This window comes from Bradyrhizobium sp. HKCCYLRH2015, from assembly GCF_051168215.1.
In the GTDB taxonomy this organism is placed as follows: domain Bacteria; phylum Pseudomonadota; class Alphaproteobacteria; order Rhizobiales; family Xanthobacteraceae; genus Bradyrhizobium.
In genome coordinates, this window is sequence record NZ_JBNPUO010000009.1 from 1 (window position 1) to 56,898 (window position 56,898).

Consider the following 56,898-nt stretch of genomic DNA (forward strand, 5'->3'; position numbering starts at 1 on the left):
GTCGGCGTCGATCTGCGCGGCGAGTCCTATGGTCTCCTGATCGACCAGATCGGCGAGGTGCTGCGGCTGCCCGAGGAAGGCCGGGAGGAGAACCCCGTCAACCTCGACCCGCGCATGGCGAAGCTTGCCGGCGGCGTGCACCGCCTCGACGGCCAGCTGATGGTCATTCTCGACGTCGATCGCGTGCTCGAGCTCGCCGCCGACAAGATGGCGGCCTGAACACTGCAACGTGAGGGCAGCGGCGCATCAGGCGTCGTTGCATTGGACCCTGATCTCGTGAGGCTGAAATGAGAACTTGTCTGGTAGTTGACGATTCCAGCGTCATTCGAAAGGTGGCGCGACGCATTCTGGAAGGTCTGGATTTCCAGATCGTAGAAGCGGAGGACGGCGAGCAGGCGCTGGAGATCTGCAAGCGGGGCCTCCCGGATGCGGTGCTGCTCGACTGGAACATGCCCGTCATGGACGGCTACGAGTTCCTCGGCAACCTCCGACGCATGCCGGGCGGCGACGCGCCGAAGGTGGTGTTCTGCACGACCGAGAACGATGTCGCGCACATCGCGCGCGCGCTGCACGCCGGGGCCAACGAGTACATCATGAAGCCCTTCGACAAGGACATCGTGACCGCGAAGTTTCAGGAAGTCGGGCTGATCTGATCTCCGTTGCGTGCGTCGGTCCCGTGGTCATCCGGGCTTGCCGTCACCCCGTGCCTCTGTCCTGTTGGTGAACTATGAGCGTCGCGTTGGCCAGTTCTTCGATCCCAAGTTCGACCAGGCAGGAACCTCTCCGGGTGATGGTCGTGGACGATTCCGTGGTCATCCGCGGCATGATCTCGCGTTGGATCGCGTCTGAGCCCGACATGGTCGTGGCGGCGTCGCTGCGCACCGGCCTCGAAGCCGTGAACCAGATCGATCGCGTCAATCCCGACGTCGCCGTGCTCGACATCGAGATGCCCGAGCTCGACGGCATCGCCGCCCTGCCGAAGCTGCTTGCCAAGAAGAAGAACCTCGCCGTCATCATGGCGTCGACGCTGACCCGCCGCAACGCGGAGATCAGCTTCAAGGCGCTGTCGCTCGGCGCGGCCGACTACATCCCGAAGCCCGAGAGCACGCGCGAGGCCTCGGCGGCCGACAATTTCCACTACGATCTGATTCAGAAGATCCGCAATCTCGGCGCCAAGGCGCGCCGCGCCGCTCCCGCTCCGCATGCGCCGGCAGCCTCGCCGATCGTCCCGCAAGTCCAGGGGCTCCGGCCTGCGTCCACGGCGCGGCCGATGGTCGCCCCCGTGGCGCCCGCCGTGCCGACCCAGCTGGCGCGCCGCTCCTTCAGCTCGCAGATGCCGAAGGTGCTGCTGATCGGATCGTCGACCGGCGGCCCGCAGGCGCTGATGTCGCTGGTGACCGAGCTCGGCCCCGTGATCGATCGCTTTCCGGTGCTGATCACCCAGCACATGCCGCCGACCTTCACCACCATCCTCGCCGAACATCTGGCGCGCTCGAGCCGCCGGCCGGCCCACGAGGCCGTCGACGGTGAAGTGGTGAAGCCGGGTCAGATCTACCTTGCGCCCGGCGGCCGCCACATGCGTGTGGCGCGCCATGGCGCCGATGTGGTGATCGCGCTCGACAACGGTCCTCCGGTCAATTTCTGCAAGCCCGCCGTCGATCCCTTGTTCATGTCGGCGATCGAGGTCTGGCAGGGCTCGACCCTGGCCGTGATCCTCACCGGCATGGGATCCGACGGCATGCGCGGCGGCAAGGACATCGTCGCCGCCGGCGGCAGCGTGATCGCGCAGGACGAGGCGACCAGCGTGGTCTGGGGCATGCCGGGCGCAGCCGCCAATGCCGGCATCTGCGCGGCCGTCCTTCCCTTGAATCAGATTGGACCGAAGCTGGTTCGTCTGTTTGCTGGAGACCGTTCGTGACACCCCTGGACTATGAGTTCTTGCGTAAGGTCCTGAAAGATCGCTCCGGCCTCGATCTGTCGGCCGATAAGCAGTACCTGGTCGAAAGCCGGTTGCTGCCGCTGGCCCGCCGCTCCAACCTGCCGGGCATCACGGAGCTGGTGCAGAAGATCAAGAGCGGCGCGGAGCAGCTCACGACGCAGGTGGTCGAGGCGATGACCACCAACGAGACGTTCTTCTTTCGCGACAAGATTCCGTTCGATCATCTCCGTGAGGGCATCCTGCCGGCGCTGATCCAGTCGCGCGCCAATCGTCGTTCCCTGCGCATCTGGTCGGCCGCCTGCTCGACCGGACAGGAGCCGTATTCAATCGCGATGTGCCTGCGGGAGCATGGCGCGGCGCTGGCCGGCTGGCGCATCGAGATCGTCGCCACCGACCTGTCGCAGGAGGTGCTGGAGAAATCGAAGGCCGGCCTCTACAGCCAGTTCGAGGTGCAGCGTGGATTGCCGATCCAGCTGCTGGTGAAATATTTCACGCAGCTCGGCGAGCTCTGGCAGCTCAGCGCCGACATTCGCGGCATGGTCCAGCACCGCCAGCTCAATCTGCTGCAGGACTTCTCGCATCTCGGCAAGTTCGACATCATCTTCTGCCGCAACGTGCTGATCTATTTCGACCAGGATACCAAGGCCTCGATCTTCGAGCGGATGGCCAAGGTGATGGAGCCGGACGGCACGCTGTTGCTGGGAGCCGCCGAATCGGTCGTCGGCATCACGGACGCGTTCAGGCCCAACCAGGAGCGGCGGGGTCTGTACCAGATCAATCCGGTGCGCAGTCCGCGCGGCGGCGCGGCGCTGCTGCCCGGCCTCAAGGTGGTCGCGGCGCGCTGAGGCCGGCCAGCACCGTCTATGACCGGGGCGCTTCGACCGGTCGTGCGGCCGGCCGTTCCGTCCCGCGTGCGTCCGTCCCGCGCGGGCGGCCAGCCGTTTCTGCGCCCGCAGGCCGCCTTTCGGAGCAAATCTCGCCGGCCCCATGGAACTTTTAGGTTCCCGACGCGTTTACTCGCCTTGGTGCGGGCTCATGCGTGTTGAATTGATGGCGGGGGATTTGATGAAAACGAGTGTGCGTCCTCGAATCGTGACGCGGGATCTCCCTGTCATCGCCAAATCGCCGACCGGGATCGACGGCCTCGACGAGGTCACCTTCGGTGGCCTGCCGCAAGGGCGGCCGACGCTGCTGTGCGGCGCGGCCGGCTGCGGCAAGACGTTGTTCGCGATGACGTTTCTCTACAATGGCGCAGTCGCCTATGACGAGCCGGGCGTGTTCATCGCGTTCGAGGAGCAGCCCGAGGACCTGATCAAGAACGTCGGCTCGCTCAGCTACGACATCGACAGGCTGATCGAGCAGAAGAAGATCGTGGTCGACCACATCCATCTCGATCGCAACGAGATCGAGGAGGCCGGCGACTACGATCTCGACGGCCTGTTCATCCGCATCGGCTTCGCGATCGATTCGATCGGCGCCAAGCGCGTCGTGATCGATACGATCGAGACCCTGTTCGGCGGCCTCGACAACCAGGCGGTGCTCCGCTCCGAGTTGCGCCGGCTGTTCGAATGGCTGAAGAGCAAGGGCGTCACCGCCATCATCACCGGCGAGCGCGGTGACGGTACGCTGACGCGCTACGGCCTCGAGGAATACGTCGCCGACTGCGTCATCCTGCTCGACAACCGCGTGCATGATCAGCTCTCGACGCGCCGGCTGCGCGTGGTGAAGTACCGCGGCACGGCGCACGGCACCAACGAATACCCCTTCATCATCGACCAGGAAGGCATCACGGTGATGCCGATCACCTCGTCGGGCCTCGCGCATGATGCGTGGACGGAGCGGGTCTCCACCGGCATTGCCGATCTCGACGAGATGCTCGAAGGCCAGGGCTACTACAAGGGGTCGAGCATCCTGATCTCGGGCATGGCCGGCTCGGGCAAGTCGACGGTGTCGGCACACTTTGCCAATTCGATCTGCAGGAGCGGGCAACGCTGCATCTATTTCGCGCTGGAGGAATCCCCGCAGCAGATCATCCGCAACATGAGGTCGGTCGGGCTCGACCTGCAGCAATGGGTCGATCGCGGCCTGCTGCGGTTCTCGGCGCGGCGCCCCAATCTGTACGGACTGGAAACGCACCTCGCCGCGATGCATCGCGAGGTCAAGGAGTTCGATCCCGCGGCTGTCGTGGTCGATCCCATCTCGGCGCTCATGGGCGCCGGCGTTGCCGGCGACGTGCATTCGATGACGCTGCGCCTGATCGACTTCCTGAAGGCGCGCGGCGTCACGGCGCTGTTCACCAATCTCGGCGCCGGCGGCGCCGAGACGGCGACCACGGAGATGCAGATCTCATCGCTCACCGACACCTGGCTGCTGCTCTACAATCGCGAGAGCAACGGTGAGCACAATCGCCAGCTCTACCTGTTGAAGTCGCGCGGCATGGCGCATTCCAACCAGGTCCGCGAATTCCTGATGGGTGCCGACGGCATCTCGCTGCGCGAGGTCTATGTCGGCCCGGAGGGCGTGCTCACGGGATCGGCGAGGGTGGCGCAGGAGGCGAGAGATCGCGTCGAGCGCCTTCTGCGCACGCAGGAGACGGAACGCCGCACGCGCGAGATCGAACGTCGCCGCCGCGACCTCGCGGCTCAGATCGAAACGCTCAAGGCTCAACTGGCCAACGAGGAAAGCGAAATGGAGCTCATCAATCTGGAAGGTGCGGCTCGCGACGATCAGCGTGAAGCCGCTCGCCGGGCGCAGGTCGAGAGCCGCTCGTCCCGGCGCGGTCCGCGCTCCCCCGCCAACCCGCTGACATCCAGCAAATGATGGCCGCTCCGATGGAACAGGATGGCTACAATCTCCGGCTCTATGTTGCCGGTCAGACCCCGAAATCGCTGGCGGCGCTCGCCAATCTCAAGAAGCTGTGCGAGACGCATCTGCCGGGCCGCTATACCATCGAGGTGATCGACCTGATGAAGGACCCGGCCCTCGCGCAACGCGACCAGATCGTTGCGATCCCGACCTTGATCCGTCAACTGCCCGAGCCCCTCAAGCGAATCATCGGCGATCTCTCCAATGCGGAGAAGGTGCTGGTTGGTCTGGACATCGCACCGAGCTGAACGGAGGACGCGTGGCATCAACAGACGCGATGCAGGCGGGACGGCCGCGTAACGAGGCGGAAGAGACGGTCGAGGCCATTCATCGCGGCAACGTCGATGCCGTGGTGGTGCAGGGCCCGACCGGACCCCAGGTCATCATGCTGCAGGGCGCGGACGCGCCCTATCATGTGCTGGTCGAGCGCATGAGCGACGGCGCGCTGACGCTCGATGCCGACGGCTGCATCGTCTATGTCAATTCCAGGCTGTGCGCGCTGACCGGCCTCGACGCCCAGGAGCTGGTGGGACGCAGCTTCGCCTCGCTGTTCGCTGGAGCAGTGCCCGAGCAGCGCGCCGACGATGCCATGACCGACGCGCAGCTGCGCCGCGCCGATGGCGGCCAGCTGCCGGTGTCGGTGTGGATGCGGCAGATGGCGATGGGCGGCGTCGTCGCCACGCTCGTGACCTTGACGGACATGTCGATTCAGCGGCGCGCCGAGGAGGTCGCCAATGCCGAGCGCTTCGCGCGCTCGATCCTGGAGCAGGCGACCGATGCGGTCGTGGTGCTGGCGCTCGACGGCCGGATCACCCATGCGAGCTGGGTCGCCGAGCAGCTCGCGGAACGACCGCCGGTCGGCCAGTTGTTTTCGGAAGCGTTCCCGCTCGACGGGCAGAGCGCCAGCCAGGAAAGTACGTTGACGCGGTTCTCGCGCGAGAGCCTGGATCAGGCGTTGGCGACCAAGCCCTTCCATGGCGTCGAGGTCGCCTTGCGCAATGCGGCCGCGTCGGGGCGGTCGTTCCTGCTGTCGGGCGGACCCCTGGTGAACGATCTCAAGGAGGCGGTCGGCTCGATCGTCACCCTCACCGACATCACCGAGCGCAAGCGCGCGGAGGAGCAGCAGACCGTGCTGGTCGCCGAGCTCAATCACCGGGTCAAGAACATCCTGGCGATCGTGCAGTCGGTGGCGGGGCAGACCTTGCGGACCTCACCGTCGCTGCCGGCCTTCAACAAGGCGTTCTCCGGGCGCATCCAGGCGGTCTCGATCGCGCACGACATCCTGACGCAGACCCGCTGGATCGGCATCGGGCTGAACGAGTTGCTCACCACCGTGCTGGCGCCCTACGGCATCGGCGAAGGGCGCATCGCCATCGACGGCCCGCCGGTTCTGCTGGAGGCACGGCTCGTTCTGCCGCTCTCGATGGTGCTGCACGAGCTTGCGACCAACGCCTCCAAATATGGCGCGTTGTCCGCCCCCCACGGCCAGGTCACGATCTCCTGGCGCCTGCGCGACGATCGCCGCCGGCTCGAGCTGGTCTGGCTGGAGCGCGGCGGACCGCTGATCGAAGGCGGCGGCGCGCGGGGCTTCGGCACCACGCTGATCGACCGCGTCGTCCGCTTCGACCTCGATGGCGAAGCTCTGCTGGATTTCGAGCCCGCCGGAATTCGCTGCTCGCTGACCTTTGCGCTGACCGCGGAGACGACCCCCGAACATCTGCCGGCATCGGCCGTGCAGCCGGACTGATGACTTGAGCGGTCGCGTCCGGATCCCTGCCTCAGCGCGCGGTCGGAATCGAGCCTGGCGCCTTGCGGCGCCATACATCGTGATCCCTTTCCGTCGCCTCACGCGCGGCGCGCGCAGCTCGACGCAGCCAGCCGGAACCGCGCTTCCCGAGGTCCGCCGCGATCTCGGCGCCGGCGCGGCGGTCGGCGGCATGGATGGAGGCGAGGTCGGTGCCCATCCCGCGCAGGAGCTCGAGCTTGAGATCGGCACCGGCCTCCTTGCCGAGATCGATCTTGCGCGAGTCGGCAGACAGGCGCCGGACCACGTAGTCTCCGTCGTTGGTTCTGTGAACGTGCAGGAATGGATCGGGTGCGCGATAGGTCCCGGTCGACAGCGCGACGAATCTGTGCGGCGGCGCCGGCTTCGGCTGCGTCCCGCTCTTCGTCCTGTTCTCCGTCCTGTTCTTGGCCCAGGTCCAGGCCGAAGGGACCAGCGCCTTGGCCTCGCGGACGATGCGGCCGCCGCGCCATGTCGCGACGACGACGTAGCGCGGACGTCCGCGGCTGCCGCCGCCGGCGAAGCGGCGGAAGAACGCTGCAGTCTCCACCTGTTCCGGAAGGCTGGCGGTGAGCAGCTTCCGCACCGCGGCTGGAATCGCATCGGCGGCCGCGAGGCCGTCGATCTCCTCCCAGAATGCGCGGCGGCAATCATCCGAGCATTTGACGTAGCGCCTGATCCAGCTCTCATGCTCGTCGAGCAGCGCCGGCCGCGGATCCTTGAGGCCGTCGCGATAGCCTTGGAGGATCGCGTCTGCCGCGTCGCGGCTGTCGATTGCCATGTCGGGCGCGAGCTCGATGCTGGTCGTGAGCCGGACCAGATCGAAGGCGTAGGGCATCCTCGCGGCCTCGTCGAAATCGTTGACACCCCACACCCAGCGCCCGTCGGCGTCGCGCCACGTGCCGAAATTCTCCAGATGGATGTCGCCGACGCACAGCGCGACCGGAGCCTCGGCCAGCTCCGGGCAGATCTCCTCGATGCGCTGCGCCCAGCGATAGTAGCTGGCGCGCAGCAGGGCGAACGGCGACTTTCGCATGCGCCGGTGCTTGGTGAGGAGGTCGTCCTCGATCACCTTGCATTGGCTGCGAAGCCAGGCCTCGTAGGCCACGGTATCCTCGATGATGGACACGCGATGCCTCCCGATGCACGGGGCGTGAGCGAAGCGTTATGAGTTGCGTTGACGGCGAACGAACGTGGCCTCGCACATCGCGCGCAGCGCGCGCTCGTCGAACGGCTTGGCGAGCCGGGCCAGGCCGCGGAACTCCGGCGGAAACAGCGTCGCGTCGTCATAGCCGGAGGTGATGACGATCCTGAGCTCGCGCGCCATCAGCTGCGGCAGCACGGCGAAGATCTGCTCGCCGCGCAGGTTGACGTCGAGCAGCGCGCCGTCCAGGCCGCCGCGCTCGGCCTCGCGCAGCACGTCGCCGACGCGCGAGACGGGACCGACCACCTCGCAGCCGAACCCCTGCAACACCGTTTCCAGCTCGAGCGCGATCAGGCCCTCGTCCTCGGCGACCAGGATGCGCAAGCCTTCGAGTTCGGTCTTGTCCGTCGCCATGCCTCGTCCCGGCCATGCGCGCCCAATCGCGCAGGGAATTCGCCCTCGGTCCTATCTAATGCTCTCGACCGGCGTGTCGAGGCGTTTTCGCCGGCCGTCGTTAATATCCTACAGGATGGCGTGCGGCAAAAAGCGCGAGCGGTTGCCGGTGATCGGGCTCGTGTCCTCGCGGATCGACAGGCCGCAGGGCTGATGGTCGACGAGCCAGCTGCCGATCACCGGGAACACACCGCCGAAATCCGGCAGCGGCGCCAGCGCCTGGCGGATGAAGCCTTCGGCGCCGTAGGGCCCGTCCTGCGCCGAGACGGCGACGCCGTCGGACACCAGGCTGACATTGGCGCCCTCGCGCGAATAGATCGGCTTGCGCACGAAGCTCGGGCCGAGGCTGGCGGCCTTCGGATCGTCCTCGAAATAGGCCGGCAGCAGGTTCGGATGGCCTTCGTGCATCTGCCAGAGCAGCGGCAGGATGCCCTTGTTGGACAGGATGGCCTTCCACGGCGGCTCGATCCATTGCGTCGGCGCCTGCGCGAGCTTGGCGCCGAACGCATCGCGAAACATCCATTCCCAGGGATACAGCTTGAAGGCGAGCGCGATGTCCTCGTCGTCGAGATCGACGAAGCCGCCGGTCTCGCGCCAGCCGATGTCGGCGACGTCAAGGATGGTTGTCGTCAGGCCTCCTTGGGCTGCCGTGTCGGCCAGATAGGCCAGGGTCGTGGCGTCCTCGGCGTTGGCGGTCAGCCCGGCCAGATGCACGCGGCGCCGCTTGCCGAGGGCGCACCAGCGCTCGATCAGGCGCTCATGGATCGAGTTGTACTGGTCCGCGCGCCCCGGCAGGATGCGGCGCTCGATCGCCTGCTCGAGCCAGGTCCATTGAAACACCGCGGCCTCGAAGATCGAGGTCGGCGTGTCCGCGTTGTATTCGAGCAGCTTCGCCGGCGTCCGGCCGCCCTGATAGCTGAGGTCGAACCGCCCGTAGAGGCTGCCGTCCCTCCGGCGCCAGCTGTCCGCCAACAGCGGCCAGACCGCCTGCGGGATCTTCAGCCGGCGCAGCAGCGCCTCGTCGCCGACGACACGCGCGACCAGCGCGAGGCACATCTGCTCGAGCTCCGCCGTCGGCTCCTCGATGCCGAGCTCGATCTCGGCGATCGTGAATGCGTAGTAGGCGCGCTCGTCCCAATAGCGCTCGCCGTCGAGCTCGCAGAAGTCGAATCCGCACCGCGCCGCCGTCTCGCGCCAGTCGTCACGCTCGGGACAGGAGATGCGCTGCATCGGCGTCAGCCCCGGGCATCGGCAGGCATGCCGTGCCCATTGCAACAGGGCGCAGCACGGCCGCGGCCGTCATCGATGATGCGGCCATGATCACGCCCGCGCGGTCCCGGCGCCGTCCCGCGTCGGTGACCACGCGATCGCTTGCCAGCAAGATGATGCAAGGCGGCGGCGGTCACCGCGGCCCTGATCGTCGCCCGCACCACCCGGTGCGGACGTTGCATCGGATCATTTCCGATGAGTCGGTAGGCCAGTTTTTTATGATTTTGAGTCTGTGTCAAAGATCCGAATCCAAGATAGCAGCATGAACGCGGTGTTTTCACGGCGCCGGCGCGACGAAAATCAGCCGCCGCCTCCGAGGCCGTGCCCGAACGAGCCGAAGCCGCCGCGCGAGACATGGGTGGAGGAGGCCTCGGCGACATGGCCCGAGCCGCTGCTTCTGGAATCACCGTCGCTGCTGGAAAATCCCCAGCGGCCGGAGCCGCTGCCGCCGCCACCACCGCCGCTCGAGCGGCGTGTCGTGCATTCGCCGGTCTGCGGCTGGCCGGCCATCGTCGGCGTCTCGGCGCCTGGCTGCGGGCAGCTCTGCTGCCGCGGCATCAGCGCATAGGCCGTGCTGCCGACGGCGAGCGTGCCCATCAAGAGCAGCGCAACATGGCCGGAGCGCTTCACCGGCGGCGTCGCGGGCGGGGGCGGCATCGGCCGGCGCTTGCCGAATTCGCGGCGTTTCTCGGCCATGGTCAGATGATCATCGAGGCGGCGTTCAGCGCGCCGGCGGAAAGCGATGCGAGACCGAGCCAGATCGCCGAAGCCAGCTCGCCGGCGACGATGCGCTGGGCGAGATCCGGCACCGGAATGCGGACGAGGTAGTAGACGATCACCTGTACGATCAGCGCGACCAGCGCCCAGATCAGGCAGTCCAGCACGTTGGCGGAATGGGCGATGGCGCTGACCAGCGGCAGGGTGAAGCCGAGCAGGCTGAGGCCGAGCGCGATCGCGGCCGAGGGGTGATTGTCCCGGATCAGCTGGAATTCATTGTAGGGCGTGACGCGGGTGTAGACGAAGAGGTAGGCCGTCACCGCGACCAGCGCGGTACAGAAATAGACCAGGAAGGCCGGCAGGCCGGCGAGCGATTGCAGGATCATGATCGGGCCAGGCGTGAGGAGCTCTCATCTGTCGCGATGCCAGCATGCCCGGTTCGACGTGAACAAAGTCTATCCGCCCTTCGCCAGGTCCTGCCTGGCCTGGTCCAGCATCTGCAGCACCGAATCGCCGGTCTTGCGGGTGTGCTCGGAGAGCGCCTGCGCGAAGCCGGCGCCGTCTCGGGCCCGCAGCAACGCCATGAAGGCCTCGTGCTCCCGGATCGACTCGTCCCAGCGCCGCGCGTCGTAGTTGGCCACGGCGCGGGCGCGGAAGACGCTCGCGTGCAGCGTGCTCCACATGTTGAGCAGCACGGCGTTGCCGGCGAGCCTGGTGATCTCGGCATGGATCTGCTGGTTGAGCCGGAAATAGGCGGCGCGCTCGGCGGCACGATGCAGCGCCACCAGCTCGGCATGTAGGGCGTCGAGCCTGGCAAGGTCGTCCGCCGTCGCACGCGCGGCCGCGGCGCGGCCCGCGGCGGCATCGAGCGACACCATCACGTCGAAGATCTCGGCAATCTCGTTTGCGTCGATGGGCGTCACCACGGGCGTGCGATGCGGCCGCAGCTCGATGAGGCCTTCGGCGGCGAGGATCTTGAAGGCCTCGCGCAGCGGCGTGCGCGACACGCCGAAGGTCTCGCACAGCATGCGCTCGGGCAAGGCAGCGCCGGCGGCGAGCTCGCCGTCCACGATCATCTCGCGCACCCTGGCGACGACCTGATCGTGCAGCGACAGCCGCTCGAGCGGCCGCTTGGAGTGGTCGGACGACAGCTTCAGCCGGGCCGGCTTGAAGCGCGTCTTCAGTCTGGGCCGGGGTGCCGGTGGGGTCATGGGGGCGCGGCTGCTCCGCTGCGAGATGCCTGAAATTCGGGCGATGCGCCCGCGGATCAGGCAGGTTCTTCAAAATTGAAGTGTCATTACATACTGATCTTATTGTATAAAATCAACATTGCATATCGCATCCAGTTGGCACGTCGCTTGCTGATGAGAGCCCAAGCCATGAGAGACAAGCCCGTGGATCGACCTGCCCTGGAGATGGATGTGAAACGTTTCGTGCTGCTCATTCTTGCCCTGTTGGCGCTGCCCTCGCTCAGCTTCGCCGACGACGCCCCCAAGATCAAACTCGGCTACGCCAAATGCGCGCATTGCACGCCGATGTCGCTGACGCCGCAATTCGCGGAGGGCGTCGCGATCGATGCCGTCAGCTTCAACACCGGCACGGACGCGCTGACCGCCCTGGTGTCGAAGAATATCGACGTCGCGCAGGTGACCTATCTGCACTACGCCATCGCGCTCGACAAAGGCTTCGACGTCGTCGCCATCTCCGGCCAGGTCAATGGCGGCTCGGCGATGCTGCTCGCCAACGACATCGAGATTCCGCAGGGCGACTGGAGCGCCTTGAAGGCGCTGATCGCCAAGTACAAGGCCGACGGCAAGCCGTTCCGCGTCGCCGCCTCGCGCGGCAATGCGCAGGACATCCACATGCGCGGCGCCTTCGCCAAGCAGGGCATCGACATCAACAAGGACGTGCAGTTCGTCAACATTCCCAATCCGTCCGATCATCTGCAGGCGCTGCGCCGCGGCGAGGTCGAGCTGATCTGCACGGTCGAGCCGTTTGCCACCCAGATCATGCAGGCCAAGGCGGCGAAGTTCTTCGGCTTCCCCTACGACCAGGCCGCCGGCAAGCTCACCAACCTGATCCTGACCCGCTCCGACGTCATCGCGTCGAACCCGAAGGCGCTGGAGGGCGTGGTGCGCGCGGTGGTCAAGGTCGATGCCCACATCGCCGCCGACAAGCCGGCGCTGATCGAGGTGATCTCCAAGATCACCGGCCTCGACAAGGCGATCGCCACCGGCGCGGTCGAAAATCTCGATCCCGATCCGAAGATGTACCGCGCCTCGGCGCTCGCCATCGCATCGATGATGCGCGACCTGAAATACATCAACTCGGACGTCACGGCCGCCGTCGAGAAGAACCTCGACTACCGCTTCCTGGAGGCGGCCACCGGCAAGCCGAAGACCGAGCTCGGCTACTGAGATGACGGCGCTCGCCCAGCTCAGGAAGCTCGACCGCGCCATCGTTCCCGTGCTGGTGCTCGCCGGCTGGGAGGCGTTCTCGCGCTCGGGGGCGCTGCCGGCAGCCTTGCTGCCGGCGCCGTCGACGGTGGTGTGGGCGTGGGCGGACTGGCTGGTCGGTACCGACGGCAACACCCAGACCTACAGCGCGCACTGGCTGGCCGACATGCTGGCCAGCCTGTCGCGCGTCGCGGCCGGCTTCGCCATCGCCACGGTGCTCGGCGTCGCGCTCGGCGTCGCCATCGGCTGGTCGCGCAAGACCGAGCTCATCATCGAGCCGACCTTGCAGATGCTCCGGCCGATCCCGCCGGTGTCGTGGATCCCGCTCGCCATCATCTGGTTCGGCATCGCCAACAAGCCGGCGATCTTCCTGGTGTTCCTTGGCGCGTTCTTTCCGATCCTGCTCAACACCATCCACGGCGTGAAGACCTGCGACCGCAACCTCATCCGCGCCGGCGCCATGGTCGGCGGCAGCGAGCGCAAGCTGCTGCGCTACATCGTGGTCCCAGCGGCCATGCCGAGCATCTTTGCAGGTCTGCGCATTGGCATCGGCTCGGCCTGGATGCTGACGGTGACCGCCGAAATGGTCGCGGTGAAGAGCGGGCTCGGCTATGTGCTGTGGGACAGCTACTACTTCCTGCGCTACGATCTGGTGCTGGCGGCGATGGCGAGCATCGGCCTGCTCGGCTTCTGCAGCGATCTCGCCATCCGCACCGTGATGGCGCGCGTGCTGCATTGGCAGCGCAACACCACGCTTCGCGGCGGAGAGTGAGCATGGCGACGATCGACATCTCCGGCGTCTCAAAGATCTTCACCGACAGGAAGCGCAATGCCGACGTCACCGCGCTGAGCGAGATCGACCTCTCCATCGCCCGCAACGAATTCGTCTGCCTGCTCGGGCCCTCCGGCTGCGGCAAGTCCACGCTGCTCAACATGATCGCCGGCTTCGAGCAGCCGAGCGCCGGCGGCGTCACGGTCGACGGACGGCCGGTCACCGCGCCCGGCGCCGATCGCGGCGTCGTGTTCCAGCACGCCAATCTGATGCCCTGGCTGCCGGTGTGGGAGAACGTCGCCTTCCATCTGCTGCTCGGCGGCGGCCAGAAGGCTGAGCGCCGCGCCCGCGCGCAGGTCTATATCGACATGGTCGGGCTCACCGGCTTCGAGAACCACTATCCGTCCGAGCTGTCGGGCGGCATGAACCAGCGTGTCGGCATCGCGCGGGCGCTGCTGATGAACCCGCAGGTCATCCTGATGGACGAGCCGTTCGGTGCGCTCGACGAGCAGACCCGCATGGACATGCAGACCGAGCTGGTGCGGATCTGGCAGCAGCACCAGGGCACGATCGTGTTCGTCACCCATGGCATCGACGAGGCGCTGACCTTGGGCACCCATGTGGCGGTGATGAGCGCCCGCCCCGGGCGCATCGTCGAGATCATCCCGATCGATCTGCCGCGGCCGCGGGATATCACCAGCCCGCAATTCAACGCGCTCAAGCGGCATATTCTCGCGTTGCTGCGTGGGGAGCGGGAGAGGGCGCTGGCATGATTGGCGCCTGTCTCCATGGTGCGGAGATTCTGAACCTACTCTCACAGTGGCGCCGAACCGCCGCATCACCGATGACGCGTGCTGTCGCGGCACGGGCGGTGCACCCTCTCCCCTTGTGGGAGAGGGTGGTTTCTCACGAAGTGAGAAACCGGGTGAGGGGTCTCTCTCCGCGGTCTCATCTGTCGAGGCAGACCCCTCACCCGAGCGAGGCCGCTGCACGTTCGTGCATGCCCTCTCCCACAAGGGGAGAGGGCATAGTCACCGGCGGATCGCCCGCTTCTGCTGTTCAAGTATTTCCCGATGGGCCGGAGTTGGCTATGGCAAAGGGATTCACTCACCCATGACCAAGCGCACCCTTCTCGGCATGCTGACGCCGTCGTCGAACACCGCGCTGGAGCCGATCACCTCGGCGATGGTCGCGAGCCTGCCCAACGTCTCGGCGCATTTCTCCCGCTTCAAGGTCACCGAGATTGCGCTGTCCACCGACGCGCTGGCGCAGTTCGACATCAGCAACATCCTGCGTGCCGCCGAGCTGCTCGCCCATGCCAAGGTCGACGTCATCGGCTGGAACGGCACCTCCTCGGGCTGGCTCGGCTTCGAGACCGACGTCCGCCTGTGCGAGCAGATCACGGCCGCGACCGGCATTCCCGCGACCACCTCGATGCTGGCGCTGAACGAGATCCTGGCGTCATCGAACGCCACGTCGCTCGGCCTCGTCACCCCCTATCGCGACGACGTGCAGGCGCGCATCATCGCCAATTATGCAAAGCTCGGCATTGCCTGCCGCGGCGACCGGCATCTCAATTTGCAGGACAATTTCTCCTTCGCCGAGGTGACGCCCGCGGAGATCGAGACCATGATCCGTGAGGTCGCGCGCGAGAAGCCGGATGCCATCGCGGTGGTCTGCACCAACATGCGCGCCGCGCCGCTGGCGGCGCGGCTCGAGCTGGAGACCGGCATTCCGATCCTCGACACCATCGCCACCGTGGTATGGAAGTCGCTGAAATTGGCGGGTACGGATCCCCGCGGCGTTAGCGGGTGGGGATCGCTGTTTCAGAGATTCGCCTGAGATTGGGAGAGCGCGTCACATGGCTGCATTCGACACCGTCATCCGCAACGGCACCGTCGCCACCGCGAGCGACACGTATCAGGCGGATGTCGCCATCAAACAGGGCCGCATCGCCGCGATCGGCGAAACCATCACCGATGCCGATGAGATCGTCGATGCATCGGGCCTGCTGGTGCTGCCCGGCGGCATCGACAGCCACGTCCATATCTCACAGCCTTCCGGCCCCGGCATCATCATGGCCGACGATTTCGAGAGCGCGACGCGCGCCGCGGCGTTCGGCGGCAACACCTTCGTGATGCCCTATTGCCTGCAGGAGAAGGGCCAGCCGCTACGCGCGGCGCTGAAGGACTATCACGCGCTGGCCGAGCAGGCCTGCTATGTCGACCACTCCTTCCACCTCATCATCGCCGATCCCACTGATGCCGTGCTCGGCCAGGAGCTGCCGGCGCTGGTCGCCGACGGCTATTCGTCGCTGAAGATCTTCATGACCTATGAGGGTCTCGCGCTCAACGACTACGAGATTCTCGGCGTTCTTCAGGTCGCGCGCGAGCGAGGCGCCCTGGTGCAGATCCACGCCGAGAACTACGACGCCATCCGCTTCCTCACCGATCGTCTGGAGCGCGCCGGCCACATCGCGCCGTACTATCACGGCAAGTCGCGCCCGATTGCGGTCGAGCGCGAGGCCACCCATCGCGCGATCTCGCTGGCCGAGCTGATCGACGTTCCCATCGTCATCGTCCACGTCTCCAACCGCGAGGCGATGGAGGAGATTCGCCGCGCGCAGGCGCGCGGCCTGAAGATCCACGGCGAGACCTGCCCGCAATATCTGGTGCTGACCGAGGAGGACATGCAGGGCCTCAACATGGAAGGCGCCAAATATGTCTGCTCGCCGCCGCCGCGCGATCACGCGAGCCAGCAGGCGTGCTGGGAAGGATTGCAGACCGGCGTGTTCTCGCTGTTCTCGTCAGATCACTGCCCGTTCCGCTACGACGACGAGGCCGGCAAGCTGACCCCGAAGGGCCGCACCAGCTTCCGCTGGGTGCCGAACGGCATCCCCGGCGTCGAGACGCGCCTGCCGATCCTGTTCTCCGAAGGCGTCAGCAAGGGCCGCATCACCCTCAACCAGTTCGTCGCCTTCACCGCCACCAACCACGCCAAGACCTACGGCCTGAAAGGCAAGGGCTCCATCGCCATCGGCTACGACGCCGACGTCGCACTGTGGGACCCGAAAAAGACGGCGACCATCAGCCAGGCTGGTTTGCACCACGGCTCCGACTACACGCCGTATGAAGGCATCGAGATCACGGGCTGGCCGGTCGCGACCATGCTGCGCGGCAAGTTCGTCGTCCGCGACGGCGAGTTGGTCGGCGCCAAGGGCGACGGCCGCTACGTGACGCGCGGCAAGCCCGGCGCCGTGGCCTAACGCACGCTCGATCCTCGCGTCGTCGCGAGCGAAGGAGGAAGCAATCCAGTGTCGCGGGCGTAGCCCTGGATTGCCGCGTCGCTTCGCTCCTCGCAATGACGCGAGGATGGATCGCGCCCAACTCATCGCCGTCTGGCGCCAAACTCTCGCTGCAGCGTCGGTGCGCCCCCCTCCCCCTTGCGGCGAGGGGGCGGGGGTGGGGGTCCGCGCATTCCGCTCTCTCGGTGAGAGCACGTGTCGTGCAAGCGCCATCAGCATTCCACATGAACACCCGGATCCATCAGCGCGTCCCACGACCTTCAGCGCCGGCGGATCCCTACCCCCAACCCCTCGCCGCAGGGGGGAGGGGAGCTGACCTCGCGTGCCGCGTGAGCTCGCAGGTCACGATCCTCGCCCTCCCGCACCGCACTGCCGTGCCCTCGATTTCCCTTTCCTGCCCCGGATGCATCGAACCGTTGTTGCAACCCGGAGACATATCCTTGTCAGACGAGGAGTGCCGCCATGCCCGCGCTTGCATTTTCCAACAACGATATCGCCGTCGTCGCCTGGACCTTCGACCGCCGCCTCGATGGCTGCCTGGGCTTCGCCATTCACCGCATCGACATCGCCGATAACACCGACACGGTGCTGCCGGCGCTGGCGCGGTTTGCCGGGCAGACCGCCGACAGGCTCGCCACCGACCAGGCGCCGGTGCAGAAGTTCTGGTGGAAGGACCTCTATGCCAAACGCGGCGGCACCTACAAATATCGCGTCGTGCCGATGGGCGGCACGCCCGGCCAGACGCTGACGCCGCTCGCCGGCGTCGCGCCGCTGGAGAGCAATGCGGTCACGCTGACGCCGGAGCGGCCGCCGTTCCACGTCTATTTCAACCGCGGCATCACCGCGACCCAGGCGCTCAGCCATGCGCTGAACGACAAGCCGAGCGTGTCGGCGCTGGCGCCGCACATCCTCGATCCCGCCGATCCCATTCGCATCCGTCTGATGGGCCAGCTCCAGGACGGCCTGACCTCGCTGCTCGCGCGCGCCGATGCCGGCGGCGGCACCATCCACGCCGCGCTCTACGAGCTCAACGATCCCGACGGCCTGGAGAAGCAGCTCCACCAGAACCCGGCGAGCCGCACCGTCATCCTCGGCAACGAGCAGGGCAAGGACTCCGACGATGCCGATGCCGAGAACCGCGCCAATCTGAAGGCGGCCGGCGTCGCCGTGATCGACCGCATCCTCGGCAAGGGCAGCATCCCGCACAACAAGTTCATGGTGCTGACCGAGAACGGCAAGCCGAGCGCGGTGCTCTCAGGCTCGACCAACTGGACCTCGACCGGCCTGTGCACCCAGACCAACAATGCGCTGGTGGTGGAAAGCCCCGTGCTGGCGCAGCGCTATCTCGGCTATTGGAACGCGCTGAAGGCCGACGTCGCCGCCGCCGCCGGCAACAAGGCGGCACTGCAGTCGCAGACCTTGCGCGACTTCGCCCATGCCAACAATGCCGACGCGATCCAGGCACCGGTCGACCTCGGCCACGGCGTCACCGTCGAGCCGATGTTCTCGCCCAACACCCACGGCAAGCTCGGCAAAAATCCCGATACGCCCGGTGACATGGGCCGCGTGTTCGAACTGATGAAGGGCGCCAAGCACGCCGTGCTGTTCCTGGCCTTCGATCCCGGCAATAACTCGATCCTCGACGTCGCCGGCCAGTTGCTCAAGGACAAGCCCGATCTGTTCGTGCGGGGCGCGCTGACCAGCCCGGTGCGCGCGACCAACTTCTCCGCCGCGCTGCATTCCGGCGGTCATTCGGAACGTCCGGCGGAGGCGGGCGTGGAGGATACCGCGCCCCAGGTGACGGTGGTCGGCGAGGCCGGCAAGCCGAAGCAGCCGGGCGCCAGGGGCAGCATCGACTTCCGTGCGGTGCCGGCCGGCGCGGTGCAGGACGCGTTCGGCAAATGGGAGCGGGAGCTCGGCAAATACGGCTTCGCCATCATCCACAGCAAGATCGTGGTGATCGATCCGTTCAGCGACGACTGCGTCGTCGTCACCGGCTCGCACAATCTCGGCTTCCGTGCCTCGCACAACAACGACGAGAACATGCTGATCATCCGCGGCCACCGCGGTCTCGCCGAGGCCTATGCCTGCCACGTCCTCGACCTCTACGACCACTACGCCTGGCGCTTCCTGTTGCAGCAGCACCCCGACATCTTCGGCAAGCCGCTGCAGGGCGATGACAGCTGGCAGGACCGGTACATCAAGGGCGCCGAGGAGAAGTCACCGGAGCTGCGGTTCTGGCTGTCGGCGGCGGGTGGGAGTGGGGCTCCGGCCGCGGGGACGGTGCCGGCGAAGAAGCCGGCTGCAAAGACGAACCCTTCGACGACGTCCGACAAGCCCGTCAAGAAGACCGCGAAGAAGGCTGCCGCTGCAGCGAAGACCGTGGCAGGCGGCAAAAAGACGACGAAGAAAAAAGCCGCAAAGACGGCGACGAAGAAGGTCGCTGGAAAGAAGGCCAAAGCGAAGGCGAGCAAGAAGGCGGCCAAGAAGAAGACGGCAAAGAGCGCTAAGCGAGCAACGAAGAGCGGGGCGAGGAAGGGGCGCTGATGGCACTCGGCCTGCGCTGCGAGGTGCCGACCATCTCGATCCTTGCGACCGGCTCCTTGGCTTCGATGCTGCCGTCGGTCTTCTCGTAAGCTGTTCCCACTTCGGCGTCGGGTGAAAGGTTGCTTCCGACGCCGATGAGTCTTCTGCACATGGGCCGATGCAGCGAAAACCGGCAGGAAACTTTCGCGGACACGGCTTGCGGTCTGCGCTGACCCCAACGCAAGCCTGTCAGTTCGTGCTCGACCGGACGAATTTCGGCTTCTCAAAAATTCTTCTTTCGCTTTTACAGAATTTGTGTTTTACTCGCTCCGTCCCGCCCCAACGAGGGGACGCTTCGCGGTCGTCACGGACGTCGGGTGTGGGATGCGATGGGCGTTGGAGATCGCAGCATGGCTTGGCCGTGCCGACGAACGATCCCCGGCGCACGGTGAAATCGCGTGGTCCTGGCCTCCCGGTGCTGAGGCCAAGCCAGTGGGCGTTGCGGTCAAGCGCTGCCTGCGGGTGATGGGGGCAAGACAGCCGGTCCCCAGGGAGATCGCGTATAAATCGTAAAGCCATCGCGCGGGGAGGGCCGGGTGTTACGGCCAGACCTGTGGTGACTGCCGCCTGCTTTCTTTTCTGCAGGCGGGCCACGGGCGCGGCCAGCGCCCGGCCTTCCCTGCGCCCTCAGTTAGGTAGAGGGCGGTGAGAATGGCACATCACTCGGGCGCGGGGCGCTGCGAGATCGCGATGACGTGGGATGATGGATTTTGGAGAGATCGATGGCGGCGATGGTGCGCGTGGGCCAGGCGCCCCTTGCCTGATGAAAGGCGAGGGCGGCCGTGTCTGGTCGTTTGAGGCGTGCAAGCGCGGCGATCGCGGTGCGCTCCCCTCCCCCTTGCGGGGAGGGGTTGGGGGTGGGGGTTTCTTGCTCAGGACGAAGTTTGGGGCATGGGCCGATACGAGCGGCGGGATCAGTGCTTAGTCCGGTGGAGTGGGGTGAGTCTCGTGCAGACCTTTTCCTGGGCCCCCCAACCCCACCCCCTTCCCCCTCCCCGCAAGGGGAGGGGAGCTCACCGTCGGCATCGCAAGAGCGTGCCTCAAACGACACCCCCCACAAACAAAAACCCCGCCATTTGCGGCGGGGCCCAGTCTGGGAGGAGCAAGCCGTGAGGCCTGCCGGAGGACCCAGTGAAAGATCAGGCGGGGATGCGCTCGTCCATGTCGTGCGGCTCGCGCAGCACGTAGCCGCGGCCCCAGACGGTCTCGATGAAGTTGCGGCCCTCGGAGGCGTTGGCCAGCTTCTTGCGCAGCTTGCAGATGAAGACGTCGATGATCTTCAGCTCGGGCTCGTCCATGCCGCCGTAGAGATGGTTGAGGAACATCTCCTTGGTGAGGGTGGTGCCCTTGCGGAGCGAAAGCAGCTCCAGCATCTGGTATTCCTTGCCGGTCAGGTGCACGCGCTGGCCGCCGACTTCGACCGTCTTGGTGTCGAGGTTGACGACGAGGTCGCCGGTCTGGATGACCGACTGGGCGTGGCCCTTGGAACGGCGGACGATCGCGTGGATGCGGGCGATCAGCTCGTCCTTGTGGAACGGCTTGGTCATGTAGTCGTCGGCGCCGAAGCCGAGACCCTTGACCTTGTCCTCGATGCCGGCGAGGCCGGACAGAATGAGGATCGGCGTCTTGATCTTCGACACGCGCAGCTGCTTGAGCACGTCGTAACCGGACATGTCGGGCAGATTGAGGTCGAGAAGGATGATGTCGTAGTCGTACAACTTGCCGAGGTCGACGCCTTCCTCGCCCAGGTCAGTCGTGTAGACATTGAAGCTTTCGGACTTCAACATCAGTTCGATCGACTGCGCGACGGCGCTGTCATCCTCAATCAGCAAAACGCGCATGCCAGTTCCCCATAGTCGCCGCTCCGGGCGTCAGGTCGGCCGCCATCTGCGGCACTCAAAACGCCTTTGAACAACTGATTCGGATCCTGACGAGAGATGGTTAACAAATCCTGATTCCCCTCCGCAAGCTCTATCCGTGCAATTTTTATCGAATCGCCGTAAGGTGTTGCGATGAAGCAGTTTTTCTTAGCCGCTCTCGTTCAAGCTCCATGTTAAGAGATGGACCTAACCGACTCTCGGATCTCACCGCTTTTTGAGGGCGGCAAAGCGAAGCACGTCAGTCACTCCAGACCATGACGTAATGATTAATGATGCGAGTAAACACAGAGTTAAACCGACGACGCGAATCTGCCCCTACTTAAGGTTTTCGCAATGAAGGCTCTGGTGCAATGCCCTCGCTCTCGCAATGAAGGCGGTTTGGCAATGAAGGCTCTTCCGCAATGAAGGCTCTTCCGCAATGAAGGCTCTTCCGCAATGAAGGCTCTGGCCGAGCAGATCAGCGACATCGACGCCGTGAACACCTATGGGCGTGTCGTCGGCGTGAAGGGACTCATGGTGGAGATCGCCGGGCCGATTCATGCGATGTCGGTCGGCGCGCGCATCGTGATCGAGACCGGCAACAATTACATCCCTGCCGAAGTGATCGGGTTCTCCGGCAAGAACGCCGTGGTGATGCCGTTCGCCGGGCTGGAGGGCGTGCGCCGCGGCTGCCGTGCCGTGATCGCCAATGCCGCCAATCAGGTGCGGCCGTCGCCGGCCTGGCTCGGCCGCGTCATCAATGCGATGGGCGAGCCGATCGACGGCAAGGGGCCGCTGCCGCAGGGCGCCTCGCCGGTTCCCTATCGGAACAATCCGCCACCGGCGCATTCGCGACGGCGTGTCGGTGCGCCGCTCGATCTCGGCGTTCGCGCACTCAACACCTTTCTCACCTGTTGCCGCGGCCAGCGGCTCGGCATCTTCGCCGGCTCCGGCGTCGGCAAATCGGTGCTGCTGTCGATGCTGGCGCGCAACGTCGATGCGGCAGTGTCGGTGATCGGACTGATCGGCGAGCGCGGCCGCGAGGTGCAGGAGTTCCTGCAGGACGATCTCGGCGATGAGGGCCTCGCGCGCTCCGTCGTGGTGGTCGCGACCTCGGACGAGCCGGCGCTGATGCGAAGGCAGGCGGCGTATCTGACGCTCGCGATCTCCGAATATTTTCGCGACGAGGGCAAGGATGTCCTTTGCCTGATGGACTCGGTCACGCGCTTTGCGATGGCGCAGCGCGAGATCGGGCTGTCGGCCGGCGAACCGCCGACCGCGAAGGGCTACACGCCGACCGTGTTCACCGAGCTGCCGAAACTGCTCGAGCGGGCGGGGCCGGGCAGCGGCGAGGGTACCATCACCGGAATCTTCACGGTGCTGGTCGATGGCGACGATCACAACGAGCCGGTGGCGGATGCGGTCCGCGGCATTCTCGACGGCCACGTCGTGATGCAGCGTTCGATCGCCGAACGCGGCCGCTATCCGGCAATCAACGTCCTGAAATCGGTGTCGCGGACGATGCCGAAATCGGCCGACCCCGTATTCTTGCCGACGATCATGCGGGCGCGCCAGGTGATGGCGACCTATGCCGACATGGAGGAGCTGATCCGGCTCGGCGCCTATCGCGCCGGTTCCAGCCCGGAGGTCGACGAGGCGATCCGGCTGCACGAGCCGCTGGAGGCGTTCCTGCGCCAGCGCAAGGACGAGGTCTCGACGCTGCAGAGCGGGTATCGGGAGCTGGAACAGATCCTGGGGCGCTTGGAAACGGAAAGCTAACTTTGTCGGGTAATCATCCCCTCCATGTAACGAGCCTAGTCGGCGAGCCCAGCACGGGCGGCCGGCCCTGTCCCGCGCCGTATACGGGACTTCTGGGGAGTATGAGTCGATGAAGTCGCGCGAAACGCTGATCCGTCTGAAGAAATTTCAGGTGGATGAGAAACGCCGCCGGGTGACGCAGATCGAGGGCATGATCGCTGACTTCCAGCGCATGTCGGCCGAGCTCGAGCGGGAGATCCAGACCGAGCAGGAGCGGGCCGGCATCAACGACCCGACCCATTTTGCCTATCCGACCTACGCCAAGGCCGCGATCCAGCGCCGGGAAAACCTGACGCGCTCCGCCGACGAGCTGCGCACCCAGCTCGAGGACGCCAAGGCCGCGTTGTCCGAGGCGTTCGAGGAGATGAAGAAGGTCGAGCTGCTCGACGAGCGTGACCAGGCCCGCGAGAAGGCCGAGGAGAGCGCCCGCGAGCAGGCGGACATGGACTCGATCGGCCTGATGCGCGCCCGGCTCGGCGTCATCGCCTGAGCCCGTCGCCGTCACGGCTTTAGCTTTCGAAAACCCGGGCCGCGAGGTCCGGGTTTTTCGTCGCGCCCGCCCCGGTGGAGAGTTGCCCAGGACTTGTGCTACGGGAGGACGTAGGCTCGAACGAGGGAGTGGGGCGATTTTCGGGGACGCTGAATGCTGACGCCGGCAGAGCTGGTCTGGTTGCTTGCCGCTGTTGCCAAAGGGGACGAGGCCGCCTTCGAGCGCCTCTACGCGGCCACGCGCGCGAAACTCTATGGCGTCGTGCTCCGTATCTTGCACCGACAGGACCTCGCCGAGGAGGTCGTCCAGGAGACCTATGTGAAGGTCTGGAACAACGCCGCGCAGTTCAACCCGGCGGTGTCTTCCCCGATCACCTGGATGGCCGCCATCGCCCGCAACCGCGCCATCGATCTGGTGCGCAAGCGCGGCGAGCTGTCGTTGGAGGATGAGCCCTCCGCGCTCGAGGTGGCTGCCGAGACGCCGGACCCGCTGGCGCGCCGCGAGATGTCGGAGGAGCTCAAGCGTCTTTTGGAATGCGTCGGCCAGCTCGAGCCCGACCGCCAGAAGCTCGTGCTGCTTGCCTACTACAACGGCTGGAGCCGCGAGCAATTGGCGACCAAGTTCGAGGCGCCGGTGAACACGGTGAAGACCTGGCTGCGGCGGAGCATGATGGACATCCGCCAATGTCTCGGTCTCGGATGAGGTGCTGTTCGAGCCGGCGAGAGATCTTGTAGGTGACGTGATCTGGACCTGTGATGGCGTATAGCGAAGACCATATCGCGCTGGCGGCGGAATATGCGCTCGGGACGCTCGACGCCGCCGAACGGGCGCAGGTCGAGACCATGATGGCGGTCGACACCGATTTTGTCGCGCTGGTCCAGGCGTGGGAATTCCGTCTCGGTCCGCTCAACCAGATGGTCGGGCTGGTCGAGCCGCGCCCCGAGCTGTGGGAGCGCATCAAGGCCGAGATCGCGCAGTTGCGCGCGAACGCCGCGGCCGAGCCTGCGGCGGTTGTCGAGGTTCCGGTCGTCGTCGCTCCGCCGGAGCCGGAAACTGCCGAGGCTCCAGCGCTCGTCGCCGAAGCTCCGCCGGCCGATGTACCCAAGCTCGAGGCGCCAACCGTCGAGGTTGCCGAGATCGAAGCCGCGAAGATCGGCGCTCCCGCGATTCAGGTCGCTCCGCAAGACATCGGTGTCGAAGCCCCGGCCATCGCAGCCCGGCGAAATGCGCCTGCGACGGACGAGGTTGCGAACGACAACGCGAACATCGTTCGCCTCTCGTCCAAGGTCCGGCAGTTGCGCGCGGTCGCCAACATCATGACCGCGATCGCCGCCGTGCTGCTTGCGCTGGTCGGTGTCCAGGTCTACCGCCCCGACCTGCTGCCGCGGCCATTGCAGCCGAAGCCGCGAATCCAGACCGTCGAGGTCAAGGTGCCGGCCGTGCAGCCCTCGGCCCAGTTCGTTGCCCTCCTGCAAAAGGACGCGGCGTCGCCGGCGTTCATCTTGACCGTCGATGCCGCCAGCAAGAGCTACACCGTGCGCCGGGTCGGCGCCGCGCCGGAGCCGGGCAAGAGCTTCGAGTTGTGGCTCGTGTCCGACAAGCTGCAGAAGCCGCGCTCGCTCGGCGTGATCGGCGGCAGCGACTTCACCAGCCGTCCCGTCCTCTCGTCTTACGACGCCGACACAGTGAGTCGCGCGACCTACGCGGTCACGGTCGAGCCGGAGGGCGGGTCGCCGACCGGGCAGGCGACCGGGCCGATCGTGTTTACCGGCAAGCTGATCGAGACCGTGCCGCCGGCGCGTTGAGGCAAGCGGCCAAAAAGAAAACGCCCGTGGGGAGCGGGCGTTTTCAGTAGTCGACTTGGGGTTGGGTCTACTACATATCCACGCGGCCAGTTGGGGGGCTGTGAGAACCGCGTGAATTCCGGGAATTCCTGTCAGCGAACCAGCGAGGTCTCCGAGCTCGTCACCGCAATCGGCTTGCCGGCCTTGATGACCTTTGCCGTCTGCGTGTAGTTCGGCTCCGCGTTGAGACGGGCCGAGATGCCGAGGCCGGCCACCGCGATGCCAGCCACGAGCGCAACCACCACGATCTTGAGGTGGGTCGTCCGATCCGCGCTGTAAATCGAGTGGTTCATGGAAGCCTCCTGCCGTCTTCCGTCCTTCGCTGATTCGTGTGAGCCGGGAGCGTTCCGGTTCATCGTCTCGCGTCAACTAACGTAGGAAACCTCAATTCTGTTTCGTAGGCCGCATCACAAGTGTGTGATAATGCGTGATGTCTCGCGATCGAAAATCGCTAAAATGTCACTTTTTATAGCTATATCAATAATTTAAATGGTTGTTCGGTGTGCGGATGAAACTTCGGCCACCTAACGCAAAATTAAGAAAACGTTTGCCTGTGGCGGTAAAGCAAGGGGTGGTCCTGCCGGTAAAAACGGCACAAGCCGGCGCCTAGCGCCGGCTCCCCGGATGAAACGCGCTCGGGAATCCTCGGTTCCGTCACACGCTGCCCACCGTCTTCAGCCGCGCCCGCGGATGAATCTCCGCCTGCGACAGCACCGTGGTCTGGGCGCGGAAGCGCTCGACCAGCGAGCGGACGAAGGGCCGGATCGCCGCCGACGTCACCAGCACCGGCGACTCTCCTTCGCGTGCGGCGCGCTCGAAGGCGTCGCGCGTGGCGGTCATGAACTCCGACAGTTTCGACGGCTGCATCGCGAGGCTGCGCTCCTCGCCCTGGCCGATCAGCGATTCCGCGAACGCCTGCTCCCATTTCGCCGACAGCGCGATCAGCGGCAGGTAGCCCATCGGCGAGGTGTTCTGCGCGCAGATCTGGCGTGCCAAGCGGGCGCGGACATGCTCGACGATCGTGGCCGGGTTGCGCGAGAAGGCGAGCGCGTCGGCGATGCCTTCGAGGATGGTCGAGAGATCACGGATCGAGATCCGCTCCGACAGCAGCAGTTGCAGCACGCGCTGGATGCCGGAGATCGTGATCTGGGTCGGCACGATGTCCTTGACCAGCTCGCTCTGCTCCTTCGGCAGCTCCTTCAGGAGCTTCTGCACCTCGCCGTAGGAGAGCAGGTCGCTCATATTGGCCTTCAGCAGCTCGGTCAGGTGGGTCGACAGCACGGTCGCCGCGTCCACCACCGTGTAGCCCTTGAGCGTCGCCTCTTCCTTCAGGCCGGCGTCGACCCAGGTGGCGGGCAGGCCGAAGGTCGGCTCGGTGGTGTGGATGCCGGGCACCGCGACCTGGTTGCCGCCGGGGTCCATGACCATGAACTGGCTCGGCCAGATCTTGCCGGAGCCGGCGTCGACCTCCTTGATCTTGATGATGTAGGTGTTGGCCTCGAGCTGGACGTTGTCGAGGATGCGCACCGACGGCATCACGAAACCCATCTCGATCGCCAGCGACCGGCGCAGCGCCTTGATCTGGTCGGTGAGTCGGTCGGTACCGTCGGGCGCGTTGACCAGCGGCAGCAGCGCGTAGCCGAGCTCGATCTTGAGGTCGTCGATCTTGAGCGCGGCGGAGATCGGCTCTTCGGCGGCTGCGGCCGCGGCCGCGGCGGCGGCAGGGGCCGCAGCTTCTGCGGCGGCTTCCTCCGCCTTGGCCACGTCCTTCTGCTTGCGCGCCTGGAAGGCGAGCACCGCAGCGCCGCCGCCGAGCGCCAGGAACGGAAGGGTCGGGATGCCCGGCAGCGCCGCCAGCACCAGCATGACCGCAGCGGACATGCCGAGCGCCTGCGGATAGCCGGAGAACTGCTTGATCAGCGCCTTGTCGGCAGCGCCGCTGACGCCGGCCTTGGAGACCAGCAGGCCTGCGGCGGTCGAGACGATCAGCGCCGGCACCTGGGTGACGAGGCCGTCGCCGACGGTCAGCGTGGTGTAGGTGCGGGCGGCCTCGGCAAAACCCAGGCCCTGCTGGGCGACGCCGATGATGATGCCGCCGATGATGTTGATGAAGACGACGAGCAGGCCGGCGACCGCGTCGCCGCGGACGAACTTCGACGCACCGTCCATGGCGCCGAAGAAGCCGCTTTCGTCCTCCAGCTCCTTGCGCCTGACCTTGGCGACCTTCTCGTCGATCAGGCCGGCGGAGAGGTCGGCGTCGATCGCCATCTGCTTGCCGGGCATCGAGTCGAGGTGGAAGCGCGCCGCGACTTCGGCGATGCGGCCCGAACCCTTGGTGATGACGACGAAGTTCACCGTCACCAGGATCGCGAACACGATGATGCCGATGACGAAATTGCCGCCCATCACGAAGTTGCCGAACGCCTCGATGACGTGGCCGGCGGCATCGGTGCCCTCGTGGCCGCGCGACAGGATCAGCCGGGTCGAGGCCAGGTTGAGCGACAGCCGCAGCATCGTCGAGATCAGCAGGATGGTCGGGAAGGACGAGAATTCCAGCGGCGCCTGGATGAACAGGGCGGTCATCAGGATCAGGATCGACAGGGTGATCGAGATCGCCAGGAAAAGATCGAGCACCAGCGAGGGCAGCGGCAGGATCAGCACCACCAGGATGGTGAGGATGCCGAGCGCCAGCGCGATGTCGCCGCGCAGGACTGCCGTCTTGAGGTCAGCGAATGAGAACCCGCCGGCCGGAGACCCCGCGCCTTGACCCGCCGTGACGTCGACCATGGCTTTCGCCCCTTCCCGCGGGCCGCGTCTGCCGGCCCCAAACGACTGCGCGGCGGCCGATGGGCCGCCGTTCCGAACCTGAGGTACCGCGCCGGCGTCCACGGAAGCTCTCCTCCGTCAACTGCACCCGCCCACGACACGCACGTTCCACCCGGCAATTTTTGCCCGGTGTATGGTTAGCGTTCGGTTAATGGCGGTTAACAAAAGGTTGCGGGAGGGGATGGGCTCTCCCGCCGCATCTTCGATGGGCCGCCGCGGTCGGGGGCCTCGCCCTTCGAGACGCCCGCCTTTCGGCGGGCTCCCAGGGTGAGGGGAGGCGCTGTCAGGCTGCACGCCCGCCGACAAGCTCCGGTCCAAGCGCACGCTGAGCACGGTCGATGTCCAGCGCCGCTCTCGGAGCTCACCCCTCTCCATGAAGATGCTGTGAGCGTGTTCATGGTCAATGTGCAGCACCGCCTTTGGTGCCAGACCCTCATGGTGAGGAGCCGCGCAGCGGCGTCTCGAACCATGAGGCCCCCGCCGCGCCCGACACCAAGCTGCACGAATGAGCGTGTTCTCGCAGACATGAGCGATCGTCTCCCGCGGCGCATCGCGCCCGAGCTGTGCATCAGGTCCGCCCTCGAAACAAATGGAGGGCGCAGGGAAGGCCGGGCGCTGGCCGCGCCCGTGGCCCGCCTGCAGAAAAAAAGCAGGCGGCAGTCACCACAGGTCTGGCCCGGAACACCCGGCCTTCCCTGCGCGACGGTTGGAACGGCTTATACGTGGTCTCCCTGGTGCGCCGGGCTTGTTGGCCACCATCCCTGGCGCAATGCGTTTGCATTGCGCCACGTTGATACCAACGTCGGGGTATCAGGACCGCACGATTTCGCCGTGCGCAACGAACCGTTCGTCCGCGCGGCACGAGGCCACGCTGCGATTCGCTGCGCCCATCGCATCCCACCTCCCACGTCTCGTGACGGTCGCGACACGCCCCTCCGGCGGAAGCAGGACGGGGAGAGATATACATGATTTCGGAAAAAATGAAAGAGGAATATTTCGTCAAATCGAAATTCAGGTTTTCGGGTTCACCCGGTAGAGCTCCGCGCTCGCGCGTGGGACGGCTGCGCGCGTCGCGCAAAGCAATGTGGCCGTATCGTGCGGGTGGCACGGCGGGCGGCATCAAACTTTTCTGATCGCTGCGATCAGCGTTTGCGATTGGCGGTGAGGCACGTCGCTCTTTAGAAGTCTTCTAAATTAAATTCAGGAGAACCGAAGATGCATCCAACGAAGCTCCGCCGTCGTCTGCGGCTTACAGTGACAGCCGCCGGCCTCGTCGGGCTTGCATCGCTCATCGGGGTCGCTGCGCCCAAGGCGGAGACGCCGACACCTCCCCCAGCGCCGGCCTACCTCCCGACCATCAGCGACCTGATGATCGCGACCATCCAGCCGCGCCACCTCAGGCTTTGGATCGCCGGCCATAGCGGCAATTGGGCGTTCAGTGCCTATGAGCTCGGCAATCTCAAGGGCGCGTTCAACCGGGTCGGCCGGGCGCAGCCGCTGGTCGAGGGCAATTCGTTCGCCGACATGACGACGGCCGTGACGCAGCAGCCGTTCGACGAGCTGGCGCAGGCCATCAAGCAGAAGGACATCGGCCGTTTCGAGCGCTCCTATGCCGATCTTACGGCAGCCTGCAATTCGTGCCACCAGGCGCTCAATCGCGCCGCGGTGGTCATCAAGGTGCCGCAGACCGCCAGCGTTGCCGACCAGGATTTCACGTCCGGCTCGGAGTGATCGCGGGGAGATGGTGTCTCGCCTACAGCCTCACGACGATCTTGCCGAAATGCGAGCCGGACCGGAGATGGGCAAACGCTTCGGGAGCGTCGTCGAAGTCGTAGACCCGATCGACGATCGGATGGATCGTGTGGTCGGTCAGGAATCGATTCATGGCCGTGAAATGTTCGACCGAACCCACGGTGACGCCGATGATATCGGCATTCTCCCATTGCAGGCGGGCCAAGTCGGGCTTCGGGCCGAACCCCGTCAAGACGCCGATCTGGACGATCTTGCCACCTGACGCGACCGACCGCAGCGAGCGGTCGTAGGTGCCGGGTCCGCCGAGCTCGAGGACATGACTGGCGCCTTCGCCATCGGTCGCTGTCATCACGGCGACATCCCAATCGGGCGTGTCGCGGTAGTTGATCAGGATCGAGGCGCCAAGCGCCCTGGCGCGGGCGAGCTTTTCATCCGAGGACGAGATGACGATGGCGCGGGCGCCCAGCGCCGCGGCGAACTGAAGGCCGAACAGCGCGACGCCGCCGGTGCCCTGGACCAGCAGCGTGGCGTCCTTGCCCATTCCGCCGCGGGTGACGAGGCCGTGCCAGGCCGTCACGGCGGCACAGGGCAGGGTCGCGGCTTCGATCGACGTCAGGTGAGCCGGCACCGCGACCAGCGCCGTCGCGGGCAGCACCACGTACTCTGCCAGCGTGCCATCCATCGTGCTGCCGCCGAGGGATGACGGAACATAGCTTGCCTTGAACGGCCCGGAGATCCAATCGCGAAAGAACGATGCGGCCACGCGGTCGCCGGGGCGCCATTGAGCCACATCGGAGCCGACGGCATCGACGAGGCCTGCGCCGTCGGACAGCGGAATGCGACGGTCGAAACCGCCTTCACCCGCTCGGTCGAGGATCAGCAGGTCGCGGTAGTTGAGGCTTGCCGCCTCGACCCGGATGCGGACCTCGCCACGGCCGGGTTCGGGCTTGACGACGTCGGTGCGCACCAGGCGCCCCGCGCCCGCATGGCCGTTCAAATGATAGGCTTTCATCGTTGCTCCCTTCACAAGCGGACTCCACTTGGATGAGCACGATCTGTAAGGTCTGACAGCGCTGTCAGGGTCAAGAGGGTTTCAGATGAAGATCGGCGAACTCTCCCGGAGGACGGGAGTGAGCATCCGGATGCTGCGATACTACGAGGACGAGGGCTTGCTTGCGCCGCAACGGACCGCGTCCGGCTATCGCGACTACGGGCCGGCGGACGAAGAAGCCGTGCGCCGGATCAAACTGCTCGGCGCCGCCGGGTTGACCCTCGAGACGATCAAGCAGTTGCTCCCGTGCGTGCGCAACACCCGTCCGGACTTCCGGCCTTGCGACAATCTGCGACGCGTGCTGGCGCAGCAGGTCGGCCTCATCGATCAACGCATCGCGGCGCTCAGCCAGAGTCGGACGGTCCTCGCAGGCTTTCTATCGAGCGTGAACTGATCGCCATTCACCCGCCTGCCCAGGAGAGCCCGCATGAAGCTCTATTCGTTCTGGCGGTCGCTCGCGAGCTTTCGCGTCCGCATCGCGCTCAACCTGAAGGGCGTCGCCTACGAGCAGGTGGCGGTCGATATCGACCGGCAGCAGCATCGTGGCGGCGGCTATGCCGCGCTCAACCCGCAGATGGCGCTGCCGGCGCTCGTGCTCGACGACGGCACGGTGCTGACGCAGTCGCTGGCGATCCTCGATTATCTCGACGAGGCCTGTCCTGGCGCTGCGCTGCTGCCTGGCGACGCCAAGGGGCGCGCGCGGGTGCGGGCGCTGGCGGCGATGATCGCCTGCGATGCGCATCCGCTGACGACGCCGCGGGTGCAGCGCTATCTCACCGAGGTGCTGCACGTGGACGACGCGGCGCGCGCGGCCTGGCTCAGGCACTGGGCCGCGGAGATGCTGGCCGCAGTCGAGGCCCAGCTCGCCGGCCATGCCGCGACCGGCCGGTTCTGCCATGGCGATGCGCCGACGATGGCCGACATCTGCCTCGCCGGCCACGCCGTCTTCGCGCGTAATCAAGGCCTCGACCTCGGCGCGACGCCGACGGTGCAGCGCGTGTTCGAGGCGGCGATGGCGCTGCCGGCCTTCGCCTCCGCCCATCCGTTGGCGCAGCCGGATACGCCGGCAGCGCTGCGCGGCAAGCCGGCGGCGTCGTAGCCTCCTCTCTTTGTTGAGCATGATCCTTTCGGAAAACCGGTTTCCACTTTTCCGGATCATGCTCTACGCCACCACCAGCAGCGCTATCGCGCCGGCTGGCTGCCGTCCCGTTTCATCCAGTCGCGGAACTGCTCGAACAGGACCCTGGTCTCGTCCTCGCTCATCCGCCGGCCGCCGGTCGGCGCCCGCGTGCTCATCCACGCGTCGAACTGCTGCTTGACGGCGGCGCCGTCGGCCTGCGGCGGGCGCGTGCTGGCCAGAAGCTCCTCCGCGGCGCGGAAGCGGGTCCAGCCGGGCAGTGAGGAGGCGAGGTTGATCTCATTCCATTTCGGGTGGAACGGCGGCTGCTTGAACTGGTCGAACCGCTTGAACAGATAATCGACGAAGCGCGCGACGCGGCGGTAGCGTTCGGTCTCCGGCGGCCAGTTGTAGACCGCCAGGACTTGCGGCACGCCGATCGTCTCGACGCTCTCGCCGGGCTTGAGCAGATTGGGATAGTCCTGCGAGGTCAGCTTGGTCGGCACGTAGTAGTCCTGCAGGCTGCGCGCGAACGGAATCGGCAGGAAGTGAAAGCCCGGCTCGGGCTTGAACTTGGCGAACAGATCGGTCGGCTTGCCGGTGACGTGGACGACGCCGGCGATCTCGCCGCTGCGCATCTTCTCCAGCGCCAGCGAATTGTTGATGAACACCTTCTCCGCGCCGATCTTGAGCCGGTCGAACACGATGCCGCCGGTGAGGTTGGCGGCGCTGCCCACGGTGTTGAAGGAGACCTTCTTGCCGGCGAGATCCTCCAGCGTCCTGATCTCCGGGCGGACATAGACATGCATCTCGTTGATGTAGAACGAGCAGATGTAGCGGATCCGGCTCTTGATGTTGGCGAGCGTGCCGTTGCGGACGAACTCGTCGAGCACGTCGGCCGAGGTGATCGTGACGTCGACGCCGCGCAGATAGAGCAGGTCCTCGATGTTCCCCAGCGCGCCGTAGGTCACCATCGGCAGCACGCGCAGGTTCGGCCGGTCGTCGAGCACCTTGGCCATCTCGGCGGCGAAGCGGATGTTGGTGCCTTCGAGCAGGCCGCCGGCGATGCCGACCGTCCATTCGTTGGACTCCTGCAGCTTGCCGCCTTCGCCGGCCGCGACGGCCGTCGCCGCCGCCGGCCTTCCGGTCCGCGCCGTCTGTGCCATGGCTGGCAGCAAAGGTGCCGCCAGACTCAATCCCGCCGCAACGACGCAACTCAACACCGCGACCCGCATGCCCCAAATTCCTCCGTTGCCGGCCACACGGCGATCGTGAGGCACGGCCGATTTTCGCGCATTATCTCCTTGGTTGACGAATGAGGTCTACTACTCGCCGGTTGGTCGCAGCCGGGTCTGCTGCGAGGCGCATCATCGCCACCAAAAAGCCATAGGCTTGATTGCGCCTCGGTCTGGACGGAGAAACGCCGCGGTATCAGTCCGCGAGTCGTCGCCTGATCGCACCCGGCCGAAATGGCACAGTGGAAACCGGTGCAGCTTGCGGTTGTGGGGCCGTTTGTCGCTGGACGTTCGTGCGGCGGAGCTTCCCGGCCTGCTGCGAGATGCCGACCTCGGCGATGCCGGCGCGATCAGGCGCCGGTCTTGCCGGCCTTGGCGCAATAGTCCCGCCAGAACTGCCGGTAGCCGGCCTCGACGCAGCGCGTGTAGTTGGCGACGTCGCCGGCCGGCGAGCGCGCGACCAGGCCGGGCAGCTCGGGCCGCAGCTTTGCCAGCAGCTCGGGCTGCGCGGCAAAGCGCTTGGCGATCCGGATGTAGCCGTCGTCATCGCCGGCGACCCAGTCGGCGAGGCCGGCCGCGGTCAGGATGCCGCCCGCGGCGCGCGATGCCGCGCCGGCGCCGAGCTTGGCGACGACCGGCACGCCCATGTAGAGCGATTCGAACGTCGAGATGCCGCCGTTCTGCGGGAACGGATCGAGCGAGATGTCGATGCGCTCGTAGGATTTGAGATGCTCGATCCGCTCGCTGGCGCCGAGGCAGAGGATGCGCGCCTCGGGCACGCCCTGGGCGACGAAGCGGGCGAGCAGCCCGTCGCGCACCGCGGGATCGTTCAGCGCGAGATGCTTGATGACGAGCTTCGCGTCCGGGATCTCGGCGAGCAGCCGTGCCCACAGCGCGATCGCCGCGTCCGAGATCTTGTCGATGCGGTTGTAGACGCCGAAGGTGACGTGGCCGTTCGTCAGCATCGGCAGCGGCGACGGCGGAACGTCGCGCACCGGATCGATCGTGATCACCGAGGGCAGGTCGTGGACGTGCTCGGCGAACAGCGGCCGGACGCTCTCGGGCACCGTGACCGGATCGGCGAAGAAGTAGTCCATCGTGGCGAGGCCGGTGCCGGTGCCGCTGCCCCAGGCCGTGACCTGGATCGGCGCCGGCTTGCGCGCGAACACCGGCATGCGCGTGCCCGTGGTGTAGCCGGAGAGATCGACCAGGATGTCGACGCCGTCGGCCTGGATGCGGTCGGCCAGCTCGTCGTCGGAGAGGCTGGAGGCCTCGACCCAGACGTCGGCAATCGACTGGAACGTCGCGGTGTAGGAATCGTGCCGCGGCGAGGTCGAGTAGCAGTTGACCTGGACCTGCGTCTTGTCGTGGCCGCGCAGCACGGGCAGGAAGGCGAAGGCCGCCGAATGCATGCGGAAATCGGCCGAGACGTAGCCGACGACAATGCGCCTGTCGGGATCGAGCGAGCGCGGCGCAAGCTTGCGGCGGGGGAATTTCGAGCCGACCGCCATCCACCAATATTGCCGCGCCGCCTGCTGGACGGCGAAATCGGCGCCGGGCAGGAAGTCGAGATAGAAGATCTTCTTGGTGATCGCCTCGTCATAGTCGGGCTGCACCGCGAGCGCCTGGTCGAATTGCGCGATGGCGCCGGTGACGTCGCCGAGCCGGCCGCGGCAGGCGCCGAGCAGGGTGAGCGCGACCTGCGCCTTCGGATTGGTGTCGAGCACGCGCTTGCAGGCGGCCATCGCCTGCGCGACGTTGCCGTTGAGGATGCAGATCTGCGCCTTGCCCTGCCATCCGATCTGCAGATGAGGATCGAGCGTCACGGCGGCATCGAAATCGGCCTCGGCTTCCGCCGTGCGGCCGGAGATCATGTAGAGCCGGCCGCGATGCGCCCGCAGCTCGGCATGGGCCGGGCGTGCGGCCAGCGCCGCATTCAAGGTCGCTTCCGCCAGCTCGTAATGGTGCAACTCGAGATGCGCGAGACCCTTGTTGACCGTGGCCTCGAAATGGTTCGGATTGAACGCCAGCGCGCGTTCGGCGCTGGCGGCGGCGGCGTCCCAGCGCCGCAGCATCAGCTCGGCGACGCTGCGATTGCACCAGGCGTCGACGTCGTCGGGCTTGAGCTCGAGGGCGCGTGTCGCGGCGGCGAGCGAGGCCTCGCCCTGTCCGAGCCGCAGCAGCGCGATGGCGTGGTTGCGCAGGGTGATCGGCGCGTTCGGCCGCAGCGCCAGCGAGCGCTCCAGCGCGGCGCGCGCCTCCGCGTAGCGCTCGCAATTGATCAGCGCCCAGCCGAGATTGGACTGCGCGTCGGCGGAATTCGGCTCCATCGCCACGGCCTGGGTCAGGAAGGCGGTGGCCTCGGCGAAGCGCGCCGACGACACCAGCGACACGCCGAGCAGATGCATCGCATCGAAGCAGCCGGGGACTTCCTGCAGCAGCTGCGCGCACAGCGCCTGCGTCTCCGCCTGGCGCCCGGCCTGGAACGCCTTGTACGCCGCCGCCAACTGCGTCTCGACGAGCTTCTTCTGCTTCTTTTCCTGCCGTGCCTTCTGGAAGGCGCGCGAACCGACGGTGCTCAAGGACTTGGGTCTCCGGACAGACAGGACGGCAGGGCGTCGGATGCAGCGACGCGCTGCGGCCGGCAACCGGGCCGCCGCCATGCCCGGCGGCAGCAAAGCCCAGGATGTCCTGTGGTCGTCCGGTCGCCGGCCACGCGCAGGCGCGACGCGGCAAAGCTTGCCCGCGCCATGGTTAGCAAATGGTTAACGGGGTGGCGGGAGGAGCCTTTGCGCCCGCGAATGCCCGGAGAACGACGGTGGCAGGTCGCGCAGGGCGGATCAGCGCCGCGTCATCCGCCCGCTGCCGATGTCACGCCGACGAGAGGGCGCCGCCCTAGCCGGGCACTGCCGTCCGGCACAACATTGCAACGCGCGCTCACTCGGTGCACCCATCGACCAGCACCAGCCGGCTGGCCGTGGTGCGGTGCCGGACCGCGAACAGGTCCTGGATCTCGGGATCAGCGAGGAAGTCGGTGGCGTGCTGGCGCGACGGGAATTCCAGGATTACGATGCGCTCTGGCATCCAGCCGCCTTCGACCGGCGTTGGCACCGCGCCCTGGACGATGTAGCGGCCGCCATGCCTGGCGATGAAGGCGGGGATTTTCTCCATGTAGGTCTTGAACGCCGGGAAGTCGTGAACGGCGAGATCGAGGACGAGATAGGCTTTCATGACATGCTCCACGCAGGGAGCTGCGATCATACGATCCAAACTTGGAGTGCAAACCCATCCGCCCGCCGGTGCGTGACCGGATCCCTCCGCAGGCCATTCCGGGCTCGCGCTGGCGCGCGCTCCGGAATGGCGGTGGAGAGAGGGATGGCTCGAATCGCTGCCGCCTACTTGCCCTTCTCGATCTTGGTCACCGTGTAGCCGGAGGCGTCCTCGACCGCCTCGAACTTCACCTTGTCGCCGGCCTTGAGGCCTTTCAGCAGCGCGGCGTCCTTGACGCGGTAGACCATGGTCATGGCCTCGTCCATGCCGAGGCTCTTGGCCGGGCCGTGGTGGAGCGTGATCTTGGCGTTGGCCTCGTCCACTTTCTTGACGTCGCCGCTGATCGCCTCGGCGGCCAAGGCGGGGGCAACAAGCGCAAGGGCCAGCGCGGCAGCGGTCGTGAGCTGAGCGAATGTCTTCATGTGTCGTTCCTTCTGCTTCAATTGACTCGATGCGTAGGGCGGATCAGCGAAGCGTGATCCGCCGCGTTTCTGAGGGGGTGCCGAATGGCGGATTACGCTTCGCTAATCCGCCCTACGAACTACGAACCTGCCGTCACTTGACGGTCACGTGGCCGGTCATGCCGAACTCGCGGTGGTCGGGGATCAGGCAGGAATATTCGAACGTGCCGGGCCTGGTGAACCGCCACAGCAGCTCGGCGGTCTTGTTCGGCGCGAGCCGGGTGCCGTTGGGCTCGTCGTGCTCCATGTGCGGGTGCTTCTTCATGACCGCGGCGTGCTTCAGGTTCTCGGCCTTGGTGGCGAGCAGGAACTCGTGATCCTCCTTGCCGGTATTGCGCAGCACGAAGCGGATCTGCTCGCCGCGCTTCACCTCGATGCGCGCCGGCGTGAACTCCATCTCGCTCAGCAGCACCTCGATGGTGCGCGACGGCTGCTTGGGATCGCCCGGCTGGCCCGCGGAATAGCCGCGCGATCCGTGCGCCTCATGGGCATCAGCCGGTGCGGCGATGATCATGGCGGTGGCCAGCGCCGCGCTGATCGCGATCGGAATCTTCATTCGTAGTCTCCAGTTCGTTGTGTGGCGTTTAGTGCATCTGTCGTCAGCGTTGTGTTCGGATCTGCGTCGCGGCACTCCCGGTTCGTGGCGGCGGCTCCGGCGCGCTCGCGACCTCATAGGCCACGGTGCCCTTGGGGAACTGATAGGGGCCGGGATCGCGGTAGTCGTCGCGGGCGAGGCCCTCGCGCACCTTCACGACCGTGAACATGCCGCCCATCTCGATTCCGCCGAACTGACCGCTGCCGGTCATCATCGGCAGCGTGTTGTCGGGCGAGGGCATCTCCATGTTGCCCATCGCCATGCCGGTGTTGCCCATCACCATGCCGTCGGGCGCGAGCTTGCCGACCGCGGCGGCCAGCTCTTTGCGCGGCACGCCGATCAGGTTGCGCATGTCATGGCCCATCGCATTCATGGTGTGGTGCGACTTGTGGCAGTGGAACGCCCAATCGCCGGGATTGTCGGCGGTGAAGTCGAGCACGCGCACCGCGCCGACCGGCACGTCGGTCGTCGTCTCCGGCAATTGCGCCGTTTCCGGAAGCCAGCCGCCGTCGGTGCCGATCACCTTGAACTTGTGGCCGTGCAGATGGATCGGATGGTTGGTCATGGTGAGATTGCCGATGCGGACGCGGACGCGATCGCCGAGCCGCACCGGCAACGGGTCGATGCCGGGAAACACCCGCGCATTCCAGGTCCACATGTTGAAGTCGGTCATCTCGTTGACCTTCGGCAGATAGCTGCCGGGCTCGATGCGGTAGGTCGACATCACGAACACGAAGTCGCGGTCGGCCGGCGGCGGGACATGGTCGCGCGGATGCACGACGATCATGCCCATCATGCCCATCGCCATCTGCACCATCTCGTCGGCGTGCGGGTGATACATGAACGTGCCGGCATGCTTCATCTCGAACTCGTAGACGAAGGTCTTGCCGGGCTTGATGTGCGGCTGGGTCAGGCCGCCGACACCGTCCATGCCGCAGGGCAGGATCACGCCGTGCCAGTGCACGGTGGTGTATTCCGGCAATTTGTTGGTGACGAAGATGCGGAGCTTGTCGCCCTCGACCGCCTCGATGGTCGGACCCGGCGACTGGCCGTTGTAGCCCCACAGATGCGTGGTCATGCCAGGCGCGAACTCGCGCGTGACCGGCTCGGCGACGAGATGGAATTCCTTCCAGTCGCCGTTCATGCGGAACGGCAGCGACCAGCCGTTGAGCGTCACCACCGGCTGATAGTCCGGGCCGGCGCTGGGATGCAGCGGCGGCTGCATCACCGCCTTGTCCATGGTCGGCGCCTCCGGAATGGAAGCAGCCTGGACGCGGCCGGAGACGGCGGAGGCGCCGGCCAGCGCCGCGGAGCCGAGCAGGGTTCGGCGTGACAACATGATGGCTCTCCTCTCAGTCGTTGCTTGGCGCGAGCGCGCTCGCGGTCTGCTGTGCGCCGTCTTCGCCGCCGGTGCCCCCGCCATTGACCGCCGCGGACAGCTCGGCGTCGGCGAGGAAGAAGTCCCTGACCGCATCGATCGCGGCCCGGCGCGACGCCAGCCGCTGCCGCGCCTCGAGCAGCAGGGCGAAGATGTCGACCTGCATGCTGGAATAGCGCAGCTGCATCTCCTCGCTGATGATCCGGCGCAGCGGCAGCACCTCGCGGGCGTAGTGGCCGGCGATGTCGAAGGCCGCGCGGTAGCTGCGATAGGCGTCGCGCGCCTCGGAACGGACGGTGACGGCGCGCTCGGTGAGACGGTTGAAGGCGATGTTGTAGCTCTCCGCCGCCTGCCGCACCCGCACCTCGCCGCCGTCGAAGATCGGGATCTGGAACTGCACGTCGTAGCCGCGCTCGCGGATGACGCGGCCGTCCGGCTCGACGGTCTTGCGGTCGAGGCCGGCGAGGTCGAGCAGCGTGACGAAGCGCGTGGCGTCGGCGAGCTGCAGCGAGGCTGCGAGCGCCGTGAGCTCGAGGCGGGCGATCTGCAGATCGATGCGATGGCCGACGGCATCGGCCTCGACGAAGGGCTGACTCAGCGGGCGGCGCGGCAGCGCGGGCAGCCGGTCGGGCAGGCGGAAAGCGAGATCGTCGCCCCACAGGCCCATCAGCCGAATCAGCCGCTCGCGCGCGCTTCCCGCCGCGCGGCGCGCGGTGGCGAGCTCGGCGGTGGTCTCGGCATAGAACACCTGCTCGCGCGCCTGATCGAGCCGGTTGAGCGCGCCGGTCTCGCCGAGCTTCGAGGCGAGCTTCGCGGTTGCCTCCGCGGCCGATTGCGCCTCGACCAGCAGCGACACCAGTTCGTTGGCGGCGACGGCGCGCACATGCGCGCGGCGCACCTCCGCGGCGAGCCGCAGTGTCGCCAGCGCCGCCTTCAATTGGGCCTGCCGAAAGCGCTCGCGCGCGATCTCCGAGCGCAGCGGCAGGGTGGCGAGCGCCAGGATGTCGCCGGCGACCTGGCGCTCGGCCTCCAGCGCGCCGTCGCCGCTGATGCGCATCAGGGAGAAGGTCGGGTTCGGCGGCAGGCTGGCCTCGACCATGTCAGCCTCGCTGAGCGCGAGCGCGTTGTAGGCGGCCTGCAGGCCCTTGTTGTTGAACAGAGCGACCTGCACGGCGGCATCGGCCGACAAGGGCCGGGCGAGCAGGCGGCGCGTCGCAGCGCGGACGCGCTCGGCGTCGTCATCGCCTCTCACGGAGGCGACCTCCTTGCCGGTGGTATGGCCGGTGATGTCCGCGACCGCGCCCATGCCGCCGTCCGGCGAGAACGAGGCACAGCCTGCGAGCGCAAGTGCTGCAGCGAGCGCCGCGAGCCTGATGATACCCTGCATGTGGCGCTCCCTAGCGGCTCGGCTCGGGGCGCGATGCGCCGGGGTCGGTGCGCTGGCCCCAGGCGGCCGGCGCGGCCGGGCGCAGCGGCGTGTAGGGTCCGACGACGCCCGACACGCGCACCGGCGCGACGCTCGCCGCCGGATCGGCCGGATCAGCCCCGGCCAATGCGATCGTGCGCGGCTGGCAGGCGGCGAGGCTCGTCGCGACAAGCAGTGTCAATGCGCTGGCGACGATGGAGAATGGCAGGATGCGCCGCGCCGGACATGCGGCAGCGGGCGTCGCCATGGATTGCGACAACATGAGGTATCCTTGGTCTGTCGATGAATCGCGAGCGGCCGCGCCACCTGGGCGCGAAGCCGGCGTTTTTCGCTCAGGCCAGGACGATGGGGGGGCGATACAGGCGCTGCGGCGTGCGACCGGGCAGGCCTTCGTCGCGCGGCGTCACGCTGGTGGCGGCGAGCGAGGCGGGGAGGGCGACCGCCGGCAGCGCGGCAGCCAGACCCACCGCGCACATCATGGCGCAGCAGGGGCCCGGCATCTTGCCATGATCGTGGTGCGACGGCGCGGGAGCTGGAGCATGCATCGCGGCGTCCGCGACAGGGTGATCGTGATGATGGGCGTGCGCCGCCATGGTCTGCGGCATCGCCGTCATGACCATCTCGTGGCGAGTCGCGTCATGAGGGGAGACCACAGCGGCAACGGGGGGCTCGTCGAGACAGGGCGCCCCACTGCCGAGCGCGAGCGCCACACCTGGGCTGACCACGCAGATGATGTAGGCCAGGACGAGCAACCGTCCTGCCACCAGCAGCATCTTCCGGGTCAGTCCCAACGACATCCGCGCAAATCTCTCCAATCCCGCGCAACGTAATGACAAAGTGTCGCGCCGCCAAGAGGGCCGAACCCTGACCGCGCAGGTCCCTCCTGTTGCGCTGCTTCTGCATGCCCAATGCCGCAGCAATGTGGCTTGACCTGATGCGGTGCGGCAACGAAGTTGCAGGCATCGTGCACGGACCCCAGACAAGATTCGAGGAAGCGCCTCACTTCATTCCGGACTCGCGCCAGGCTTGGGCGCGGCTGGCGCTTGCGCTCGTCATCGGCTCCATCGGCGGCGCCGGGATGTGGACGGTGGTGGTCGTGCTGCCGGTCGTGCAGGCCGAGTTCGCCGCCAGCCGCGGCGCCGTCTCGCTGGCCTATACGCTGACGATGTTCGGCTTCGGCCTCGGCGGCGTCATCGTCGGCCGCATCACCGACCGCTTCGGCATCGTCACCGCGATGGCGCTCAGCATCGCGACGACCGCCGCGGCCTATCTGCTCGCCGGTGCGTCGGTGACGCTGTGGCAGTTTCAGGCGGTGTATTTCCTGATCGGGCTCGGCTCGTCCGTCACCTTCGCGCCGCTGATGGCGGAGGCGTCGCACTGGTTCGTGCGCTATCGCGGCCTCGCCGTCACCATCGTCGCCTCCGGCAACTACGTCGCCGGCACGGTGTGGCCGCCGCTGGTGAATTGGGGCGTGCAGCAGATCGGCTGGCGCGCCAGCCATGTCGCGCTCGGCGTCTTCTGCGCGGTGACGATGAGCGCGCTGCTGCTGGTGCTGCGCGCCCGCATGGACGGTGCCGGCGCGCAGAACCATGCCGGCGCGGCGCCGCCGCTACTGGAGCTGCCGATCTCCACCAATGCGCTGACTGTGCTGCTCAGCATCGCCGCGATCGCCTGCTGCGTGGCGATGGCGATGCCGCAGGTGCACATCGTCGCCTATTGCGGCGATCTCGGCTACGGCGTCGCCGTCGGCGCGCAGATGCTGTCCTTGATGATGGCGCTCGGCATCGTCAGCCGGATCGGCTCCGGCTTTCTCGCCGATCGCATCGGCGGCATGCGCACGCTCCTGATCGGCTCGCTGGCGCAGGGTTTTGCGCTTCTGTTCTATCTGTTCTTCGACGGCCTGACGTCGCTCTATCTGATCTCGGGCATGTTCGGCCTGTTCCAGGGCGGCATCGTGCCGAGCTATGCGATCATCGTGCGCGAGGCGATGCCGGCGCGCGAGGCCGCCACGCGGGTCGGCATCATCATCTTCGCCTCGGTGTTCGGCATGTCGTTCGGCGGCTGGGTCTCGGGCGTCATCTTCGACGCCACGGGGTCCTATTCAGCGGCCTTCGCCAACGGCATCGCGTGGAATGGCCTGAACCTGGCGATCGTCGTGACGCTGCTGATCCTGGCGCGGCGGCAACACCGGTTGGCGGCCTGAACGCAACGCGTTGCACGGGAGCCACAGCCGGAGTCCGATATCCGGTTTATATGCACGTCGTCATACAAAATCCCGGCGGCTGCCGCAAATCCATCGAATCACCTCCCGCAACTATCGACCTCGATCGGAGCCGATCGTGGCCATTTGGCCTCGGGCGCGCTCCGCATCGCGAGGTTGGTTGTCGCGAGGTCTCAGCCGAGGCCGCGGTCGCCCGTCGCATGCCTGACGCAGGCAGGCCTCGAGGTGAATGCTCCGGACCGGTCGAGAACGCTGCGGCGGCATCGCGATGGTGCAGGAGGCCGTTGCGCTATGTCCATCGTCTCGAAGGCAGCTTCGCAAGTCGCGCTCGCCGCGCTCGCAGCCGGACTCATGATGAGCCAGGTGTCCGCGCAGGCGTGGCCGCAGCTCCAACAACAACCGCCGCAGCCGCCGCGCCCGGCAGCGACCCGCTCCATCATCGTGCCGGTGGCGCCGGCCGCCCGGCCGAACGGCGCGCCCGTGATTCCGGCGCCGCCACGTCCCGCGGGCCTGCCGGCGTCGCTGTCGCCCGCGCCCGGCAGCGGGCCGGACGTGTGGCGGCTGCCCAACCCGACCGACGTCAACGACGGCACCGTCACCATCATCACGGCGCCGGCCGGCGGCGCCACCTCCGTGTTCGGCTCGGACATGGCGCGCGTCCTCGACGACCAGACCAACGTCCGCGTTCTGCCGGTGCTCGGCAAAGGACCGGTGCGCAACGTCTCCGATATTCTATTCCTGAAGAGCATCGACATGGGCGCGGTCGCCGCCGACGTGCCCGAATTCTACCGCCTGCAATACGGCATCCCCGACATCACCTCGCAGCTCCGCTACATCGCGCGGCTCTATCACAACGAGATCCATGTCATCGCGCGGTCCTCGATCCGCTCGATCTTCGATCTGAACGGCAAGCGCATCATCGCGCCGACCGATGTCGGCTTCTATTCCGCGCGCGTGATCTTCCACCGTCTCGGCCTCACGGCGTCGTTCGACTACGCGACCGACGACGCCAAATCGATCCAGAAGCTGATCGATGGCGACGCCGACGCCTACATCGTCTCCACCGGCAAGGTGTTCCAGCTCGCCCGCAACATCAGGAACGACAACCGCGCGCTGCACCTTGTGACGATCCCCTACGACCGCCGGCTGCAGGACCTCTATCTGCCGACGACATTGTCCTCCGAGGAATATCCGAACCTGCTCAACCCCGGCGAGACGATCGAGACGGTGGCGATCGGCATGCTGCTCGTCAGCTACAATTGGCCGGAGCATACCGAGCGCTACCGCAAGGTGGCGCGCTTCGTCGACGCGTTCTTCGCCAACTACGACGAGTTCATGAAGCCGCCGCGGCATCCGAAATGGCGGGAGTCGAGCATCGTCGCCGCCATCCCGAACTGGAAGCGGTTCAAGGCCGCGGAAGACTGGCTGCTGGCGCACAACATGGTGCCGCGGCCGCAGGTCGCCGACGTGCAGCAGACCCAGTTCGAAAGCTTCGTGCGCCAGAGCGGCGGACAGCTGTCGAACGATCCAACCGAGCGCAGTGCCCTGTTCCGCCAGTTCCTGCAATGGCGCCAGCAGCATGGCGGGCCGCCGACGCCGTCGCGCTGAGCTGTCAGCTCGCCGTTGTCTACTTCGCGAGCTCTTTCGAGCGCGCCGTGGCCGCGGCGACCGCCTTGGTCAGCAGCGGCTGGAATCCGTCGGCTGCCATCAGCACCGACAGCGCCGCGGCGGTGGTGCCGCCGGGCGAGGTGACGTTCTGGCGCAGCGTGGCGGACGGCAGGTCCGATTGGCGCAGCAGCTCGCCGGCGCCCGACACGGTGTGGCGCGCGAGCGTCGTCGCCAGGGGCTCGGGCAGGCCGGCGGCGACGCCGGCGCGGGCGAGCTCCTCGGCGAGCAGGAACACATAGGCGGGACCCGAGCCGGACACGGCGGTCACCGCGTCCATCAGCGCCTCCTCGTCGACCCATTCCACCGCGCCGGTGGCGCGCAGCAATGCGTCGGTGAGCGCACGCTGCGCGGCGCTGACATTGCCGGCGGGCACAGCCACCGTGATGCCGCGGCCGATCGCGGCCGGCGTGTTCGGCATCGCGCGCACAACGGCGCCGCCGACGGCCCGCTGCAGGCTCGCAATCGTCGTGCCGGCCATGATCGACAGCACCAGCGTCCCGTCGCCAACCCACGGCTTCAGCGCCGGAGCGGCGTCAGGAAACATCTGCGGCTTGACGGCGACGATGACGACCTCGGCCGGCGCGCTGCTGGCCGGATTGAGCCGCACGCCCTTGGCGACGAGCGCGGTGATCTCGGCCGAGGGCATCGGCTCGATGATGACGACGCGCTTCGGATCGAGCCCGCCGGCTAGCCAGCCGGCCAGCATCGCGCCGCCCATCTTGCCGGCGCCGGCCAGCACGATAGTGCCGGTGAGCTGATGAAGCAGGTTGTTGTCCGCTGATGTCACGACGAACTCCACTGTCGTCCCGGCGAACGCCGGGACCCATAACCACCGGCGGTTCTAGTGGGGCGAGGGCAGAGCGACAAGCGTCTCGGCTCACACATGCATCACGCGGTATGGGTCCCGGCGTTCGCCGGGACGACACCGAGTGTGTCGAGGCCACGGCGGCTTACGCCTCGCCTTCCGTATCGAACAGCGCGGCGGCCATGGCCTCCTGGGTCGACTTGCCGGCCCAGACCACGAACTGGAAGGCCGGGAAATAGCGCTCGCAGGCGTGGATGGCGCCGGCCAGCATGCTCTCGCATTGCAGTCCCGACGCGGTGATGCCGCCCGGCAGCACCAGGGCCTGACGGTGCATCACCATGCCGGTGTGGGTCCAGATGTCGAAATGGCCGAGCCAGAGCTGCTCGTTGATCGCTGCGATCAGCCGCTGCACCTCGGCGCGGCGGGCCTCGGGAATCTTCATGTCGAAGGCACAGGCCAGATGCAGCGCCTCGATCTCCGCCATCCACGTGAAGGAGAGCTGGTAGTCGGTCCACTGGCCCTTGGAGGCGATCGTGATCTCGTCCTCGCCGGAGCGCTCGAACATCCAGTTGTTGTCGGCCGCAATGGTCTCGACCACGCTCAGCGGATGATCGGCGGAATCGATAGTGCTTTCGAGCAGGGACATGCCGTCTCGACCTCGTCTTCTTGATCTCGTTGGTACATACGCGGCGACCCGGCCCACGCCCTCGCGGCGCTTCGAGACCCGGCTTGCAGTCCCGGAGGTAACCCGGGCGTGCGAGGACAAACTGATGTGATTTGCGGAATCTGCGCAACGGGGGGGCGAGTCCGTCCACAGCCAAACACCGCTTCGTCCACAACTCCTGTCCGGCCTGTGGAATCATCGCCGAATGAGAACAAAACGGAATCGGATTCGCCGCAGCCGCTCCGTCCGGGCCGATCCGGCCGTGGGAACGGCCGCGGGCGACTGCATGGCCGCCCGTCGCGGACTGCGGGCGTGAGGCCTTGCCGCAGCCGCCGGCCGCCTGCATAGTTCGTTCAGGCCGTCCATCCCGGGCGGCCGATGTTCTCAGGGCGGGGCGAAATTCCCCACCGGCGGTAAGCGTTCCCGGTCGAGCGCGAGCCCGCGAGCGCCTTCTCGGCAAGGCTCGGTCTGGAGAATTCTGTTCTCCGGAACGCGCCGCGCAGAGCAGAGAAGGGTCAGCAGATTCGGTGCGATTCCGAAGCCGACGGTCACAGTCCGGATGAAAGAGAACGGGTCCCGGCACCCCGCGCATGTCAGCGTGGGGGCGTCGTCGTTCCGTATGCCCTGATTCTGGTCTCTGACGAGGATAACCATGAATCAGATGTTGCAAGACGCGCCTACCGATACTCCCACCGACACCCTCACCGCAGCCACGTCGCCGCCGGCGGACATGCCGGCCGCGTCACCGCCCGACGAGTCGCCACCGGCGCCGTCGCATCCGCGCTTCAGCAAGCCGCAGCGCATCGCCTTCGTGCAATCGGCCTGGCATCGCGACGTCGTCGCCGAATGCCGGGTGGCGTTCCTCGACGAGATCGAAGCGCGGAATATCCCGCGCGACCGCGTCGACATCTTCGAGGTGCCGGGCTCGTTCGAGATCCCGCTGCATGCGCAGTTGCTGGCGAAGACGCGGCGCTACACCGCGATCGTCGCGGCCGGTCTCGTCGTCGACGGCGGCATCTACCGCCACGAGTTCGTCGCCGACACCGTCATCAAGGCGCTGATGGACGTTCAATTGCGCACCGAGGTGCCGGTGTTCTCCGCGGTGCTGACGCCGCAGCAATTCCACGAGACGCAGGCGCATTTCGAGTTCTTCCGGAAGCATTTTGCGACCAAGGGCATCGAGGTGGCGACCGCCTGTGCCGAGACCTTGCTGAGCCTGGAGCGGCTGCGCGGCCAGGTCGCGGCGGGGATTGTCTGAGGCTGACGACGTGTGGCCGGTTGACGCCGGCCACACCTGATTCGACGTTCGAACTCAGCTCTCACCGCGACGGCAGTCGGCTCCCCTCCCCGCAAGGGGGAGGGGGGCCCACCGCCGTTGCGGTAAGAGTCCCGCATCTCACTGTCGCGGAAGGGTCGCTAGGCGCTCAGCGCTCACGCAACCCCAGCGACATCACGCCCCCTCGCGCTCCCCGCCTTGTGTTGTCAATTTCCTCGCCGCACCTGTAAAACATCCGCGGGAGGAGGCTGGCCCGTGGCGACGGGCGGCCGGCAAGGATGATCGAAGGATACGATCCTTATCTCGTCGCGCTCTCGGTCGTGATCGCGAGCCTGGGTGGCTATACCGGTTTCAGTCTCACCGCGCGCATTCGCAGCGGGCCGGGAGAGAACGCGCGCGTGCTGCTGTCCGGCGCCGCCGGCATTCTGGCCGTGGGCATCTGGACCATGCATTTCGTGGGCATGATGGCGGCGCCGCTGCCGGCCGATGCCGTCTATCTGGTGCTGCCGACCATCATCTCGTTCCTGATCTGCGCGCTCGTGATCGGCATCTCGCTGTTCTTCGTCAGCATCGGCGATCCCTCGCCCCGGCGCGTCGTCCCTTCCGCGCTGCTGCTCGGCGCCGGCATCGCCAGCATGCATTATGTCGGCATGCACGGCCTGTCCGGCTCGTTCGGGCTGACGCATGATCCGGCGCTGGTGGCGCTGTCGGTGGCGATTGCGATCGGCGCCGCCTATGGCGGCCTGCGCATCTTCCTGGCGCGGCAGGACGGGCTGCGGCTCGCCATCAGTGCGGTTGCGTTCGGCATCGCCGTGTCCGGCATGCATTACACGGCGATGCTGGGAATGCATGTCGTGCCGATGGGCGAGGGACATCATCACGCCGCACCAGGACTTGCTGCGTCGCCGCAAGCGCTCGCGATCGTCGTCGCCGTGCTGTGCTTCGTCATCGCCGCCGGATTTTTGCTGTCGCTGGTGCCGGACCCGCGCCGTCAATCGCAGCCGATGCCGGCCGTTGCCGAGGCTGCGCCGCAATTGGCGCCGGAACCGGCCGCGACGGCGGCCGAGCCGGTGGTCGAGGTCGTCGCCATGAGCCGGGCAACGGCGGCGCCGCTGGGGGGCATCGGCCAGCCGCCACGCGCGACCGCGGCGCGATTGCCGCTGGAGGGCGCCAACGGCACCCATTTCATCGATGCCGGGGACGTGCGCAGCGTGCGCGCCGATGCGCACTACACCCGGATCCACGACGGCACCCGCGAGCGGATGTGCCCCTGGTCGATCTCCGAGGCTGAGGCGCAGCTCGATCCCGGCCGCTTCATCCGCGTGCACCGCAGCCACATCGTCGCGATCGAGCATGTGATCTACGTCGGCCGGGAAGGCGAGGGCGCGATCATCGAGCTCGATGGCCCCTCGAAGCCGCGCGTGCCGGTGAGCCGCGCCAAGGTCGCCGAGGTCAAGGCGCGGCTCGGGCTGCGGCGGCCGGCCTGAGCTCAGCGTTCATTTCGCTGCTGCAACAGAGCGCCGCCATTCTCCGCAACGCATCCAACACCGGGCGCGCGTCTTGCGCGGCCGCGCATGCCGTCACTCGCGCGATTGGGTCGCGCTCGCTGACGCAATTCGTGCGCGGCCAGCCGCATTTCGTGCGATTTCGCCGCTCTCCGTGCCGGCTTCGTTGCGCGGCCGGCTGTCACGATCGACGCTCCGCGCCAATCCGCGATGCGTCCGCGTTCGCACTTCGCTCTCGCAGCACGAACGCCCGCCGCAACAACGCGACGGCCTTGCCGGCAAGGCAGGCCAGCACAGGAGAGGACACGTCATGATTCCTGGCCCGTTCGACTATCACCGGCCGGCGAGCGTCGGCGATGCGATCAAGCTGCTCGCCGACCTCGGCGACGATGCGCGCCCCCTCGCGGGCGGCCACAGCCTGCTGCCAATGATGAAGCTGCGGCTGGCGACGCCAGCGCATCTGATCGATCTGCACGGCATCGCCGGCCTCAAGGGCATCCGCCGCGAGGGCGACCGCATCGTCATCGGCGCGATGACCACGCAGGCCGAGCTGCTGGCGTCGGCCGATATCGGCGCGGCGCTGCCGATCCTGCACGAGACCGCGCTGTTGATCGCCGATCCGCAGGTGCGCTACCGCGGCACGCTCGGCGGCAACGTCGCCAATGGTGATCCCGGCAACGACATGCCGGCGCTGATGCTGGCGCTGGACGCGACCTACCGGCTCGAAGGTCCGAACGGCGCCCGCGAGGTCGCCGCGCGCGAGTTTTACCAGGGCGCCTATTTCACCGCGCTCGAGCCCGGCGAGATCCTGACCGGGGTGAGCATTCCCGCTCCGCCCGCGGGTCACGGCTATGCCTACGAGAAGCTGAAGCGCAAGGTCGGCGATTATGCGACTGCGGCGGCCGGTGTCGTGCTGACGATGGCCGGCGGCAAGGTCGCGACGTGCGTGATTGCGCTCACCAATCTGCACGAGACGCCGCTGCTGGCGACCGACGCGGCGAATGCGGTGATCGGCACCACGCTGGATGACGCCGCTCTGAAGGCCGCCGCGACGGCGGCGCGCGCGATCATGCAGCCGGCGTCCGATGCGCGCGGCCCGGCCGAGTACCGCATCCATGTCGGCGGCATCATGGTGATGCGCGCGCTGCAGCGCGCGGCGAGCCGGGCGAAGTAGCCGCGTTTGCTGACGCCGCGGCCCCGCACGCGGTGCAACCTCGCCATGCGGCGAGCTCTCTCATCTCCCTCCCCCCTTGTGGGGGAGGGGCGGGGAGGGGGGTAGCCCCAGGCGAGACTGCCGCCGTGGACCCCCACCCGCAGCCGAAGCTTTGCTTCGGCGTTCTTCAAAAAAGCCGGCCGCGAATGCGGCCGGTTGCCCTCCCCGCAAGGGGGAGGGGAGCGCATCGAGATCGCGGTTGATAGCTCGGCCGAAAATTCAAAGACGTCTTCAGGGAGCACCGAATGCCCAAAACCCACGTCACGATGAAGGTGAACGGCAGCGAGGTCGAAGGCCTCGCGGAGCCGCGAACGCTTCTGGTTCACTTCCTGCGCGAGCAGGCGCAGCTCACCGGCACCCATATCGGCTGCGAGACCAGCCATTGCGGCGCCTGCACTGTTGATATCGACGGCATGAGCGTGAAGAGCTGCACCATGCTCGCGGTGCAGGCCAATGGCGCCGAGATCACCACGATCGAGGGCATGGCCAATGCCGACGGCACCTTGTCGCCGCTGCAGGAAGGCTTCCGCATGATGCACGGACTGCAATGCGGCTTCTGCACGCCCGGCATGATTTTGCGCGCGCATCGGCTGTTGAAGGAGAATCCGCAGCCGACGGAAGCCGAGATCCGCGCCGGCATCTCCGGCAACATCTGCCGCTGCACCGGCTATCAGAACATCGTCAAGGCGATCCAATACGCCGCCGCCAAGATCAACGGCGTGGAATTCCAGGAGGCCGCGGAATGAACGACATGACTCCCACGCGGGAACAACGCGAAGCCGCCCTCGAAGGCATGGGCTGCCGGCGCAAGCGCGTCGAGGACATTCGCTTCACGCAAGGCAAGGGCAACTACGTCGATGACGTCAAGCTGCCTGGCATGCTGCACGGCGACTTCGTGCGCTCGCCGCATGCGCATGCGCGGGTGAAGGCGATCCACACCGAGGAGGCGCTGAAGGTGCCGGGCGTGCTGGCGGTCATCACCGCCGAGACGCTGAAGACGGTCAACCTCGCCTGGATGCCGACCCTGGCCGGCGACGTGCAGATGGTGCTCGCCGACGGCAAGGTGCTGTTCCAGAACCAGGAGGTCGCGTTCGTCGTCGCGACCGACCGCTACGCCGCCGATGACGGCGTCTCCAAGGTGGTCGTCGAGTACGAGCCGCTGCCGGTGCTGGTCGATCCGTTCAAGGCCATGGACCCGGACGCTCCCGTTTTGCGCGAGGACCTCGCCGGCAAGACCTCTGGCGCACACGGCCCGCGCAAGCATCACAATCACATCTTCGAATGGAGCGTCGGTGACAAGGAGCTGACCGACGCGGCGTTCAAGAAGGCGGATGTGACGATCAAGGAGATGATCTCCTATCACCGCACCCATCCGTCGCCGCTCGAGACCTGCCAGTGCGTCTGCTCGTTCGACAAGATCAAGGGCGAGCTGACGATCTGGGGCACGTTCCAGGCGCCGCATGTCATCCGAACCGTGGTGTCGCTGATCGCGAAACTCTCCGAGCAGAAGATCCACGTCATCGCGCCCGACATCGGCGGCGGCTTCGGCAACAAGGTCGGCGCCTATCCCGGCTACATCTGCGCCGCCGTCGCCTCCATCGTGACGGGCAAGCCGGTGAAATGGGTCGAGGACCGCATCGAGAATCTGACCGCCACCGCGTTCGCGCGCGACTATCACATGACCACGGAGATCGCGGCGACCAAGGACGGCAAGGTCACCGGCCTGCGCGTCCATGTGCTCGCCGACCACGGCGGCTTCGACGCCTGCGCCGACCCGTCGAAATGGCCGGCCGGCTTCTTCAACATCGTCACCGGCTCCTACGACTTCCCGGTCGCGCATCTCGCGGTCGATGGCGTCTACACCAACAAGGCACCGGGCGGCGTCGCCTATCGCTGCTCGTTCCGCGTCACCGAGGCGGCCTATTGCATCGAGCGCGGCATGGACATTCTCGCGCAGAAGCTCGGCATGGACCCGGCCGAGCTGCGGCTGAAGAATTTCGTCAAGCCGGAGCAGTTTCCCTATCACTCGGCGCTCGGCTGGGAATACGATTCCGGCGACTATCACACCGCCATGCGTAAGATGATGGAGAGCGTGGACTACGCGGGGCTGCGCAAGGAGCAGGCCGAGAAGCGCGCCGCGTTTAAGCGCGGCGAGACCCGCGAGATCATGGGCATCGGCGTCTCCTTCTTCACCGAGATCGTCGGCGCCGGTCCGTCGAAAAATTGCGACATCCTGGGCATCGCGATGTTCGACTCCTGCGAGATCCGCCTGCACCCGACCGGAGCCGGCATCGCGCGGATGGGCACCAAGAGCCAGGGCCAAGGCCACGAGACCACCTGGGCACAGATCATCGCCAGCGAGATCGGCATACCCGCCGATAACATCATGGTCGAGGAGGGCAACACCGACACCGCGCCTTACGGTCTCGGCACCTACGGCTCGCGCTCGACGCCGGTGGCAGGTGCGGCCATCGCGATGGCCGCGCGCAAGATCAAGGCGAAGGCGCAGATGATCGCGGCCTACAAGCTCGAGGTCCACGAGGACGATCTCGAATGGGACATCGACGGCTTCCGGGTCAAGGGCCTGCCCGAGAAGGTGATGTCGATGAAGGACATCTGCTGGGCGGCCTACAACTCCGTGCCGCCGGGCATGGAGCCGGGGCTGGAGGCGGTGAGCTACTATGATCCGCCCAACATGACCTATCCGTTCGGCGCCTATCTCTGCGTGATGGACATCGACGTGGATACCGGCGTGTACAAGGTCCGGCGCTTCTACGCGCTGGACGATTGCGGCACCCGCATCAACCCGATGATCATCGAGGGCCAGGTGCATGGCGGCCTCACCGAAGCCTTCGCCATCGCGATGGGGCAGGAGATCCGCTACGATGCCGAGGGCAATGTCGTGACCGGTTCGTTCATGGACTTCTTCATGCCGACCGCGGTCGAGACGCCGCATTGGGAGACCGACTTCACGGTCACGCCCTCGCCGCATCATCCGATCGGCGCCAAGGGCGTCGGCGAAAGCCCCAATGTCGGCGGCGTGCCGGCGTTCTCCAACGCGGTGAACGACGCGTTCTCGTTCCTCGGCGCGACGCACATCCAGATGCCCCACGACTTCTGGCGCAACTGGCAGGTCGCGAAGAATTTGGGCGCGGTTGCATAGACGAAGTCCAAGAGCACCTTCGTCATTGCGAGGCGCGAAGCGACGAAGCAATCCAGAGTCCCGTCCATCACCCTGGATTGCTTCCGCCTACGCCTTGCGGGCTTCGGCGGACACGTCGCTCCGCTCGCAATGACGCCGAGAGAGACGGCGCTGTAACCGCATCGCCGGTGCGCTCCCCTCCCCCCTTGCGGGGAGGGGTCGGGGGGTCTCCGGCGGCAGTCTCGCGCGGGGCACCCCCCTCCCTAACCCTCCCCCACAAGGGGGGAGGGAACACACCGACTTCGCGGCGAGATCGAGAAACAAACCGGTATGAAAACCCGCGACGACATCGCCCGATCTCTCGCCGCCTGCGGCTATATCGCCGACGGCGAGCTGGCGACCGCGATCGCGCTGATGCAGCTGTTGAAGCGGCCGCTGCTGCTGGAGGGGGAAGCCGGCGTTGGCAAGACCGAGGTCGCCAAGGCGCTCGCCTGCGTGCACGGCACCGAGCTGATCCGTCTGCAATGCTATGAAGGCCTCGACCAGAGCTCCGCGCTCTACGAGTGGAACTACCAGCGCCAGCTGCTGGCGATCGAGGCGCATCGCGGCCAGCCGGACACCATCGAGGATCAGATCTTCTCCGAGAAATATCTGCTCGAGCGGCCGCTGCTGGCGGCGATCCGCCGCGCCATGCCGCCGGTGCTGCTGATCGACGAGATCGATCGCGCCGACGACGAGTTCGAGGCGTTTCTGCTGGAGCTGCTGTCCGACTTCCAGGTCTCGATTCCCGAGCTCGGCACCATCAAGGCGATCAGCATTCCGCATGTGGTGCTGACCTCGAACGGAACCCGTGAGCTATCGGATGCGCTGCGCCGGCGCTGCCTCTACCACTACGTCGACTATCCCGATGTCGACCGCGAGGCGCGCATCATCCTGACCAGGATCGACGGTGCCTCCGCCTCGCTCGCCCTGCAGATCGCGCGCATGGTCGAATCCCTGCGCAAGGAGGAACTGCGCAAGGTGCCCGGCGTCGCCGAGACGCTGGACTGGGCGGCGGCACTGGTCGGGCTCGACGTACGCGATCTCAAGGACCAGCCGGAGATGGTGCATGACACCTTGATGTGCCTGCTCAAGACGCATGAGGACCGCGCGCGCATCACCCGCGAGGTCGCGGCGCGGCTGTTGGGGAAGGTCGCATGAGCTGCTGTGGCGCCACACCCGACCACGAGGACATGGATGCGGTGGCGCGGCTCGTCGCGGGCCGTCTCGGTGCGTTTCTCAAGACGCTGCGCGACAACGGCTTTGCGGTCGGCCTGGCGGAAGGGCAGGACGCGGCGGCAGTGATGAGTGCGGGCTATGCCGATAAGCCCGGCCTGCTGCGCTCGGCGTTCAAGCATCTGTTTTCGGCACGCAAGAGCGAGTGGGATCGCTTCGACGGCCTGTTCGACGCCTTCTGGCTCGGCAGGCGCGTGCGCTCGCGCTCACTGGTCTCCGGCTCGACGGCGAGAGCGAACAGCCCGTCCCTGAAGAGTCTGCAGGATACGAATGCCGCTCAGCCGGAGCCTCACGGCGCGACCGATCAGATTCCCTCTGACGAAACCCCGCGCGACGCGGGCGGCGAGGGCGTGCGCGAAGGCGCCTCGCGCGTCGCCGCCATCAGCGATACCGACTTCCGCAAGCTCGCCGATCCCGACCAGGTCGCGCTGGCGCATGAGGCCGCGGCGCGGCTCGCCAAGGCGATGCGGACGCGATTGACCCGGCGTGATCAGCAGCGGAAGTCGGGCGAGCGGCTCGACCTGCGCCGCACCATCCACCGCAATATCAGCCATGGCGGCGTGCCGATTGCGCTGGTGCACCGGCGACGCAAGCACAAGCCGTTGCGGCTGGTGGTGCTGCTGGACGCCTCCGGCTCGATGAGCCCCTACACCGCGGTGTTCCTGCGCTTCATCCATGGCGTGCTCGACGCCTTTCGCGAGGCCGAGGCCTTCCTGTTTCACACGAGGCTCGCCTACGTCTCCGACGCCATGAAGGAGAAGGACGCCGCGCGGGCGCTCGACCGTCTCTCGATGATGGCGCAGGGAGCCGGCGGCGGGACGCGGATCGGCGAGAGCCTGCAGACCTTCAATCGCTGGCACGCGCCGCGCGTCATCCATTCGCGGACCTGCGTGATGATCGTCTCCGACGGCTACGACACCGGTGATCCCGCCTTGCTCGGCCGTGAGATGGCACAGTTGAGCCGCCGCTGCCGCCGCATCGTCTGGCTCAATCCGATGCTCGGCTGGGACGGCTACGCGCCGGACGCACGCGGCATCAAGGCCGCGCTGCCGTTCGTCGATCTCTACGCGCCCGCGCATACGCTGAATTCGCTGGCCGCACTGGAGCCGTATCTGGCGAGGTTGTGAGGATGGCGAATAGCCTGATCGATCTGACCATAAGGCACTCTGCTACGGCATCGGCAGTGCGCTCCCTCCCCCCTTGTGGGGGAGGGCTGGGGAGGGGGGTACCACGGGCACCGGTGCCAGCCGCCCCCCTCCCTAGCCCTCCCCCACAAGGGGGGAGGGAACAGACTGCCCTCGCGGTTGCACCGCGCCTCTCACGACGACACAGGAGGCAATCATGACGGCAACTGTCGAACTGCTCGATCTCGCCGCGCAGCTCAAGGCCGCCGAGGAAAGCTTCGTGCTCGCCACCGTCGTCCGCACGGTGTCGGTGACCGCCGCGAAGGCCGGCGCCAAGGCGATCATCCGCCCCGACGGCAGCATCGTCGCGGGCTGGATCGGCGGCGGCTGCGCCCGCGGCGCGGTGCTGAAGGCGGCGCGTGAGGCGCTCGCCGACGGCATCCCTCGCATGGTCTCGGTGCAGCCTGAGAACCTGCTCGCCGAGCTCGGCGTCAAGCCGGGCGAAACCAAGGAAGGCGTGCGCTTCGCCGCCAACATGTGCCCGAGCAAGGGCACCATGGATATCTTCGTCGAGCCGGTGCTTCCGCATCCCGCGCTGGTCATTCTCGGCGCGAGCCCGGTCGCGGTCGCGCTCGCCGCGCAGGCCCGGCCGCTCGGCTATCACGTGACGCTGGCGGCGCCGGCGTCCGATCTCGTCACGACACCGCAGGCCGATGTGCTGATCGATGGCTTCGCGCTAGGCCAACCGGCCGGGAGCAGCCGCTTCGTGGTCGTGTCGACGCAAGGCAAGGGCGACGAGGCGGCGTTGCGCGCCGCGCTCGCCTGCGATGCGGCCTACCACGCCTTCGTCGGCAGCCGCCGCAAGATGGACAGCCTGCGCGACAAGCTGATCAAGGACGGCATCGACGCCGCGCTGCTCGACGAGGTCAAGGCGCCGGCCGGCCTCGATCTCGGCGCCATCACGCCGGAGGAGATCGCGATGTCGATTCTGGCCGAGATCACGCAGGTGCGCCGGCGCGGCCAGCGCGGCTGAAGTCCGTCATGGCGCGAGCGGCAGGTCGAACGAGACCCTGAGCCCATCCGGCGCGAAGTCGCGCGTGACCTCGCCCTTCAGCGCGGCGCCGAGAATGCGCTCGAACAACAGCGAACCGAAGCCGTTGCTTGCAGGTGGGGAGACCTGCGGCCCGCCGTTCTCCTCCCAGGACAGCTTGAGCCGTCCGTCGGCATGGGTCCAGCTCAGCGTCACCTGTCCTGCATCGTTCGACAGCGCGCCGTATTTCACCGCGTTGGTGACGAGCTCGTGCAGCCCCATCGACAGATACAGCGCGACGCCCGGCGGAAGCGGCACGGCCGGGCCGTCGACCGCGACACGGTCGCCTTGCAGCGGCGCCAGCTCGGCGCAGACCAGCTCATCGAGCGCGATCGCCTCCCGGCCGCGATCCAGCGCCAGCGCGTGGCTGCGCGTCAGCGCGGCAATGCGGCCGCGCAGCACCTCGCCGAACTCGGCCAGCGCCGAATCGGCGCGGATGCTGAGCGCGATCACGCTGTCGACCAGCGCCAGCGTGTTCTTGACACGGTGATTGAGCTCATGGACG

General features: G+C 66.8%; 53 protein-coding genes and 1 riboswitch (1 of these 54 only partly in view). Of the genes, 31 read left to right on the plus strand and 22 right to left on the minus strand.

Annotation, left to right across the window (positions count from 1 at the left end):
• From ACQR1H_RS22990 to ACQR1H_RS23020, 7 genes are all read left to right on the plus strand, one after another.
• The coding region (locus tag ACQR1H_RS22990; protein WP_434908229.1) for a chemotaxis protein CheW at positions 1-219 on the plus strand (219 nt) is incomplete at its 5' end.
• A 68-nt stretch (positions 220-287) separates the two neighbouring features.
• Positions 288-653, plus strand: coding sequence for a response regulator (locus ACQR1H_RS22995; protein ID WP_006613312.1), 366 nt, complete (start codon positions 288-290; stop codon positions 651-653).
• Between the two features lie 74 nt (positions 654-727).
• Entirely contained in the window at positions 728-1,918 is a 1,191-nt protein-coding gene (locus ACQR1H_RS23000; protein WP_434890721.1) for a protein-glutamate methylesterase/protein-glutamine glutaminase, read from the plus strand.
• Positions 1,915-2,784, plus strand: coding sequence for a CheR family methyltransferase (locus ACQR1H_RS23005; protein WP_316237638.1), 870 nt, complete (start codon positions 1,915-1,917; stop codon positions 2,782-2,784). Before ACQR1H_RS23000 ends, ACQR1H_RS23005 begins: the two co-directional genes overlap by 4 nt.
• A 220-nt stretch (positions 2,785-3,004) precedes the next feature.
• Positions 3,005-4,759, plus strand: a complete 1,755-nt coding sequence (kaiC, locus tag ACQR1H_RS23010) for a circadian clock protein KaiC (RefSeq protein WP_434908230.1) — start codon at positions 3,005-3,007, stop codon at positions 4,757-4,759.
• A complete protein-coding gene (locus ACQR1H_RS23015; protein ID WP_315803219.1) occupies positions 4,756-5,052 on the plus strand; it encodes a circadian clock KaiB family protein in 297 nt (98 codons plus the stop codon). Before kaiC ends, ACQR1H_RS23015 begins: the two co-directional genes overlap by 4 nt.
• Positions 5,053-5,063: 11 nt before the next feature.
• Positions 5,064-6,551: an HWE histidine kinase domain-containing protein gene (locus tag ACQR1H_RS23020; RefSeq protein ID WP_434908231.1), complete on the plus strand. Its 1,488-nt coding sequence runs from the start codon at positions 5,064-5,066 to the stop codon at positions 6,549-6,551.
• A 31-nt stretch (positions 6,552-6,582) separates the two neighbouring features.
• Here ACQR1H_RS23020 and ACQR1H_RS23025 read toward each other — a convergent pair whose 3' ends face one another.
• The 6 genes from ACQR1H_RS23025 to ACQR1H_RS23050 all read right to left on the minus strand — a co-directional run bounded on the left by ACQR1H_RS23025 (position 6,583) and on the right by ACQR1H_RS23050 (position 11,381).
• On the minus strand, positions 6,583-7,716 hold the full coding sequence (locus tag ACQR1H_RS23025; protein WP_434908232.1) for a DUF2252 family protein: 1,134 nt from the start codon (positions 7,714-7,716) through the stop codon (positions 6,583-6,585).
• Between the two features lie 36 nt (positions 7,717-7,752).
• Entirely contained in the window at positions 7,753-8,145 is a 393-nt protein-coding gene (locus ACQR1H_RS23030; protein ID WP_316237634.1) for a hypothetical protein, read from the minus strand.
• A gap of 108 nt (positions 8,146-8,253) precedes the next feature.
• Positions 8,254-9,414, minus strand: coding sequence for a glutathionylspermidine synthase family protein (locus tag ACQR1H_RS23035; protein WP_434908233.1), 1,161 nt, complete (start codon positions 9,412-9,414; stop codon positions 8,254-8,256).
• Positions 9,415-9,753: 339 nt separating this feature from the next.
• Entirely contained in the window at positions 9,754-10,149 is a 396-nt protein-coding gene (locus ACQR1H_RS23040; RefSeq protein WP_434908234.1) for a hypothetical protein, read from the minus strand.
• A 2-nt stretch (positions 10,150-10,151) separates the two neighbouring features.
• A complete protein-coding gene (locus tag ACQR1H_RS23045; protein ID WP_315757399.1) occupies positions 10,152-10,556 on the minus strand; it encodes a DUF350 domain-containing protein in 405 nt (134 codons plus the stop codon).
• 69 nt (positions 10,557-10,625) lie between these two features.
• On the minus strand, positions 10,626-11,381 hold the full coding sequence (locus tag ACQR1H_RS23050; RefSeq protein ID WP_316216659.1) for a GntR family transcriptional regulator: 756 nt from the start codon (positions 11,379-11,381) through the stop codon (positions 10,626-10,628).
• A 204-nt stretch (positions 11,382-11,585) separates the two neighbouring features.
• On the opposite strand from ACQR1H_RS23050, the gene ACQR1H_RS23055 reads away from it, so the two are divergent.
• The 6 genes from ACQR1H_RS23055 (at position 11,586) to ACQR1H_RS23080 (ending at position 19,249) form a co-directional block, all read left to right on the plus strand.
• Positions 11,586-12,587, plus strand: a complete 1,002-nt coding sequence (locus ACQR1H_RS23055) for an ABC transporter substrate-binding protein (protein ID WP_434908342.1) — start codon at positions 11,586-11,588, stop codon at positions 12,585-12,587.
• A 1-nt stretch (position 12,588) separates the two neighbouring features.
• Positions 12,589-13,398 (plus strand): ABC transporter permease, encoded by an 810-nt coding sequence (locus ACQR1H_RS23060; protein WP_316177492.1) that lies wholly within the window; start codon positions 12,589-12,591, stop codon positions 13,396-13,398.
• A gap of 2 nt (positions 13,399-13,400) precedes the next feature.
• Positions 13,401-14,171, plus strand: coding sequence for an ABC transporter ATP-binding protein (locus ACQR1H_RS23065; RefSeq protein WP_434908235.1), 771 nt, complete (start codon positions 13,401-13,403; stop codon positions 14,169-14,171).
• A gap of 340 nt (positions 14,172-14,511) precedes the next feature.
• Positions 14,512-15,240 (plus strand): maleate cis-trans isomerase family protein, encoded by a 729-nt coding sequence (locus ACQR1H_RS23070; protein WP_316177496.1) that lies wholly within the window; start codon positions 14,512-14,514, stop codon positions 15,238-15,240.
• Positions 15,241-15,259: 19 nt separating this feature from the next.
• Entirely contained in the window at positions 15,260-16,663 is a 1,404-nt protein-coding gene (gene hydA / locus ACQR1H_RS23075; RefSeq protein ID WP_434908236.1) for a dihydropyrimidinase, read from the plus strand.
• 501 nt (positions 16,664-17,164) lie between these two features.
• Complete coding sequence (locus tag ACQR1H_RS23080; protein WP_434908237.1) at positions 17,165-19,249, plus strand: phospholipase D-like domain-containing protein; 2,085 nt, start codon at positions 17,165-17,167, stop codon at positions 19,247-19,249.
• 1,178 nt (positions 19,250-20,427) lie between these two features.
• Here the strand turns inward: ACQR1H_RS23080 and ctrA are convergent.
• The gene (gene ctrA / locus ACQR1H_RS23085) at positions 20,428-21,129 is read right to left on the minus strand and encodes a response regulator transcription factor CtrA (RefSeq protein ID WP_012046382.1); all 702 of its coding nucleotides are present in this window, start codon (positions 21,127-21,129) and stop codon (positions 20,428-20,430) included.
• 474 nt (positions 21,130-21,603) lie between these two features.
• Between ctrA and fliI the strand changes: the two genes are divergently transcribed.
• The 4 genes from fliI to ACQR1H_RS23105 all read left to right on the plus strand — a co-directional run bounded on the left by fliI (position 21,604) and on the right by ACQR1H_RS23105 (position 25,260).
• Positions 21,604-22,926 (plus strand): flagellar protein export ATPase FliI, encoded by a 1,323-nt coding sequence (gene fliI / locus ACQR1H_RS23090; RefSeq protein ID WP_315803231.1) that lies wholly within the window; start codon positions 21,604-21,606, stop codon positions 22,924-22,926.
• 109 nt (positions 22,927-23,035) lie between these two features.
• Positions 23,036-23,455 (plus strand): flagellar export protein FliJ, encoded by a 420-nt coding sequence (gene fliJ / locus ACQR1H_RS23095; RefSeq protein WP_315714036.1) that lies wholly within the window; start codon positions 23,036-23,038, stop codon positions 23,453-23,455.
• A 153-nt stretch (positions 23,456-23,608) separates the two neighbouring features.
• Positions 23,609-24,157 carry a sigma-70 family RNA polymerase sigma factor gene (locus ACQR1H_RS23100; RefSeq protein ID WP_315714037.1) on the plus strand — a complete coding sequence of 183 codons (549 nt, stop codon included), beginning with the start codon at positions 23,609-23,611 and terminating at the stop codon, positions 24,155-24,157.
• A gap of 53 nt (positions 24,158-24,210) precedes the next feature.
• Complete coding sequence (locus ACQR1H_RS23105; protein ID WP_316177500.1) at positions 24,211-25,260, plus strand: anti-sigma factor; 1,050 nt, start codon at positions 24,211-24,213, stop codon at positions 25,258-25,260.
• 131 nt (positions 25,261-25,391) lie between these two features.
• Here ACQR1H_RS23105 and ACQR1H_RS23110 read toward each other — a convergent pair whose 3' ends face one another.
• Entirely contained in the window at positions 25,392-25,592 is a 201-nt protein-coding gene (locus tag ACQR1H_RS23110) for a hypothetical protein (RefSeq protein ID WP_315803233.1), read from the minus strand.
• A 361-nt stretch (positions 25,593-25,953) separates the two neighbouring features.
• Complete coding sequence (gene flhA, locus ACQR1H_RS23115; RefSeq protein WP_434863796.1) at positions 25,954-28,086, minus strand: flagellar biosynthesis protein FlhA; 2,133 nt, start codon at positions 28,084-28,086, stop codon at positions 25,954-25,956.
• A gap of 1,004 nt (positions 28,087-29,090) precedes the next feature.
• Here flhA and ACQR1H_RS23120 point away from each other — a divergent pair.
• Positions 29,091-29,258 carry a hypothetical protein gene (locus tag ACQR1H_RS23120; protein WP_315803235.1) on the plus strand — a complete coding sequence of 56 codons (168 nt, stop codon included), beginning with the start codon at positions 29,091-29,093 and terminating at the stop codon, positions 29,256-29,258.
• Positions 29,259-29,340: 82 nt separating this feature from the next.
• Positions 29,341-29,856: a cytochrome family protein gene (locus ACQR1H_RS23125; RefSeq protein ID WP_434908238.1), complete on the plus strand. Its 516-nt coding sequence runs from the start codon at positions 29,341-29,343 to the stop codon at positions 29,854-29,856.
• 22 nt (positions 29,857-29,878) lie between these two features.
• On the opposite strand, the gene ACQR1H_RS23130 is transcribed toward ACQR1H_RS23125, so the two are convergent.
• A complete protein-coding gene (locus ACQR1H_RS23130) occupies positions 29,879-30,889 on the minus strand; it encodes a zinc-dependent alcohol dehydrogenase family protein (protein WP_434908239.1) in 1,011 nt (336 codons plus the stop codon).
• 85 nt (positions 30,890-30,974) lie between these two features.
• On the opposite strand from ACQR1H_RS23130, the gene ACQR1H_RS23135 reads away from it, so the two are divergent.
• Both ACQR1H_RS23135 and maiA read left to right on the plus strand, forming a co-directional pair.
• The gene (locus tag ACQR1H_RS23135) at positions 30,975-31,322 is read left to right on the plus strand and encodes a MerR family transcriptional regulator (RefSeq protein WP_316177507.1); all 348 of its coding nucleotides are present in this window, start codon (positions 30,975-30,977) and stop codon (positions 31,320-31,322) included.
• Between the two features lie 33 nt (positions 31,323-31,355).
• Complete coding sequence (gene maiA / locus ACQR1H_RS23140; RefSeq protein WP_434881241.1) at positions 31,356-32,027, plus strand: maleylacetoacetate isomerase; 672 nt, start codon at positions 31,356-31,358, stop codon at positions 32,025-32,027.
• Between the two features lie 83 nt (positions 32,028-32,110).
• Here the strand turns inward: maiA and ACQR1H_RS23145 are convergent, their stop codons facing one another.
• From ACQR1H_RS23145 to ACQR1H_RS23185, 9 genes are all read right to left on the minus strand, one after another.
• Positions 32,111-33,280: a TAXI family TRAP transporter solute-binding subunit gene (locus ACQR1H_RS23145; protein ID WP_316237624.1), complete on the minus strand. Its 1,170-nt coding sequence runs from the start codon at positions 33,278-33,280 to the stop codon at positions 32,111-32,113.
• 350 nt (positions 33,281-33,630) lie between these two features.
• Positions 33,631-35,862 (minus strand): tetratricopeptide repeat protein, encoded by a 2,232-nt coding sequence (locus tag ACQR1H_RS23150; protein WP_316237623.1) that lies wholly within the window; start codon positions 35,860-35,862, stop codon positions 33,631-33,633.
• Positions 35,863-36,217: 355 nt separating this feature from the next.
• Positions 36,218-36,511, minus strand: a complete 294-nt coding sequence (locus ACQR1H_RS23155) for a DUF1330 domain-containing protein (RefSeq protein ID WP_434840224.1) — start codon at positions 36,509-36,511, stop codon at positions 36,218-36,220.
• A 164-nt stretch (positions 36,512-36,675) separates the two neighbouring features.
• A complete protein-coding gene (locus ACQR1H_RS23160; protein ID WP_434908240.1) occupies positions 36,676-36,972 on the minus strand; it encodes a copper-binding protein in 297 nt (98 codons plus the stop codon).
• Positions 36,973-37,105: 133 nt separating this feature from the next.
• Positions 37,106-37,567 carry a cupredoxin domain-containing protein gene (locus ACQR1H_RS23165; protein ID WP_434908241.1) on the minus strand — a complete coding sequence of 154 codons (462 nt, stop codon included), beginning with the start codon at positions 37,565-37,567 and terminating at the stop codon, positions 37,106-37,108.
• Between the two features lie 43 nt (positions 37,568-37,610).
• Positions 37,611-38,945 carry a multicopper oxidase family protein gene (locus tag ACQR1H_RS23170; protein ID WP_434908242.1) on the minus strand — a complete coding sequence of 445 codons (1,335 nt, stop codon included), beginning with the start codon at positions 38,943-38,945 and terminating at the stop codon, positions 37,611-37,613.
• Positions 38,946-38,958: 13 nt separating this feature from the next.
• On the minus strand, positions 38,959-40,371 hold the full coding sequence (locus ACQR1H_RS23175) for a TolC family protein (RefSeq protein ID WP_434908243.1): 1,413 nt from the start codon (positions 40,369-40,371) through the stop codon (positions 38,959-38,961).
• A gap of 10 nt (positions 40,372-40,381) precedes the next feature.
• On the minus strand, positions 40,382-40,672 hold the full coding sequence (locus tag ACQR1H_RS23180; protein WP_316177528.1) for a hypothetical protein: 291 nt from the start codon (positions 40,670-40,672) through the stop codon (positions 40,382-40,384).
• A gap of 70 nt (positions 40,673-40,742) precedes the next feature.
• A complete protein-coding gene (locus ACQR1H_RS23185) occupies positions 40,743-41,207 on the minus strand; it encodes a hypothetical protein (protein ID WP_434908244.1) in 465 nt (154 codons plus the stop codon).
• A 167-nt stretch (positions 41,208-41,374) separates the two neighbouring features.
• On the opposite strand from ACQR1H_RS23185, the gene ACQR1H_RS23190 reads away from it, so the two are divergent.
• Together ACQR1H_RS23190 and ACQR1H_RS23195 are read left to right on the plus strand one after the other, a co-directional pair.
• A complete protein-coding gene (locus ACQR1H_RS23190; protein ID WP_434908245.1) occupies positions 41,375-42,613 on the plus strand; it encodes an MFS transporter in 1,239 nt (412 codons plus the stop codon).
• Positions 42,614-42,922: 309 nt separating this feature from the next.
• Positions 42,923-44,239: a TAXI family TRAP transporter solute-binding subunit gene (locus ACQR1H_RS23195; RefSeq protein ID WP_315803255.1), complete on the plus strand. Its 1,317-nt coding sequence runs from the start codon at positions 42,923-42,925 to the stop codon at positions 44,237-44,239.
• Positions 44,240-44,258: 19 nt separating this feature from the next.
• Here ACQR1H_RS23195 and proC read toward each other — a convergent pair whose 3' ends face one another.
• On the minus strand, positions 44,259-45,086 hold the full coding sequence (gene proC, locus ACQR1H_RS23200) for a pyrroline-5-carboxylate reductase (RefSeq protein WP_315803256.1): 828 nt from the start codon (positions 45,084-45,086) through the stop codon (positions 44,259-44,261).
• Positions 45,087-45,249: 163 nt separating this feature from the next.
• A complete protein-coding gene (locus ACQR1H_RS23205) occupies positions 45,250-45,750 on the minus strand; it encodes a YbjN domain-containing protein (RefSeq protein ID WP_315714059.1) in 501 nt (166 codons plus the stop codon).
• Between the two features lie 394 nt (positions 45,751-46,144).
• Positions 46,145-46,343, plus strand: a riboswitch (FMN riboswitch).
• A gap of 77 nt (positions 46,344-46,420) precedes the next feature.
• Here ACQR1H_RS23205 and ACQR1H_RS23210 point away from each other — a divergent pair.
• The 8 genes from ACQR1H_RS23210 to ACQR1H_RS23245 all read left to right on the plus strand — a co-directional run bounded on the left by ACQR1H_RS23210 (position 46,421) and on the right by ACQR1H_RS23245 (position 56,336).
• Positions 46,421-47,026: a 6,7-dimethyl-8-ribityllumazine synthase gene (locus ACQR1H_RS23210; RefSeq protein WP_434908246.1), complete on the plus strand. Its 606-nt coding sequence runs from the start codon at positions 46,421-46,423 to the stop codon at positions 47,024-47,026.
• A 296-nt stretch (positions 47,027-47,322) separates the two neighbouring features.
• Positions 47,323-48,531, plus strand: a complete 1,209-nt coding sequence (locus tag ACQR1H_RS23215) for an MHYT domain-containing protein (protein ID WP_434908247.1) — start codon at positions 47,323-47,325, stop codon at positions 48,529-48,531.
• Between the two features lie 328 nt (positions 48,532-48,859).
• Positions 48,860-49,723: an FAD binding domain-containing protein gene (locus ACQR1H_RS23220; protein ID WP_434908248.1), complete on the plus strand. Its 864-nt coding sequence runs from the start codon at positions 48,860-48,862 to the stop codon at positions 49,721-49,723.
• A 284-nt stretch (positions 49,724-50,007) separates the two neighbouring features.
• Complete coding sequence (locus ACQR1H_RS23225) at positions 50,008-50,508, plus strand: (2Fe-2S)-binding protein (protein WP_008961550.1); 501 nt, start codon at positions 50,008-50,010, stop codon at positions 50,506-50,508.
• Positions 50,505-52,925 (plus strand): aerobic carbon-monoxide dehydrogenase large subunit, encoded by a 2,421-nt coding sequence (locus ACQR1H_RS23230; protein ID WP_434908249.1) that lies wholly within the window; start codon positions 50,505-50,507, stop codon positions 52,923-52,925. The genes ACQR1H_RS23225 and ACQR1H_RS23230 overlap by 4 nt, the downstream gene beginning before the upstream one ends.
• A gap of 309 nt (positions 52,926-53,234) precedes the next feature.
• Complete coding sequence (locus tag ACQR1H_RS23235) at positions 53,235-54,104, plus strand: AAA family ATPase (protein WP_315803261.1); 870 nt, start codon at positions 53,235-53,237, stop codon at positions 54,102-54,104.
• Positions 54,101-55,306, plus strand: coding sequence for a vWA domain-containing protein (locus ACQR1H_RS23240; RefSeq protein WP_434840236.1), 1,206 nt, complete (start codon positions 54,101-54,103; stop codon positions 55,304-55,306). The genes ACQR1H_RS23235 and ACQR1H_RS23240 overlap by 4 nt, the downstream gene beginning before the upstream one ends.
• Positions 55,307-55,520: 214 nt before the next feature.
• Positions 55,521-56,336, plus strand: a complete 816-nt coding sequence (locus ACQR1H_RS23245; protein WP_315803263.1) for an XdhC family protein — start codon at positions 55,521-55,523, stop codon at positions 56,334-56,336.
• Between the two features lie 6 nt (positions 56,337-56,342).
• Here ACQR1H_RS23245 and ACQR1H_RS23250 read toward each other — a convergent pair whose 3' ends face one another.
• Positions 56,343-56,898, minus strand: the 3' portion of a protein-coding gene (locus ACQR1H_RS23250) for an HWE histidine kinase domain-containing protein (protein ID WP_434908250.1). Its footprint extends 539 nt past the window's final position; the window shows 556 of its 1,095 coding nt (coding positions 540-1,095); the start codon falls outside the window, past its right edge; its stop codon occupies positions 56,343-56,345.

Coding starts and splice junctions, on each gene's coding strand:
- ACQR1H_RS23035 (WP_434908233.1), bottom strand. CDS start 9,414: ATGCAGCGCATCTCCTGTCCCGAGCGTGACGACTGGCGCGAGACGGCG.
- ACQR1H_RS23155 (WP_434840224.1), bottom strand. CDS start 36,511: ATGAAAGCCTATCTCGTCCTCGATCTCGCCGTTCACGACTTCCCGGCG.
- maiA (WP_434881241.1), top strand. CDS start 31,356: ATGAAGCTCTATTCGTTCTGGCGGTCGCTCGCGAGCTTTCGCGTCCGC.
- ACQR1H_RS23135 (WP_316177507.1), top strand. CDS start 30,975: ATGAAGATCGGCGAACTCTCCCGGAGGACGGGAGTGAGCATCCGGATG.
- ACQR1H_RS23120 (WP_315803235.1), top strand. CDS start 29,091: ATGATTTCGGAAAAAATGAAAGAGGAATATTTCGTCAAATCGAAATTC.
- ACQR1H_RS23195 (WP_315803255.1), top strand. CDS start 42,923: ATGTCCATCGTCTCGAAGGCAGCTTCGCAAGTCGCGCTCGCCGCGCTC.
- ACQR1H_RS23230 (WP_434908249.1), top strand. CDS start 50,505: ATGAACGACATGACTCCCACGCGGGAACAACGCGAAGCCGCCCTCGAA.
- ACQR1H_RS23205 (WP_315714059.1), bottom strand. CDS start 45,750: ATGTCCCTGCTCGAAAGCACTATCGATTCCGCCGATCATCCGCTGAGC.
- ACQR1H_RS23180 (WP_316177528.1), bottom strand. CDS start 40,672: ATGTTGTCGCAATCCATGGCGACGCCCGCTGCCGCATGTCCGGCGCGG.
- fliJ (WP_315714036.1), top strand. CDS start 23,036: ATGAAGTCGCGCGAAACGCTGATCCGTCTGAAGAAATTTCAGGTGGAT.
- ctrA (WP_012046382.1), bottom strand. CDS start 21,129: ATGCGCGTTTTGCTGATTGAGGATGACAGCGCCGTCGCGCAGTCGATC.
- ACQR1H_RS23165 (WP_434908241.1), bottom strand. CDS start 37,567: ATGAAGATTCCGATCGCGATCAGCGCGGCGCTGGCCACCGCCATGATC.
- ACQR1H_RS23225 (WP_008961550.1), top strand. CDS start 50,008: ATGCCCAAAACCCACGTCACGATGAAGGTGAACGGCAGCGAGGTCGAA.
- ACQR1H_RS23175 (WP_434908243.1), bottom strand. CDS start 40,371: ATGCAGGGTATCATCAGGCTCGCGGCGCTCGCTGCAGCACTTGCGCTC.
- ACQR1H_RS23050 (WP_316216659.1), bottom strand. CDS start 11,381: ATGACCCCACCGGCACCCCGGCCCAGACTGAAGACGCGCTTCAAGCCG.
- ACQR1H_RS23235 (WP_315803261.1), top strand. CDS start 53,235: ATGAAAACCCGCGACGACATCGCCCGATCTCTCGCCGCCTGCGGCTAT.
- ACQR1H_RS23215 (WP_434908247.1), top strand. CDS start 47,323: ATGATCGAAGGATACGATCCTTATCTCGTCGCGCTCTCGGTCGTGATC.
- ACQR1H_RS23245 (WP_315803263.1), top strand. CDS start 55,521: ATGACGGCAACTGTCGAACTGCTCGATCTCGCCGCGCAGCTCAAGGCC.
- ACQR1H_RS22995 (WP_006613312.1), top strand. CDS start 288: ATGAGAACTTGTCTGGTAGTTGACGATTCCAGCGTCATTCGAAAGGTG.
- ACQR1H_RS23145 (WP_316237624.1), bottom strand. CDS start 33,280: ATGCGGGTCGCGGTGTTGAGTTGCGTCGTTGCGGCGGGATTGAGTCTG.
- flhA (WP_434863796.1), bottom strand. CDS start 28,086: ATGGTCGACGTCACGGCGGGTCAAGGCGCGGGGTCTCCGGCCGGCGGG.
- ACQR1H_RS23060 (WP_316177492.1), top strand. CDS start 12,589: ATGACGGCGCTCGCCCAGCTCAGGAAGCTCGACCGCGCCATCGTTCCC.
- ACQR1H_RS23240 (WP_434840236.1), top strand. CDS start 54,101: ATGAGCTGCTGTGGCGCCACACCCGACCACGAGGACATGGATGCGGTG.
- ACQR1H_RS23130 (WP_434908239.1), bottom strand. CDS start 30,889: ATGAAAGCCTATCATTTGAACGGCCATGCGGGCGCGGGGCGCCTGGTG.
- ACQR1H_RS23160 (WP_434908240.1), bottom strand. CDS start 36,972: ATGAAGACATTCGCTCAGCTCACGACCGCTGCCGCGCTGGCCCTTGCG.
- ACQR1H_RS23055 (WP_434908342.1), top strand. CDS start 11,586: ATGGATGTGAAACGTTTCGTGCTGCTCATTCTTGCCCTGTTGGCGCTG.
- ACQR1H_RS23030 (WP_316237634.1), bottom strand. CDS start 8,145: ATGGCGACGGACAAGACCGAACTCGAAGGCTTGCGCATCCTGGTCGCC.
- kaiC (WP_434908230.1), top strand. CDS start 3,005: ATGAAAACGAGTGTGCGTCCTCGAATCGTGACGCGGGATCTCCCTGTC.
- ACQR1H_RS23110 (WP_315803233.1), bottom strand. CDS start 25,592: ATGAACCACTCGATTTACAGCGCGGATCGGACGACCCACCTCAAGATC.
- ACQR1H_RS23185 (WP_434908244.1), bottom strand. CDS start 41,207: ATGTCGTTGGGACTGACCCGGAAGATGCTGCTGGTGGCAGGACGGTTG.
- ACQR1H_RS23170 (WP_434908242.1), bottom strand. CDS start 38,945: ATGTTGTCACGCCGAACCCTGCTCGGCTCCGCGGCGCTGGCCGGCGCC.
- ACQR1H_RS23045 (WP_315757399.1), bottom strand. CDS start 10,556: ATGATCCTGCAATCGCTCGCCGGCCTGCCGGCCTTCCTGGTCTATTTC.
- hydA (WP_434908236.1), top strand. CDS start 15,260: ATGGCTGCATTCGACACCGTCATCCGCAACGGCACCGTCGCCACCGCG.
- ACQR1H_RS23105 (WP_316177500.1), top strand. CDS start 24,211: ATGGCGTATAGCGAAGACCATATCGCGCTGGCGGCGGAATATGCGCTC.
- ACQR1H_RS23125 (WP_434908238.1), top strand. CDS start 29,341: ATGCATCCAACGAAGCTCCGCCGTCGTCTGCGGCTTACAGTGACAGCC.
- fliI (WP_315803231.1), top strand. CDS start 21,604: ATGAAGGCTCTGGCCGAGCAGATCAGCGACATCGACGCCGTGAACACC.
- ACQR1H_RS23070 (WP_316177496.1), top strand. CDS start 14,512: ATGACCAAGCGCACCCTTCTCGGCATGCTGACGCCGTCGTCGAACACC.
- ACQR1H_RS23220 (WP_434908248.1), top strand. CDS start 48,860: ATGATTCCTGGCCCGTTCGACTATCACCGGCCGGCGAGCGTCGGCGAT.
- ACQR1H_RS23080 (WP_434908237.1), top strand. CDS start 17,165: ATGCCCGCGCTTGCATTTTCCAACAACGATATCGCCGTCGTCGCCTGG.
- ACQR1H_RS23100 (WP_315714037.1), top strand. CDS start 23,609: ATGCTGACGCCGGCAGAGCTGGTCTGGTTGCTTGCCGCTGTTGCCAAA.
- ACQR1H_RS23065 (WP_434908235.1), top strand. CDS start 13,401: ATGGCGACGATCGACATCTCCGGCGTCTCAAAGATCTTCACCGACAGG.
- ACQR1H_RS23040 (WP_434908234.1), bottom strand. CDS start 10,149: ATGGCCGAGAAACGCCGCGAATTCGGCAAGCGCCGGCCGATGCCGCCC.
- ACQR1H_RS23015 (WP_315803219.1), top strand. CDS start 4,756: ATGATGGCCGCTCCGATGGAACAGGATGGCTACAATCTCCGGCTCTAT.
- ACQR1H_RS23210 (WP_434908246.1), top strand. CDS start 46,421: ATGAATCAGATGTTGCAAGACGCGCCTACCGATACTCCCACCGACACC.
- ACQR1H_RS23000 (WP_434890721.1), top strand. CDS start 728: ATGAGCGTCGCGTTGGCCAGTTCTTCGATCCCAAGTTCGACCAGGCAG.